Genomic DNA, 57,671 nt, shown 5'->3' with positions numbered 1-57,671 from the left:
AGTGTGAAGTAGTCTTCGTATTTAAATATATACCAATCACTATGATCCAAATGTGTTCTGATTTGATCGAGTAAAACGGCTTCTTCTAGTGTCGTATAAAAAGTTTTATTGGAGAAATACGAATGATTTTTATGGTTACTGATACGAATCGGCATATACGCAAAAGCACCCTTTCTAAACAATACATAAATCGAACCATTGGAATCAGACTGCTTTAGCGACAAAATCCACTCATTCTCATGTAACATACTTTGCAGTTGAGGCGCAATATGCTCCATCATCTGACATCCCCCCTTACTTCACAATACAACATTGAACATTTCATTTGATACTTACATTTTCATACATGCTCCTTGACATTACACAAACATCTTTTGGAGTAATCCCTTTTTGCGTTGTTTTAATAAGGCAATTTTTCGCGACTGTTTTTCGATTAATTGATCAAGCTTATTGAAAAAGTCACCAATTTTTTGTTGTTCTTCTAATACAGGCAATTTAATTTTGAAACCTAATAAAGTCTCTTCATGAATTCGTTTACTACCAGTGCCGGATGAAAAGGACTCCATTCTTTCATAATAATTTTTTCTTGAAATATAGTTCATAAAATAATTGGCATTGATTTTTGAATAATCAATGTCTAAGGCCGGAACATCCCCTGATGAATAAAATCCATTAAATTCATTTGGTATGATACTAAATGCACCATTAAAAAAGTTCTGTTTACCATAAATGAATTGAGAAGCAAATCTTTTATAATAAACCGTTGCCCCCATCTTAAGAGCCCTGTTAGTATTAGCATTACTAACTCCATTTACATTTAATTTAACAGTAAGAAGTTGATTCTTATTCAAATTAATACCTTTTTCTAATTCATTTGGTTTATTCATAAAGAATTGAAAGTTTTTTATAGCCCACCCCGGATAATCATTACCATTGTCATCTTTAAATCGAAGTTCTTGTGAGAAAATCTTTTGCATATAGCCCGTTTTCTGTTCTTCTAATAACGCTAATTTTTGTTCTTCCAATTCAATTTGACGGTCTAGTTTGTTAAAGAAATCACCAATTTTTTGCTGTTCCTCGACTAAAGGCAAATTAATTTTCAACTTCTTTAAATCATTATTATAAAGGTGAACCACTGTTTTACCTTGTGCAAGTCTAGATATATTCCATTTGTTCACACTGTTTAAAGACAAAGAAATGAATTTGCCATCGTCCTCTTTAGGAGTTAGAATATTTAAATCTCCACCGATATAAACATCTTCATTTACATTTATTACTGATGCTGTAGCAATATCCTCTACTGTTTCTCCAGAAGACGGGATTAAAACCTGATTTTTATTAGCTTTTTTCAACTTGCTAGGATCTACATTTGTTCTGCTCTCGACAATATTAATAATTGCACCATATTTTGTATATAGTTCACCATAAAGAATACAAGGATATTTACCACCTTCAGTTAAATCTTTCTTACCTAATAATTTTCCTTTTTCAAAACTTACAATTCCCTCTAGTTTCTTCTCTTCCCACTCACCTTCAAACTCAGGAAATCGTAACTCTGGCACATTTTTCTTTAAATCAGTCATGTTTCAACACTCCAATTCCTTCAAATAGCCCTCGATATCTTGTTCGATTTGTGCGATGTCATTGTCGATGTTCGCGATGTCTTGTTGGACTTGGTCGAGATCAATCGGTGCTTCTTCCTCGAATGTATCGACATAGCGTGGGATATTGAGGTTGTAGTCGTTGTCTTCAATTTCTTGTAATGTTGCGGCATAGCTGTATTTATCAATGGTTTCTCTGTTTTTGTATGTGTTCATGATTTTTTCAACGTGTTCGTCTGTCAGGTGATTTTGGTTTTTGCCTTTTTCGAACGCGTTGGATGCATCAATAAATAACACGTCTTGATCGGCTTTACGACATTTTTTGAATACTAAAATACATGTTGGAATGCTTGTACCGTAGAAAATGTTTGCGGGTAAGCCAATGACCGCGTCCAAGTAATTTTTCTCTTCAATGAGGTATTGTCGAATAACCCCTTCTGCTGCACCACGGAACAGAACGCCATGTGGTAATACGACTGCCATTGTGCCTTCGTCGTCTAAATAGTGCGCCATATGTTGGATAAATGCGAAGTCGGCTTTGGATTTCGGTGCGAGTTTGCCGTAACCACTGAAACGGTCGTCATCATTGAATTTACTATTGGCTGACCATTTCGCACTGTATGGTGGATTGGCTACAACGGCGTCGAATTTCTCCCCTAAAAAGGCAGGATTTTCTAACGTATCGTCATTTTGAATGTCGAAGTTTTCATAACGAACATTGTGTAACAACATATTCATGCGTGCTAAGTTGTACGTCGTGTTGTTACGTTCTTGCCCATTGTAACGGTAGACTTTCGTTTCTTTACCAACACGTAATAGTAATGAACCTGATCCGCATGTAGGGTCATATACATTGCGTAATTTATCTTTACCTAATGTAACGATTTGCGCTAAAATTTTTGATACTTGTTGTGGGGTGTAGAATTCACCTGCTTTTTTACCTGCATTCGCCGCAAAGCGCCCGATTAAAAACTCGTATGCGTCCCCTAACATATCAATTTCCATATCGCTATGAACAAATGGCAAGTCCGCTAAGTTTACCATGACCTTGCTTAATAACGCGGTACGGTCTTTCACTGTGTTTCCTAATCTTGTCGAACTTAAATCCATGTCACTGAATAAGCCAATGAAGTCTTCTTCACTGTCTTGTCCGAGCGTTGACGTTTCGACTTTACGAATCGCTTGCGCTAAATGTTCAATATCAAAGCGTTGATTTTCAATTTCTTTCACCATGGTGCTAAACAAATCTTGCGGCTCGATGTAGTAGCCGACTGTATCTAACAATTCACCTTTTAAGTCTTCTTGATATTCAGGATCTGCCCATGCTTCTTCGTATGTCATGTCCTCTCCAGATAAGGCTTCCACAACTTCTGCTTCTGCCTTTTCCGATAAGAAGCGATAGAAAATCAACCCTAAAATATAATTACGGAATTCGCTCGCATCCATGTTCCCTCTTAAATCATTCGCGATTGACCACAATTTTTTATGTAATTCAGCTTGTTGTTGACGCTGTTTCTCTGTAATTGACATTGCATTTCCTCCGTTAGTTCACTCAGTATATTCACGCACTGAAAGATCAAAACCTTTGTAATGTATGGAATCACAAAGGTTTGATACGTTCTAGCTACTATACTTTTCAGTGACTTCTTCAATAAATGAAATAATTGCTTTTTTCGTTTGACGTTTTTCTTTGAGTTTTTTATCACTCACTAAATCTTTTAATTCCGCTTGATTTACGATACCACTATATTCAAATTCCCCTGTTAAAGCCTTCAAAATATCTTCGTCGACTGCTTGTTGATGCGCGAATTGATTAAACTCTGCTTCACGTTTCGCATTTTCAAATAAAATATAGGCTTCATCAATGTTGTCATCCTCAGATAATTGCGGCACCACTTCATCAATAAATTCACGAATTAAGTCCCGCTTCAAACGCAACACTGGATCATCGGCATTGTCTAAAATACGTCGAATCTGTTCACGATTCCGTTGTTGCTCGGCATCATCTTTTAAGTCGATTTGGCGAACGAGATGCATAATATAAGAGACATTAATCAAATCATTACGCAAAATTTCAATTTCAAAATCGATATCATCTAAAATCGATACTTGCTCGGCGTTACCCCGTTTCGCTTTCACTTCATCATAAATGGCATAGTATTTACTCTTATAGTCTTCAAATTCTTGACCATCCATGCCAATATTGTCAGTAGTAAACTCGAATTCATCAAATGCTTTAAGTCTCAGCACAAGTTTTGACACAAGACGGAATGCTTCGACAAATGCTTTTTTACCCTCTTCATCAAACACTTCATCCATCGCTTGAGGTGTTGGCGCGATAGTTTTCAAGGCTTCCAATGCATCGACAAATTCTGCTTTGTAGGCTTCATAACTTTTCATAAGGACACGATCTGTATCATCCGTCTGTGAGAACAGTTTTAATGCTTTATCCGTATGACGCTTTAAGTTACGGTAATTGACGATTTTTCCAAATGGCTTTGTCTCTTTCTCAACACGATTCGTACGAGAATACGCTTGGATGAGATCATGATATTTCAAGTTTTTATCGACATAAAGTGTGTTCAACACTTTACTGTCAAACCCTGTCAAAAACATATTGACGACAATGAGTACATCAATTTTATTGTCTTTTACACCTTTTTTCACATTTTTAGAGACGTGATTAAAATATTCTGGGAATGTATCCGTCGTAAAATTCGTCCCAAAGTGCGCATTATAATCTTGCATGATACTTTCTAATTGATCTCTAGAATGCGCTTCATCCACATTGCCTTCTTGTTGCGCTTCATTTGCTGCATACGTAAATATCCCCGCAACTTTTAATGGATGTTCATCTCCTTGACTGATCCTTTTAAATGCATCGTAATACTTTATCAGTGCTGGAATACTTTGTACGGTTAAAATCGCTGAATACTGTCGATTGCGAGTATATTTATCGTGATTGTCTCGAATATGACGCACGATTAAGTCAATGCGCTTATCCGCTAACCACACTTCATCTTTATTAATGCCTTCCACCATATCATCAGTTTCTGTTTGAATATGTTGTGTTTTAATTGTATTAATGTAATCGACAGAAAAGCCTAAAACATTACCATCGTGAATCGCATTTTTGATTAAATAAGAGTGCAAATTGCGACCAAAAATGTCTGCTGTACTCCGACCATCTTGACTTTTATTTTCTTCAAAACGTGGCGTCCCTGTAAAGCCAAAGTATTGCGCATTGTTAAAATGTTGACGAACAATCCGATGCATATCACCAAATTGACTGCGGTGACATTCATCAATAATGAATACCACTTTATCAGTTTTGTATTGTTCGAGCGCCGCCGCATTATTTTGAATTGCTTTTGACATTTTTTGAATCGTCGTCACAATGAGGGGCAAACTTTTGTCATTCAGCTGTTTCACGAGCTGTGACGTATTGTTCGTTTTATCCACCGAACCTTTAGAAAACTTATTAAATTCTTCTTCTGTTTGGCTATCTAAATCTTTTCGGTCAACGAGGAAGATCACTTTTTTAATATTTTCTTGTTCTGACAGGACTTGACTCGCTTTAAAGGAAGTTAACGTTTTACCACTCCCCGTCGTATGCCAAATATAGCCATTACTGTTCGTTTCCGTCGCTTGATGGATCAGCGCTTCCACAGCATGCACTTGGTAGGGACGCATCGCCATTAAAATATGATCCGTTTCATTTAAAATCATATAACGTGAAATCATCTTAGCTAAATGACACGGTCTTAAAAACGTATCCGTAAAGTCACCTAACGTATTGATGCGGTGATTGTCTTTGTCACTCCAATAAAACATATGACTTTTTAAAATCTCACCATCATTATTCGACATATAGCGTGTTTCGATACCGTTACTAATAATAAAAAGTTGAATATAACGAAACAGCCCTGTGTAATTTTGTTTACGATAGCGCATCACTTGGTTAAACGCTTCGTTAATATCAATCCCACGTCGTTTCAATTCGATTTGCGCGAGCGGCAACCCATTCACTAATAACGTCACATCATAACGCGCTTTATATTGATCGTTAACAGCGATTTGATTCGTCACTTGAAACGTATTTTTACACCAATGACGCGTATCTAAAAACGACAAATACACCTCAGACTCATCATCACGCTTCAACGGCAATTTATCACGTAAAATACGCGCACTTTCAAAGATACCTTTCCCATTAATCATCGTTAATAAGCGTTGAAATTCTTTATCTGTCAGTGGTTTGCCTTCTAGCTTTTCTGCATGACGTTCATTTAATATGTGACGAAAATTATCCAACAGTTGCTGTTCATCTCGAATCGTTACAGTTTCATAGCCATTGGATTTTAACTGTTCCATCATTTCTTTTTCTAATGCGAACTCACTTTGGTAAACCATAAAATCCCCTACCTTTGTTTCTCTTACAACATATTATAATATATTATGCTTTTGAATGGTGTGAATTTTATAATTATTTGCGTTTTAACGATAAGAATGTGAAATATTGTGTTTCTGGATTGCTTTGAAGGGGTTTGGTGTATTTTAGAGCATGTCGACAAGTTGCGGAGTTTCTGGCAAATGAATTATCATATTAAGCATTGAGAAATATTTAATAGAATTCTCGATTTTTGGCTTGTTTTATTTCTTTCTCTATACTTTTATAATATTTTCTCATCTTTGCATCATCATAATCAGTAATTTTTATTTTTAATATTTGTAGAGGGTCTACAATTTGGTTAGTAAAGTCTCTCTTTAAAGAACTTGAAATCATGGCAACATACACAAGACTTTTATAATTATGGTCTTCATTTTGTTCTTTTTTATAATTATGTTGTTGATAAGAGGATACTAAATTGATTGTTCTTTCACTTCCATAAACAAAGGTCTTTTGAAAAAGTGTTTGAAAATCTTCTGTCGACATTTCTTTTATCATTTCAATATTTAATACTAATTCAGACCATGACCATAATATTTTTTGTAATTCATTACCACTATGTTCTCTATAAAAACTTTCAGCCTGTAAATCTAGAGCATTGTTGTGCTTATACCTTTCAATACTTCTATTTATTAGCCATGATCCTACGATTAAAAGTATCAACGGAAAAACAAACTTTTCTATAAATGCAGACTCAAATAATTTATTTGCTTTCTCAATGTCTATATCATTATATTTGTTTAATAAATATTTAATCATTTTTGTTGTCTCCTATGCTTAATATAGATTTAGTATATCTTGCTTTTGCTCATAAAAACATTCATAAAGTATGTAAGTGTATAATAGGGTGAAGTAAGTATATTAATTTTTTATAAAATATTTATCATTAGTATGAAACGATATAAACACTCTTTTCAATCTTCGTTATCAAATTATTTCACCGTATTATTACCAAATCGTTCCATAAAACCACCTAAAAATAAATGAGCAAGTATTCCTTTTGGTTCTAATATGAAAATAGTGCACTCCAAGTAATAAAGAATAGTATCAAGATTATTATTTAAGAATCTTGGTGATGCTTCAATTTTCTTTTTTTTCAACAATATGGAACGATCTCACAATACGTCATATAGTAAAATTCTATTTCTACTGGTACCGCATTCTTGGTATAGATGCATTCTCTTCTTTAATCATACTATCACCTTAAACTTAACTTTGATATTATCAGGACTAACTGTAAATGCTTCATCAGTTTCTTCACAGTAAATTTCATCCTTTAAATCAATTTCATCAAGGGTATACCCCGTGCTATTATGAGTATATGGGGAATATACTTCAAATATCTTTGCAACTAAATGATTCTCTTCTAAATCTAGCATTATAGTATAAAACTCGTTAGTAGATAAATCAATTTCATAAAAATTTGAATATTGTATAAAATCATTCTTTTTATATCTATTAATCTTTTTCAAAAATTTGATTTTTTATGCTGATCCAGACTCTGAAAGTTCTTGTTTTTCTCTACATTTATCGTCAATAAATTTTGCAACTTTCATCATCTCCTTACTTTCAGCAGTATTTTTGTGAAATTGAATAATAGAATATCCTCTTTCAGTCAATACGTCAAATTGAAACTTTACTGTAAATTGTTTAGCTTTACTTCATTCAATCAGATTAATTGCACTCCTGGATATGTTGACTCTTCTTCTGTATCCTCAATTAACTCAATTCTGGAAATACACAAAGCATCTCGGTCTTCTATTTTTTCATTTCGACGACCACACCCCAGATTGTGAACCTAGGCGAGACTCCTGAGGGATTAGACGCAGCCGAAAATCCAATTCGGCTTCATTCCAGTATACACCTCAAGCAAGCCGAATTTAGTTGAGGCAAGTCCCCTAGGAACGCGAGCCTATAGGTTCACAATCTAAAAGATTACCACTAAAATCAATGTTACCGAAATATCAAAAAACCCAAAATAACCGCAAAAAAACACCGAGATGCTTCACACACCTCGATGTTTCTATCATGAAATTAAAATGGCAAATTCATACCTTTTAACATATTTTGCAATTGCGCTTGCTTGCCTTTTTTACCTTTACCGCCACCAGTAAACTGCTTCATCATCTTCTTCATGTCGTTAAACTGCTTCAACAAACGGTTCACTTCTTGCAATGTTCGCCCTGAACCTGCAGCAATACGACGCTTTCTTGAAACATTCAATTTGTCTGGATTTTCACGTTCATCTGGTGTCATGGACTGAATAATCGCCTTAATATGATCGATTTGTTTTTCGCTCATATTCAGTTTATCCAAGCCTTTCATCTTATTCATACCTGGAATCATTTTCATAATGTCATCCAGTGGCCCTAGGTTTTTCACTTGATCCAGTTGTTCTAAAAAGTCTTCTAATGTAAATGAAGACGTACGCATTTTTTTCTCTAAATCTCTTGCTTTTTCTTCATCGACATCTTGTTGTGCTTTTTCAATCAGACTTAACACGTCGCCCATACCTAAAATACGTGACGCCATACGTTCAGGATGGAATAACTCTAAACCATCTAACTTCTCGCTCATCCCGATAAATTTAATCGGTTTGTCAGTGACTGCGCGGATAGAAAGTGCAGCACCCCCACGTGTATCACCATCTAATTTCGTCAATGTGACGCCAGTTACATCGAGCTGTTGGTCAAATGATTCTGCGACGTTAACCGCATCTTGACCTGTCATCGCATCGACAACGAGCATAATTTCATTAGGTTTAGAAATTTCTTTGACTTCTTGTAATTCGTTCATTAATGCTTCATCAATGTGTAAACGACCGGCTGTATCGATAATGACAAAGTCTAAATGTTCCGCTTTTGCGTGTTGTAACGCATTTTGTACGATTTGTTGAGGTGGGACTTGATCGCCTTCACTATATACAGGAATGTCGATTTGTTTCCCTACCGTTTGCAGTTGTTTAATCGCAGCAGGTCGGTAGATATCTCCAGCGACAAGTAACGGCTTTTTGTTATATTTTTTACGCATTAATAAAGCGAGTTTCCCTGCTGTTGTCGTTTTACCAGCACCTTGTAAGCCGACCATCATGACAACTGTTGGTGGTTTTTTAGACATTGTAATCGACGTGTTGTCGCCACCCATTAATGTTGTCAATTCTTCTTGTACGATTTTGATGACTTGTTGTCCAGGTGTCAATGACTTCATCACATCAGAACCTAATGCACGTTCTGAAACTGTTTTGACAAAGTTTTTAACGACTTTAAAGTTAACGTCCGCTTCGAGTAAAGCAAGACGTACTTCACGCATCATTGCTTTGATATCAGCTTCAGTCACTTTACCTTTACCTTTTATTTTCTGCATCGTTGCCTGCAGTCGATCGGATAATCCTTCAAAAGCCATAAAGTGACCCTCCTTATTCTAGTTCTTCAAGTTCTTGGATATATTTTTGAATGTGTTCTGGTTCATGAATATGGTCTCGTATTTGTTGAAAAATCTCTTGTCTACGTGTAAATCGGCGATAGAGTCCGAGTTTTTGTTCATAATCTTCTACTAAATCGCCAGTTCTTCTTATGTTATCATACACCGCTTGACGACTCACTTCAAATGTCTCTGCAATTTCACTGAGCGCATAGTCTTCTAAGTAAAAAAGACGTAAATAGTTGCGTTGCTTTTCGGTGAGTAATGACTGATAAAAGTCAAAGAGATAATTCATACGGACCGTTTTGATTAAATCATCGTCATGATGCATCGTCTATCCCTCATTTTCAGGTTGATTTTCCTCTGCTTCTGGTACATTTTGTTCAATCATATCTGCAAATAAGCCGTAAACATAACTTTCTGCATTGAACGGTTGTAAATCATCCAATTTTTCACCTAAGCCAACGTATTTCACTGGAATGTGCAATTCGTTTCGGATCGCAAGGACGATACCGCCTTTAGCTGTTCCATCAAGTTTTGTTAAGACGATACCTGTCACGTCTGCCACTTCTTTAAATGCTTTCGCTTGTGCCAACGCATTTTGTCCTGTCGTTGCGTCGAGTGCGAGTAACACTTCATGAGGTGCATCCGGAACTGAACGACTAATAACACGTTTCACTTTTTCAAGTTCGTTCATTAAGTTTTGTTTGTTTTGTAGTCGACCTGCTGTATCACAAATTAAAATGTCAACGCCTTTATTTTTCGCAGCATTAATCGCATCATACATGACAGCAGCTGGGTCAGAACCTTCACCTTGGCGAATGACATCGACACCGACACGTTGTCCCCATACTTCAAGTTGTTCGATAGCCCCTGCACGGAATGTGTCTCCTGCTGCTAACATCACTTTTTTACCTTGTGCTTGGTAACGGTGTGCGAGTTTACCGATTGTCGTCGTTTTACCGACACCGTTCACGCCAACCATTAAAATGACATTCAAGCGGCCATCTTCAATATTCATTTCTTCTGATTTATCATCATCTTGTTGATAAATTTCTACAATTTTTTCAACAATCGCTTCACGTAAATCTTCTGTTTCAGTAATATTGCGACGTTTCGCTTCCATACGTAATTCATCCACAAGTTCCATCACTGTGTTGAAACCGACGTCGGCTTGGATTAACATTTCCTCTAATGCTTCAAAGAAATCTTCATCGACTTTACGGTAATGGGCTAACAAATTGTTTAATTGATTTTGGAAGTTTTCACGTGATTTTTCAAGACCTTCACGGAATTTCGCACCGATTTTTTGTGATTCGAGCTCTTCAAATTCTTCAATCGACATTAAGCCGTCATCAAATTCGTCTTCTACAGATGTCAGATCGTTGTCTTGATGTACCGTTTCTCCCGGCGCTGTTTGTTGTGCTAATTCAGGCTCCTGTTGTTCAACGGCATCTTGTTGTAAATCTTGTTCAAGTTGTTGTTCTTTATCAGGTTTCGCAAATTTATCCTTTAATCGTTTAAAAAAGCTCATTTTACACTTGTTCCTCCTTCAATACTTCATCTATCGTATTTAAATTCACGCTGACGAGACGCGACACGCCCATTTCTTGCATTGTGACCCCATAGAGACAATCACACATTTCCATCGTCCCTTTTCGGTGGGTAATGACGATAAATTGCGTATCTTTAGACAATGTTTTTAAGTATGTCGCATATCGAATGACGTTCGCTTCGTCCAATGCCGCTTCTACCTCATCCAATATGACAAATGGTGCAGATCTCACCTTCAATATCGCAAACAGTAATGCAATCGCACTTAACGCACGTTCGCCCCCACTTAATAGCGACAGATGTTGTAACTTTTTACCTGGGGGTTGGACTTTAATATCGACGCCTGCCGTTAAGTAGTCTTTTTCCGTCAATATGAGTTCCGCTTGACCACCGCCGAATAAGTTTTTGAACACACTCGCAAAATGGTCTTGAATGGCATGGAATGTCGTGCTAAATCGTTCAGCAACTTCTGCATCCATTTCTTGAATGATTTGTTCTAACGTCGATTTCGCTTCTCTTAAATCATTACGTTGATCAGATAAGAAAGTATAACGTGCAGACACTTCCTCATATTGCTCTATCGCATTCAAATTGACGTGACCTAACTCATCAATTGACATTTGCGTCAACTTCACTTTTTGACGTAACGCTTCAATGTTGGCGTCTTCAATTGGATAAGACGATTTGGCGTGTTCAAAGGTCATATGGTATTTTTCGTCCAAATGTTTGAGCGCTTGATCAATGAGGACATCTAAACGAGACTGTGCAGATTTAATATTTTGATACTGGTTTTCAATCTCTAGCAATTTTTGATGTATCGATTCCAACGCTTGTTCATTCGATTCAATCAAATCTTCTATGTCTTGGCGTTGTTGGCGTAATTGTTGCTGTTCAGCAAGGTGACGTTCTTTCGCTTCTTGATATTGTGTGATTTTTGCTTGTAAATTTTCTAATGTTGATCGATCATTCACTTCATCTGAATTAATAATCGCTAATTGATCTTTCAATTTTTGTTGTTGTGCATCAATTTGCTGTTGTTCTTTTTCTAAACGTTTCAAATGTTGTTGTTGCGTCTTGTAGCGTTCGACGACAACCGCAAGATCAGACTTGTGCTGATGCAGCTGTTGTTGGAGCTGTGATGACTGTGCTTGAGACACTTTTCGTTGTTCTGTCATCGCTTTAATTTGTTTGTCCATTTGTTCAAGTTGTTCCGCGATTTCAGCTTGACGGGCTTGTTTATCTTTCAATGTAGCCTCACTTTTATCACTTTGGTAACCATCATTTTTTTCAAACTCAAACTCTTCATGTTCGTTTTTCAACCGTTGTTCGATTTCACGATAACGATCATGTTCTAATGACAAATCATGTAAAGCCTGTTTGTGAGTGTTGTAATCTTGTTGCGCAGTCACATATTGTTCGCTCAATGTATCTTGTTGTGACTTTTGATTTTGACAAAATGCTTCCAATTGCTTCGTTTTTTCGAGATATGTCTCTAACTGCGCTTGCAACTGTTGGAGCTCATCTTTTTGCCCTAGTAACGTTTGACGTTGTTGTGTCCCGCCACCCGTCATCGAACCACCAGGATTCACGACGTCACCTTCTAATGTCACGATACGCGTCTGATACTGAATCGCACGAGCAATCTCATTCGCATTTTTTAAGTCATCTACAATGAGGGTGCGTCCTAACAAATTGTCGACAATCGCTTTGTATGTTGCATCGACTTGTACCGCTTCATTTGCGACAGTGACAAACCCTGTCATTTGTTTTGCTGTCTGAACAACACGTGCATCTAACGTTTTCGCTTTAATGACGTTCAATGGTAAAAATGTCGCGCGTCCTAATTTTTTCGTTTTCAAAAATTGAATCGCTTGGCGGGCTGCTGGCTCGTCAGACACGATGACATGTTGCATACTCGCACCGAGCGCCGTTTCAATCGCTGTCGTATACTTTGAAGGGACATTGATTTGTTGTGCCACCGCGCCGTGAATGCCTTGTAATTGCTGATCTTTTGCTTTTAATACCGCTTTAACGCCTTGATAAAAACTACTTAAATCTTCTTCACGCATTTTCATCGTTTCAATCCGTGCTTTAAGCTTATCGTTGTATCGGTAGGCTTGATACAGTTGAGATTCTGCTTCTGACTGTTCGCTTTTTGCTTTCGACAATGACGCTTCAATTTGTTTACAATCGTTTTCAATTTTAGACATTTGTCGCTGCTTTTGTTGTTGACGTTGTTCGATGTCATGCATATGTTGTTGCGCGTCTTTCAACTGTGCATATGCTTCAGTCAAACGTGAATCGATTCGCAATTGTTTTGCTTTATGTTCTTCTATTGTTTTCGTCAAGAAACGGATATCATTATTAATATCTGCTTGTTCAGTCATTAATTGATAATACGCATCTTTTAATTGTTCAACATCTTCTTCCATTGTTTCATCGGACTGATACAATTGTCCTTCCAGTTGTTGAATGTCTTGATTCAATTGTTGACGTTTTTCTTTTAATTGACGGAGTGTCGCTTCAGTTTCTGCCACATCTTGATTTAATTGTTGCTGATGCTCTAGGATTGCAGCTTGTTCTTCTTCAATACGCGCATTAGATTGCGATTGGTTCTTTTGACGTTCTTCAATCAACTGATATTGACCTATTAACTTCTCTACTTGTTCTGTCGTTTCTATCAGTTGTTGATTGACCTTTTCTAATTGTTGGTCGACTTCAAAACGTTCACCTTTCGCCTTTTGCATCGTATGCGCAATTTGTGACTTTTTATGATGCGTGTCCGCTTGCTGACTTTTTAACTCATTTAATGCCGCATCGTGCTGTTCAATTTGCGTTTGATATGATTGCACATCATGCACCGTCACACGAATGTCACTTTCTTTTAAAATGTCACTCAACTGCAAATACTCTTTTGCAATCGCCGCTTCTTCTTTTAACGGTTCAACACGACCTTCTAAATCATACAAAATATCTTCAACACGCGTTAAGTTATCTTCAGTGTGAGACAGCTTTTCCAATGAAGCTTCTTTACGCTTTTTATATTTCAACACGCCTGCAGATTCTTCAATAATTTGGCGGCGGTCTATCGGTTTCGCGTTGAGCACTTCATCGACACGACCTTGCGAAATAATACTAAACGCTTCTTTACCTAATCCTGAATCTAAAAATAATTCGTGAATGTCTTTCAAACGACGTCGTTCATTATTCACATAAAACTCACTATCACCATTTCGATAAAGACGTCTTGTGACAGTCACATCTGTCGCATTCAAATTCAGCAAACCGCGACTATTGTCCAACTTCAACTGCACTTCAGCAAAGTTTTGAGCATTTCGATGTTGTGCGCCTGAAAAAATAATATCTTCCATTTTGCTCCCACGTAATGAACGGGCAGATTGTTCACCTAACACCCATTTAATCGCGTCGGTAATATTACTCTTACCACTACCATTCGGACCTACGATGGCTGTGACACCTTTGTCAAATTGAATTTGAGTGGCTTCTGCAAATGACTTAAATCCGTATGCATCAATTGACTTTAAATAAACCATATTCTACTCCTTATGTGTCATCAATAAGTATGCTTGTTCGGCTGCTTTTTGTTCAGACTCTTTTTTAGTGCGTCCTTCACCTTGAGAGACAGCTTTCCCATTTAATAAAATTTCGGAAGTGAACGTTTTATTATGTGCCGGTCCATCTTCTTTTGCGATTCTGTACTTGATTGAGCCCAAATAGTTTTGGTGGACATATTCTTGAAATTTTGTTTTAAAATCGACGACACCAATCAGTTGACGGTCCTTCACTCGTGGAAAAATGACAGTTTCTGCAAAATGCCACACTGTTTCCAATCCTTGATCTAAATACAATGCACCTACAAATGCTTCAAAAACATCCGCAACGAGTGATGGACGTGTTCTTCCACCTGTTTTTTCTTCGCCTTTACCCAGTAGAATCAGGGGCATTAAATCAATATGTTTCGCGAAAATAACAAGGGACGGTTCGCAAACGATATTGGCACGCATTTTAGTCAAATCACCTTCAGGCAAATGTGGAAATGTGTCGAATAAGTAGCGCGAAACCGTTAATTCGAGTACCGCATCTCCTAAAAATTCTAACCGTTCATTATGTTCAGTACGGTCCATATTAAAGTCATTAATAAAACTAGAATGTGAAAAGGCTTGTTGATAAAGTGACATATTTTCATACGTCAAATTCAATGCTTTCATTTTTTTGGCAAAATTCTCTTGAAATTCAGCGACAAGCGTTTCCTTTCGAACTTTCGTCATGCCATCATTTCCTCCTTTATTTCTTTACAATTCAATGTATGGACTCCTTGATTGCATCCGTCATCATAGATACACACTCTTTTTTCACCAAAAATTTTTGATGACATGTGCGTAACGACTTTATCTTTTGAATACGCTCTCAAACTTTTAGTGAGCACATCACAATGTCATCGTGTTCAATAAAAGTGAGACTCCTTTATCCAAAACCCATACCTGTCTCTATTATACGTGATATCAAAACTGAAGCCTATCAATTCATTGAAACGCCACATACTGTATGGTTCAGCCCTGGAACGCAAATCCTTGAAGGCAATCAAAAAACACAAATCATAGGGAGGGTAAGTTTATCAAAAATAATGCATTAATAGCATCAAAAATTTTTATTCCTCATCCCCATCCCTTGGCATACACAACAAAATATAGCAAAGGAGCTGAGGAAACTTAATGTCCCAGCTCCAAAGATAATTATTTTTCAAGTGTATTAATGTAATTAACAGCGTCTCCCACTGTGTTGATTTTTTCGGCTTCCTCATCTGGAATTTCTGTACCGAATTCATCTTCTAATTCCATTACTAACTCAGCGATATCAAGTGAATCAGCGCCTAAATCGTCTTTGAAAGATGCATCAGCAGTGACTTTGTCAGCGTCTACGCCTAAACGGTCAACGATGATGTCTTTTACTTTATCGAAGTTTTCCACGTTGTTTCACCTCCTTATAAAATGTTGCTATGTTTATGTAACGCATTTTGCGCGTTTTATTATCGAATTGAAATACTCGACTGTTATATTTTGCCATTTTATCGGCTTAAATACAACCCATTTCAATGAAGTTCAATCCGTTCATGTCATATTTAACACGCTTCAAACAAGCATTGAACTGAATTCTTAGTGTTATTCAAGGATTTCACCATTTTTATCCGATGGTGATTACTCCATGTGCATACCGCCATTGACATGAATCGTTTGACCTGTAATATACGCTGCTTTATCAGAAGCTAAAAATGCAACAGTGTGCGCGATGTCTGTATCTTGACCAAAACGACCTAACGGAATTTGTGTTTTCATTGTTTCTTTTAAATCATCGTTAAGCGCATCTGTCATGTCTGAAACGATAAAGCCCGGCGCAACGGCATTGACAGTAATGTTACGAGATGCCAATTCACGCGCTGCTGTTTTGGTCATGCCAATCACACCTGCTTTAGATGCGACATAGTTGATTTGACCTGGGTTCCCAACTGCACCGACAACACTTGTTAAGTTGATAATACGGCCACCACGTTGTTTTAACATTTGTGGTGTTACTTTTTGAATACAGTTAAAGACACCTTTTAAGTTTGTGTCAATGACATCATCCCACTCATGTTCTTTCATTCTCATCAGTAAATTGTCTCGCGTAATGCCTGCATTGTTCACAAGAACGTCAAGTGAACCGAAAGTTTTAACGATGTCTTTAATCATTGCTTTTACTTCGTCACCATTTGCGACATTCGCTTGCATGGCAACACTTTCGACACCTTTACTTTTAATTTCTTCCACGACTGCTTCTGCTTTTTCCTTATTACCAGCGTAGTTGACCACAACATTGTATCCTTCTTCTGCAAGTTGTAATGCAATACTACGGCCAATACCACGTGAAGCACCTGTCACTAATGCAACTTTACTCATTTGCTTTCCATTCCTTTACATCTTCGAGCGTTTGAATCGAAGTTATTTTAACATCTCTATTTATTTTTTTAACTAAACCTGATAAGACTTTGTTTGGACCGACTTCAATGAAATGATCCGCACCTTGTTCAATCAACCATTCAACAGTGTCAATAAATTGTACCGGCGCATAGAGTTGTTTTACCATATGCTGTTTAATCGTTTCTGCGTCTGTCTCAGGTCGCGCATGTACATTTTGAACGACTGGCGTTGTCGCATCATGCCATTCAAATTGGTCGATATACGCTTTAAATTCGTCTTCAATCACTTGCATCATAGACGAATGAAACGGTCCTGATACGTCTAACGGCATGACACGTTTCGCACCAAGTGATTTACCTTCACTCACTAAACGGTCCACAGCGGCTTTATGTCCTGACACGACAATTTGACCTGGCGCATTAATATTGGCAGGTTCTACCTTTACATCTTCTGTTGAAATTTGATCACAAATGGCTTTCACTTCATCAAATGATAAACCTAACACTGCAGCCATACCACCGACACCATTAGGAAATGCTTGCGCCATCAATTCGCCACGTTTACGAACGATTTGTACGGCATCTTCAAACTTTAAAACACCATTCATCACAAGGCTTGAATATTCACCTAAACTGTGACCAATCGTATAATCCGCAGTCGGTTGACCCATCGCAGCATAAAGTGCCATGCTGTGTGTTAACAATGCAGGTTGTGTATTTTCAGTTTGTCCTAACACTTGATTAGGGTCTTCAAACATCGTCTCAAGTATATTAAATGGCATTTGTTCAGCAGCTGCCTCTAAAATTTTCGTTGCTGCCTCATCTTGTTGATACAAATCTTGTGCCATACCAACTTTTTGTGCCCCTTGACCAGGAAACATCAACACAGTTTTACTCATCAGTGTCGCCTACCTTTGCTCTCATATTTTCTACAATTTTCGTTTCACCAGCTATTTTCGCTTGACGAATCGCTGAATAAAACGCTTTTGCATTTGAACTGCCGTGTGCTTTGACCACGATACCGTCCAATCCTAACAACACTGAACCGCCATATTCGGAATAGTCCAATTGTTTCGCGATACGTTTAATGTCGTTTTTCACAACAAGTGCTGCTAATTTATTTTTAAGGCTTGATAATAAATCATTTTTCAAAATTTTACCAAATGATTTCGCAGTACCTTCCAAGTTTTTCAACACGATATTACCTGTAAAACCATCCGTCACAATGACATCAGCTTCATCTTCCATAATCGATTTCGCTTCGATATTGCCGACAAAATGGAATTGGTCCGTTTCAGACATTAAGCGAAATGCTTCTTTCGTTAAGCTGTTTCCTTTTTTATCTTCTGTCCCAATATTAAGTAACGCGACTCTCGGCTTTGCAACGCCTCTTAATTTTTCAGCATAAATGTGACCGAGTACCGCATTTTGATACAAGTGATCCGCTTTTGCATCTGCATTTGCACCGACATCTAAAAATACGACACCTTTACCACTCACTGTTGGCAAAGTGACTACTAGCGCAGGTCGTGCTACACCTTGTAAACGTCCTACAATAAATAAGCCTGCTGACATGAGTGCACCCGTGTTACCTGCTGAGACACATCCGTCTGCTTCTCCATTTTTCACTGCTTCCGCCATACGGACCATAGAGCTATCTTTTTTTCGTTTGATGGCACGCACTGGCTCATCTTCCATTAAAATAGCTTCAGTGGTATGACGTATTTCAACTCTAGGATGATTCAAATGACATTGCTTTTCATCACCGAATAGAATTATCTCCAAATCATCGAAATCTTGAACTGCCTTTTCAACGGCTTCAAGTACGATGTGAGGGGCATCGTCGCCACCCATCATATCTACAGCTATTTTTACCATCTTATTCATCCTCGCTTATGTAATACATTTTAAATAGACCTTCAAAGACTTTTTCTTGCGCAACGAATGAGGTCACACTCATTTCATAATATTTATCATCATGAAATTGGACTTCTGCCTGCGCAACGACGACATCACCTAATTGAACGGGTTTAACAAAGTGAATATGACTTTCTTTCGTCAACACTGATGCATGTTTTACAATAGCGACACATAAGGAATTCGCTTGTGCAAACAACACATGTCCACGTGCAATCGCATTTCTCGTAAATACATCATTTTTCGAAATCGTCAAAATCGACTTTCCTGCTAAATTAGGCTCCAGAGACACGATATCTCCTATAATGTCTTGATCTTCAAGGGCACTAATGTTTTGATATTGATCTTTCGCTACATTTTTAACGCGCTCTCGAAGTTCAGGAATTTGCAACTGACTACGATCAAGGCGTATCGTCTGTATACTCACTTCAAACATGTCACTCAAAGCTTGATCTGTGATAAATGGATTTTGCTGGATGGTAGTTTCAATTAGTGCACGTCTTTCATCTTTCGTTTTTTTCACATCATCGCCACCCAAATTTAGTACCAAGTCTTAATTGACTCCATCTTATTTTAACATGTTTAGTGCACAGTTCAAAATGATTTCATGTCTCATTAATATATGGCTGACCTGACTTTTTCATAGGGACAGACCATCATTATTTTTAATTCTTGCCTCGGAGAAATGAAAAATTTATATTGAATGATAAACCCAATTGAGATGGACTGGGGATAAAAGTTTTTGAAACTTCCTGTTTTCTTCATTTCAAAAGTTTGCTCTCATTGATTGACAGTCTTTGACATTCAATTGCTTAAATGGGCGAGATTCTTGAGGGATAATATTGTAAACAAAATGTCGTCTTTTAATTTTGATATAGGTTACTGTTTAACGCAGGAGCTGTCTGGGGATGAGACATTAAGTTTTCCCAGTCCTTATCCTTTTTATGGACATATAGCGATTAATGATGATCAAACAGCCACAAATGAGGATGAATGGGACGTCATCATTGAATGTTATGGGCGTGTCTCCATTTCATCAGCTTGCCCTAAGTGACTGCATTTGATGTAAGATTGCCCAGAAGGCTGAGACTCCCGAGGGATCAGACGCAGCCGAAAATCCAATTTGGCTTCCATCCAGTGTACACTTCAATCAAGCCAAATTGAGTTGAGGCAAGTCCCCTGGGAACGCGAAGCCATAAGGGCAATCAGAAGCCACAAATCATAGGGAAGGCAAGTTAAACAAAATACTGCATCCATAGCACCAATAATGATTATATCCCATCCCCTAGTCAGCCTTGCGGGAGCAGTACGACGACATCTTTGTTCCACATGAGATTTCTGTACTGCTCCCAAAATCCAATTCAGCTTCCATCAAATGAAGACTATCATTAAGCCGAATTGAGTTGAGGCAAGTCCTAAGAACGTGTGCCCATGATGGCAATTGCGAAATTCAAAACGGTTATCAATGAGAAGAATTTAATTAAAATATAACAATTGAGATAACTCAAGTTTTTATGTCGCAGTTTTGCCTCCAAAATTAATCAAAGCTTTGGTACAACACTTTATCCTCTATAAAGGTCCGCAATCGTTCATATTCGTCCGTAAAAAATGCGCCTGATTGCATTAATTTCGCCGCTTCATCTCTAGCCACTTCTAACATGCGATAATCCTCGACCAAGTTTCCTACTAAAAAGTCAGGCAAACCACTTTGTTTCACACCAAAGAAATCACCAGGTCCTCGCATTTCTAGGTCTTTCTCACTCAATTCAAAGCCATCCGTTGTTTGCGTCATAATTTGCATGCGCTCAATCCCAGTTTCCGTTTTAGGAGAAGCAATGAGCACACAGTAACTTTGAAAGTCACTTCGCCCTACACGACCACGCAATTGATGTAATGTCGACAAACCGAAACGATCCGCATCATAAATCATCATAAACGTCGCATTCGGCACATTAACCCCTACTTCTACAACAGTCGTCGCGACGAGGACATCCAGTTCATGATTGCTGTATCGATGCATGACGTCATCTTTTTCATCCGCATTCATTTTCCCATGCAATAAACCGATGCGTCGTTGTGGTAACGCGGCTTGCAGATTTTCATAAAGTTCAATCGCATTTTGTACGTCTTCTAAATGTTCCGAGCTTTCGATCAGTGGGGAGATCACATAAGCCTGTCTCCCTTGTTGCAATTCGCGCTCCATATGACCTATGACTTGTGCGTATTGTTCATGTTTCACCCAGTACGTTTCAATCGGTTTACGCCCTTTTGGCAAACTTTTGATCGACGACACATCCATCTCACCAAATACTGAAATCGCAAGTGTTCTCGGAATAGGTGTTGCTGTCATAAAAAGCACATTCGTTAATGCACCCTTTTCACGCAATTTTTGACGTTGTTGCACACCAAAACGATGCTGTTCGTCTGTAATCACGAGCCCGACATTATGAAACGTCACATCATCTTGAATAAGCGCATGTGTACCAATCAAACAATCGATTTCTCCATTTGCGAGCTGTTCAAGCAGTAACTGACGCTTCTTCCCTTTTACTGAGCCTGTTAGCAGCGCGACATTCATAAACGGTCCAAACAACTCGACCAAACTTTCCGCATGCTGTTCCGCTAAAATCTCTGTCGGTACCATTAACGCAGACTGGTATCCCGCCGTTTTCATCGCATACATACAAATGGCCGCAACCACAGTTTTTCCGGAGCCCACGTCACCTTGTAACAAACGATGCATGCGTATCGGGGCTTTCAAATCCCGAAAAATTTCATTTACACTTTGTTTTTGGCCTTCTGTTAATTCAAAAGGCAACGTCTCGATAAACGCTTTAACTTGCTGAATGTCATAGTGTACTTCTATCGCATCTTCTGACATTTTCTCCATTCGATTCAACCACTGCATGCGAAGTTCAAACATAAAAAATTCGGTAAATGCAAATGTCCGTCGTGCGCGGAGTAAGGATTGCTGATCTTTCGCTTCGTGTAGCGCATGGAGCGTATCATGCAACGTTTCTAACTTATATTGCTCACGTATCGATACTGGTAACCATTCATGTATTGTAATGTCATTCAACGTTTGCTGAATCATATCTCGTAATGTTTTTTGCTTTAACCCTTCTTTCACACGATAAACGGGTGTAAACTGCGCATCAGTCAACTGCGACGGATCAAAGAACATTTTCTGACCATTAATTTCTTGCTTACGCCGAGACCATTTCCCTTTAATCACGACCGTTTCATGCAATTGAATTTTGTTTTTCAAATATGGCTGATTGAAAAAGACAGCTTTCACCGCAATCCCATTAATCATTAAATGAACCGTCAATTTAGAACGATTTCTTCCAAAAAAAGCGACAGTGGGGGTCGAATATACTTCCCCGCGAACTGTCACATTGGATTCATCATCAGCCGTCGTCAAATCAACCAACGTATTATCTTCATAACGCGTCGGTAAATAAAGGACCAAATCTTGAATGGTATGAATATTCATTTCATTTAAAATCGCCAACCGTTTTGGGCCTAACCCTTTGATGTCCTTAAGCGCATAAGGATTTTCAATGAGGTTTAATTTTGTCATTATTAATCACCAAAAATCTGTTGTTTTAATCGCTGACCTGTTGGTGTACCTGCTAATCCACCACGACCAGTTTCACGTAAAGCAGATGGCATCGTTTGACCAATTTTATACATGGCGTCAATGACTTCATCTGTTGGAATACGCGATGTAATCCCTGCCAGTGCCATATCCGCTGACACAATCGCGTTAGATGCACCTGCTGCATTTCGTTTCACACAAGGCACCTCAACTAAGCCTGCTACTGGATCACACACGAGACCTAACATATTTTTAAGACAAATCGCAAAACCTTCTGCAGATTGTTGCGGTGTCCCTCCTGCTGCTTCAACAATCGCCGCTGCAGCCATTGCACTCGCTGAACCGACTTCCGCCTGACAACCACCTGCCGCGCCAGAAATTGAAGCATTATTTGCAACAACAAAACCGAAAGCGCCTGACGACAGTAAAAAGTTCAACATATCTTGACGATTTAATTGTAATCTATTTTTAAGCGAAAATAAAACACCGGGAACAACGCCAGCAGAACCGGCTGTAGGTGTCGCACAAATTTTCCCCATCGCTGCATTCACTTCATTCGTCGCAACCGCTTTACTCACTGCATCTAACACTAAATTACCTGCTAACGACTGGCCACTTTCAATATATTGTTTCATTAAGACCGCATCGCCACCAGTAAGGCCTGTTTTAGAAGTGACACCTGCCAATCCTTCATCTAGCGCATTTTCCATCGTTTGTAAATTGTGATCCATATGTGTGTAGACTTCTTCAGCTGTCATGCCCGTCACAGCCATTTCTTGCTCCAACATCACTTCATAAATCGCTTTATTCTCCGCTTCACATCTCGCAATTAATTCTTTTACACTTTTAAACATTTTAACGTCTGACATCATTAATTATCCCCCATCAACGAAACTGTTATGACACCTGGTACTTGTCGAATTAAATCTAATATCTTGTCGTTTACTTCATCGTCCAGTTCACAAGTCATTAATGCTTGATCCCCTTTTTCTTTTCGCGACACTTGCATACTTCCAACATTAATGCCGTCATCACCTAAAATATTCGCAACTTTCCCGATTGTTCCGAAAGTATCTTGATGAAAAACAAGTAACGTTGGATAATTACCACTAATGGCTAATGGAAAGCCGTTAATCGCAACAATTTCTATTTTTCCGCCGCCAATCGATACACCTTCGACAGAAATATTTTTCTCGTCATCTGTCATATCGATGATGGCAGTATTTGGATGTGAACGTTCCTCGCTCATTTCAATAAAATGGACACGCATGCCAGCTTCTTTTGCTGCTTCTAGGCTTGTTTCAATGCGACTATCATCCGTATCATAGCCGAGTAAACCCCCTACTAATGCGACGTCAGTCCCGTGTCCTTTATAAGTTTCCATAAAAGATCCGTATAGATAAATGTCTGCTCGTTTCGGTTGCTTTCCGAATAAATCTCTTGCGACAAGTCCGATTCTCACAGCACCTGCAGTATGTGAAGATGACGGTCCAACCATTGTCGGTCCGATAATATCGAATACGCTTTTATATTTCATTTTTGCTCCCCCCGTTTTTGACCATCAAATGTGTCTCTTTATTATATCAATCTTCTGTTTAGATTGTAATTTTTGTTGATTTTAAATTTTTGTGTTTGATTGTGTTCTTTTACCTTTGGCGGTTTTGTACATTTGTGTTTTTGATACATCTGTTTTTGGTACATTTTAGATGTGGCGCTATTTTTGACATTTCAGTACATCAGATACGGTGCTTTTGACATTTCAGTTGTTTTGATTGCTTTACCACCCTCGCGTTCCAAGACGGCCACTTCAACTCAATTCAGCTTGATTGTGGTGTATATGAGGTGGATACCGAATTGGATTTTCGGGAGTAGTACAGAAACCTTATGTGTAACAAAGATTTCGTCGTGCTGCCCCCGCAAGGCTGACTAGACTTCTCAAAAACACACTTCTGTATCAAAATAAACGCATTAAAAATGGAAAACATCACTTTTTCTATCATCACATCTTCAAAAATTTATTTCTACGGTACCTATACCATTTACTAGAATTAAGAAAACATCATTTACCAATAGAAAGAAGTATTGAATACATCATTTTTCTAATCTCGAATTCAGACGGCAATCATGTTTCATAAAACTTCATGTGAATTGTTAGTTTCTCATTATAACAGCCTATTTTGCCTATTTGAGAAAGTAATAACTTCCCAAGACTCCCAACATTAAAGCCACAACACTTAGAATTTGAAAGTGAAATTCAATGCACTTCTTTCCCGTCTATTTTCATGGCGACATTTGTGTTTGAGTTTTATTAAGTATGACGGTTGCTTTGCTCATTGTAACAGTGTGTTCTCCTCATCTCAGATTGCAGGAATCGTGCAAGACTCCTAAGGCATTAGCGTTCAACAATCCCAACTGAACTTCCTACACTAAAAAGAAAATCATGTTGTAACCCTTTTTTAATTGTTATTCAACTTTGTTCGTTGTAACAGTGTGTTCTCCTCACCTCAGATTGTAAGAACTTACCGAGACTCCCGAGGGATAAGCTGCCCTGAAAAATCCACCAACGCTACTACAAATGTGATATCAACTCAAAGCGTTGGTTAGTTGAAAGGGCAGCCCCTGGGAACGCGAGTGTAAAGTTCGTCAATCTGTTAACAGCAATCTCAGATGAATCACCTTAAGTTGAAAACACCAACAGCACTCTAAAAAGCATCAAACAACGATGATACGTCGTCTGATGCTTTTAGGTTCATCCATTAAACTATTCTACCGCAAATAAATACGGATAAATCGGCTGTTGACCGTCTTGAACTTCAACTTCCACATCTTCATAGTGTTCACCTACGAATGCTTCAATCCATTCAGTTAAATCACGATCTGCTTCTTCGCCTGTAATAATCGTTAAAATTTCACTGTCTTCACTTAACATTTGATTCAAAGTCTCTTGTAATACGGTTTTCTTATCACGATCACTTGCGATAATTTTATCTTCTACAAGACCCATGAAGGCACCTTTTTCGATTTCAATGCCGTCGATTTTTGTATCTCTCACTGCATAAGTCATCGCACCTGATTGTACGTCATCGATTGCTGCAGTCATCGCCTCTTCATTCGTCGCTAAGTCCGCACTTTCATCATAGTGGAACATCGCTGCGATACCTTGTGGCACAGTACGTGTTGGAATAATAACTGTTTCAGCATCAACGATATCAGCAGCTTGTTGACTTGCCATTTGAATGTTTTTGTTGTTCGGCAAAATAATGGCACGCTTACAACCACTGTCGTTGATCACTTTGACAATGTCTTCAGTTGAAGGGTTCATCGTTTGACCACCACTAATGACGTGTGTTGCTCCCATCGATTTGAAGAGCTTTGTAATCCCATCACCCATTGAAATTGTAATCACTGCTGTTTCTACAGTTTCTGTTGTTGATGATTCTGTAGATGGTGTTGTTTTAGATTGATGTGCCGCTTCTTTACGCAAAACTTCACGATGTTGTTCGCGCATGTTTTCAGCTTTCACTTTAATCAATTCGCCGTACTTTTGACCGAATGTAAATACCTCACCCGGTGTCTCAGTATGTACGTGAACTTTTACAATTTCATCATCACTAATAACTAATAATGAATCACCAAATTGACTCATTTCATTTCTAAAATCAGCTTCATTAAATGGCGCTTTATCTGCTTGGAAACGTACCATCATTTCCGTACAGTAACCATAGACGATATCATCTGTGTCAATCACACCATGGAAATCATGTTCGTCATTAAAGAAGGCTTCACGATCGACTTTCGGTGCTTCTGCTACGATTGTTTCACCTTTCATCGCTTTCAGAAAACCTTCGTAAACGAGCGTGAGTCCTTTTCCACCACTATCCACAACGCCGACTTCTTTAAGGACTGGCAATAAATTAGGTGTGTTTTCAAGTGACTTTTGCGCTTCTTCATAAACATATGCCATCACTTCTAAACAATCGTCTGTTTCTTTTGCTTTCTTCACTGCCGCTGCACCTGCATCTTTTGCAACTGTCAAAATGGTACCTTCAACCGGTTTCATAACAGCTTTATATGCAGTTTTAACGCCCGCTTCAAAACTCTCAGCAAATTGTTTCGCATCAATTTCTTCTTTATCTTCTAATGCTTTTGAAAAACCACGGAAAATTTGAGAAAGAATCACACCTGAATTCCCACGTGCGCCCATCAATAATCCTTTAGAAAACGCCTTACCTAAGTCCCCAATATGTGCAGTCAAATGCGCCTGTACTTCTTCACGTCCAGAAGTCATTGATAAATTCATGTTCGTACCTGTATCCCCATCAGGTACGGGGTAAACATTTAATGCATCCACCATGTCAGCATTATTTGATAAATTCTGTGCCCCTTGTATAATCATGTCGGCAAATAGATTACCGTTGATCTTTGTTATCATGCAAATATCCTCCTATTTGTCTTTCCCGTCATTATTAAAGCGCACGCCCTGAACAAAAATATTCACAGAGTTGACTTTAAGTTTTAATGTATTTTCTAAAGTATATTTCACAGTAGATTGCACGTTTTGTGCGACTTCTGAAATTTTCACACCATAACTCACAATAATATGCATATCTACGTCTAACACACCATCATCTTCCCTCACTACAATCCCTTTCGCATAATTTTCATGTCCCAGAATTTCAGCGATACCGTCTCTTACTTGTTGACGTGAAGCCATTCCCACAATGCCATAACATTCTACAGCTTTACCGCCTACAATAGACGCGATTACTTCATTTGAGATATCGATACTTCCGTAATCATTTGTAATTTCTAAAGCCATCCTTTTCGCCTCCTATTTACAAATTCACTCTTTTATATCATCTATCTTTATATTCGTTATAATTTATTGCTAATAATTTATAAAATACTCTGATTTCTAATAATATTATATTACTATATCTGACAAGTTGTTGCCAAGATACGCATCATATATAACTTCTTTTTCACATATATTTCAGTCAGTCACAGTTTCAAATTATATCAGAAAGTGCATAACACAAAAAGTGATTTATGAAAATATAACCTAACTTTTTATTGCATGTCAATCATTAATGTGGTATATTACCTTAGTATGTAGTAGAAAAGTGTATTTGTATTTCTTAAAGGAGGTACGATGATGGGTAAAGAATGTTTCGTAACAGGACGTAAAGCCTCAACAGGTAACAGACGTTCACACGCGTTAAACTCAACTAAACGTCGTTGGAACGCTAACTTACAAAAAGTTAGAATCCTAGTTGATGGTAAACCTAAAAAAGTTTGGGTTTCAGCTCGTGCTTTAAAATCAGGTAAAGTTACTCGCGTATAATTAACAACATATATTGAAATAAAAAACAGATCTTTATGTGGGAGATCTGTTTTTTTGTTTTTATTCATTTGTATCCTACAATTGAAATCAGAACATACAATCGAAATTATTACTATTTTAAAACACTATACTTCATATTAAATTTCATCTTCAGTATATACTTGAAATTCTAATTCATCATGATTTTGCTTAAATGCCTCAAAATCATCTGTATGACTAAACGCAACTATAAATCCTCGGTCATCATATAAGTGAAAGAGTATTCCTTTATCAACATTGATGAAATATATAGATGAATATGTTTCTCCCTGATTCATATTAGGAATTAAACTTGGGAAATCTTGGTTACATATTGCTTTAATCAGTTTTTGATATTTGATATCCCCTTTTTTGCATTGATATGTAAACACATTAGCTATCTCAAAAATATCATTATATCCAATAATTTGTTCATATTTATAAGAAGAAACAACTTTTTTAGATAAAAATTTTTTAGAAAATCTCGTACGACGTGGCATGACTAGATTAGTAGAAATTGAATGAATCATCTTAATATGGTCTTTCAAATCAAAAATCTCATCAAAAATCGCAATTGCTTTATTGTATACACTTTGAAAGTAAGCAGTATTCATATCAACACCGTTACTATCAACCTGATACAATTCATTTTCTAAATACGCATGGTAACTATGTTTCAAAGTATTAAAATCAATATCTTTAATACTCGTTATTTGATTGACTTCGAGCATTTCATTTCCTACTTTCTTATTGAAAACTTTAAACATTTTATCTTTTCTTTAATCAAACAATCCACATGTTATATTTAGTCTCATCACGGTTAAAAACTGACACTTATATAACCATATCATTCATTTTCCTATAAAAATTGTCAACAAATGTTTTGCATTGAAATAACGCATTAACATTGTCACTCTGTTGAAAAGTAAAAAAGAGATTACCGTTAAGGCAACCTCTTAATCATTTCAATATCCATCAATCAAATTGGTATTAATTTTGATGTCATTGGTTTTCTAAACTTTAAAAGCTACTAATCGTCCTTACTTATCTCGACTTCGCATGAGATAGACGCCGCCTTGGTGAACGATAACCTCACCTTGTTCCGCATCAAATTCGTTTGAGACGGTTAATGTTTCGCCTCGATTCAACTGCTGCTCACATAACTCATATTTAAATCCTTTTAACGACAGTACCACTTCATCAGTGCCTTGCATAAACGAAACGTATCGATAAGTGGGATCATTTTGTAATACATGTCGTCCCTCAGTTAAATACTCGATTTCGTTTTGTCGATCAATCAGTTGTATACGAACCGCTTCAAAATCGGGATGTTGCAGCAATTGCATAGCCCCCATAAAATGATCTAATCGACCACCTGTTGCACCAAAAATTTGAATGTGACGATACCCTTGTTCCACTGCAGTGCGCACAGCAAGGGCTAAGTCGGTATCAGCTTTTTCAGCGGGTACAGGCTCAATATCCATCTGTGTTTGCACCCATGCACGTTCACTTTCTGAAATCGAATCAAAATCTCCCACTGCAAAGATAGGTGTGATTTTTTGTTGCAATAAAATCATCGTACCTCTATCTACGCCACCCCATTTTTGATGACGCTTTGTATCGAACAATGCTTCTGGCAATTCACGGTCACTACAAAGCAAGCACACCGTTTGATCGGCCATTATAATTCACCTTTTAAACGTTGGTTCGCTACTTTATAGTCTGCTTGACCAAAGAAATAGGACCCTGCGACCAACCAATCTGCACCTGCATCTACAACTTGTTTCGCTGTTTGATCATTGATGCCACCGTCTACTTCAATTTTAAAGTCGAGTTGACGATTTTTTCTTATTTCATCTAATTGTTTAATTTTATCGACAGCAGTTGGCAGAAATGCTTGCCCACCAAAACCTGGATTGACAGACATGACTAAGACGAAATCCACATCTTCAATCAATGCGTCTAATGCATGTACCGGTGTCCCCGGATTAATGACAACACCCGCTTCAACACCATGTTTTTTAATATTTTGAATCACTCTATGAATATGTGGATTGCCTTCTAAATGGACTGAAATTTTGTTCACACCTTTTTCCGCAAAAGCTTCTACATAGTCATTTGGTGTTTCAATCATCAAGTGCGCATCAATGGGTAAATCCGTAGCCGCACGAATCGCCTCGAGCACTGGAAAACCAATTGAAATGTTAGGGACAAACTGCCCATCCATCACATCAAAATGTAACGCATCAATACCACTTTCTTCTAATTTTGATAATTCTTCTTTTAAATTTAAAAAATCAGCTGATAATAAAGAAGGAAAAACTTTTGTCATTAGTATCTTACCTTTCGATTTGATATTTCATTATAAAGTTGCACGTAATGTTCATAACGAAATGCGGGCAACTCCCCTGCATCTAACATTGCTTTGACGTGGCAACGGGGTTCATTGATATGATAACAATCTCTAAATTTACAGTACTCCCCTAACTCGGCAATATCAATAAAATAGTTTCGTAAATCTTCTTTTTCAATATGATCAAAATCTAAAGCACTAAAACCAGGTGTGTCTGCGATATGGCCATTTTCACGCGGGTAAAGTTCAACATGACGTGTCGTATGCTTACCTCGGTTGAGTGACTGTGAAATTTCATTCGTCTCTAACTCAAGACTCGGCGCATAACGATTGAGCAATGTTGATTTTCCTACACCAGACTGACCACTCAACACAGCGAGTCCTGGCGCCCATTGTTGAAAGACTTCGTCCACATCGTCATCTTTACCGATAAATTGTGTTTGATAGCCGATTTTTTCATAATATTTGAGAACCTTTTCGATCGCTGCTTGTTCTTCTTGAGTAGCAAGGTCTTTTTTCGTAATGAGTATACTCGGTTGCAACCCGTACGAATGGCCAATCACGAGAAAACGATCTAACAATTGTGTTGAAAAATCAGGAGACACCGCACTCATCACCACAATAAGCAAATCAATATTGCTTACTGGCGGCCTTTTTAATTCATTATGACGTTGATGTACATGTTGAATATACCCCGATGCGTGCGTTTCCACATCCATATCCACAATATCACCAACGATGGGCGTAATTTGTTTTTTTCTAAAGAGTCCACGGGGTTTGGCATCAAACATTTCACCGTCGACATCAACACGATATACACCACTGATTGATTTAATGATTCGACCTGTTTTCAAATTCACACCTCTTTTTCGTTAATATCCTCAATTATTATATCAAAGCCTTATACACAATGATATGATTAAATACTTGAAACAACCTTTAGCTTTGATTGACACCTTGCCAAATAAAAAAGATAACATCCCCCTTTATTTTAGAAGAACGTTATCTCGTTTCATTTCAGTCTGCCCATATCTCCAAATTAAATTCTTGGATATACATTTTTAATGATGGTCCCACTTGTCACTTTACCTGGGAATTGATCTAATTTCACAGATAAATCTTGTGCTGGTGCATCGAAATCAATCTTATTTGCAAAATATTGCATCGTTTCTTCCATCACAATTACTGTCATCCATTCACCCGCACAACGATGATTCGTATAGAAATCACCACCACCTTGTGGAATCAAATCAAATGGACTGCCATCCCAGTTTTCGAAGCGGTCTGGATTAAATTGATATGGATTTTCAAATAATTCAGGGTCATGTGTCGTACCGAAAATATCTAACGCGACCAATGTGTCCTTTTTAATTTTGAACCCCTCAAATTCAACCGTTTTTGTTAATCTTCCTGGTAAAAACGGTACAAATGGGAAAATACGACGCACTTCTTGAGCAAATTTATACGCGTAATTCGCATCATTTGTCACTTGTAATTTTTTTCGTTCTTGATCAAATTCAATCAACGCTTTAACACCATAACTTACAAATCGATTGACTGCAACAAGAGGACGTACAATATTCATTAAATCCACTACACATAAATGTGGATCCATAGGTTGGTCGTTTAAGTCTTTCCAATGCGCAAACTCATATAAAGCTGTTCCAGGCTCAGCATATTGCTCACCCGCACGTACAGCTTCAATTTGGTCTTGTAAAAATTGTTCAACACGTGCACGCGCCTTTTTCGCTTCACGATACCCTTTCAAAGATTGACCGAGCCCGCTAAACGAATCAATCATGATATTCATATCTTCCGCATTTTTAGCCGCTTCTTCATCCGTTTGTTTTAAACCAGCCCAACGAAAACCAACTTGAGTTAAAATCAGGCCCGCTTCTTGATAGACGTTGACTTCATCCATATTTTGCATACGTTCAGTATTCATAAACCAATAATTACGCGTTAATTCACGTAAATATTTCAAATTTTTCTCAGTCATTAATGACATAAATAGCGCTTTACGATCAACGTGCACTTTACCTTCTGTCGTATGGATTGCCCCTTTTCCGAACAAAGTATGTACAATACGTTTCGGCAACGTGCCTTTTCTTGAAATTTTATCATTATCGTAAAATAATTTTGCTGCCTCTTTACCACTAATGACCACAACAGGCTTCATCCCTAATGCGCGTGTTTCAAAAGCTTTCGTCCCAAATTGTTCTAGTCGTTTAGGTACATACGTGTATGCTTCGTTGATGATTTTAAGTGTATTGTCTAATCCCGTATCTTTTGGTAATTTCTTTGCCACTGTGACTCCCCCCGAAAACATTTTTAAATTTTCATTTCTTATTATACGTGGTTATAAATAATTTGTAATGCAAAAATCAAAAATTCGTCTTTATTCCTATCACAATAGTCTGCATTCCATACTCTTAACCCGTATCTCACAATTAACGACATATACAAAACAGTTTTTTTAAAGCGACTTGTATTAAAAAAACAGAAAAAAACTGTGAGCATGAACATCACATCCATTTTCACAGCATACTTATCATACCATTTAAGTATGAATCTCTCATCATGTGAAATTACCTTCACCCTTGATACATCAAAAACCATATCTCATTCACTATCGCCACTCCCACACAAACAAAAGATGAAGGATTCATTGTTTTATCATAAATGTATAACCTTGTTTTCATAACCGAAACAGATTGCCTGAACGATACTTCCTTCCAAACAAAGATAGCCTTATTGAATTGCAATCCGGGCGAGACTCCTGAGGGATCAGCTGACCCGGAAAATCCACTAACGCTTCAGCAAATGTAATAGTTAAATCAAGCGTTAGTTAGTTGTAGAGGCAGCCCCTAGGAACGCGAGCCCTAGATTGCATCAATAAGGCTTAAAATTTATTTAGAAAGAATTATTCTGCACTCTCTAACTTTCCACTCCCACACAAACAAAAGATGAAGGATTCAATGTTTTAGCATAAATGTATAACCTTGTCTTCATAACCGAAACAGATTGCTTGAACGATGCTTTCCTCAAAACACAAAAAGCCTTATTGAATTGCAATCCGGGCGAGACTCCTGAGGGATTAGCTGACCCGGAAAATCCAATTCAGCTTCCTTCAAATGTGTATTACAATGAAGCTGAATTTAGTTGTAGGGGCAGCCCCTAGGAACGCGAGCCCTAGATTGCATCAATAAGGCTAAAAAATTAAATTAACAAAGCATCGTTCAGCAATCAGTAGGATTGAAAAAATACCGAAATGCTAAAAAACAAAATCATTTAAAAATCATCATAATCAATCGTCTTTCTCGCCACTGTTTTGCCATCTACTTTGATGACATACTTCGCCGCTTTATTCTTATCAATCAAAAATCGCATCGTTTGCGGCGTATCTCTCGTAATATTAAACGTTTCGGCAGGACTTTGACCATCATCATTCTTATCTGTAATGTAAACCTCTACTTTCTGAGGCTTATCATCTTTCCCTGTATAAGGAATATTGACAGTCTCACTGTATGCCTTCGCTGCTGAATCACTTTCATCATCAGAATCTTCCTCACCTGTAGAAACGATAAAGCTCACAGTATCCCCCTCATCGACATTAGCCTTTTTAGGAGAGTGATTGATAATATGATGCTTCTTCACACGGCGGTCTGAACGTTCTTTTTCAATTTCAACAACGAGACCTTTTTCTTCTAATTCTGATTTCACATCATCAATGTCTTTATTCGTATAATCGCCGACATATACTTGACGTTTACCTAAAGATTCAGTGATTTCAACTTTATCTTGTGTAACAGCAACGTTTTGACCTGCTGGAATACTTTGGGCTTCAATACTACCTTTTTCAATATTATTTTCAGTATAAGCCGTCGTAAATGTCACATGACTAAAGCCTAATTCTTTCAATTTTTGTTCAGCTGCTTGTTTCGTCATACCTATCAAATTCGGCATTTGTTCAACACGTTGACCTTTTGAAATCACCAAGTCGACGCTACTTTCTTGCTCAACTTTAGTGCCTTCTTCTGGATCGACTGTCATCACTTGGTCTTTACTATAGCGATCACTGTAGTCGTACGTAATATCGCCGACAGTCAATTTATTATCTCTCAATAATTTTTCGGCTTGCGCTTTAGATTTTCCTAACACTTCAGGGACTTGACTATATTTATCACCTGTCATCGCTGCCCCCATAAAAATAAATAAACTTCCTAATAACAGTAATAAAATCACACCAAAAATCCATTTTTTTCGGCCTGAACGTTTCGGTGGTGGGCTGTAATAGGTTGGTTGTGGTTTCGGTTTAGGTGGCACTTCGCGTTGCTTCTCAGGTGTGACAATTGGAATTTGTGCTGTTTTTTTAACAGGTTGATCTTGTTTCACTTGTTCTGCTTTTAATGCATCTTTATTAATCGGTACCGTTTTCGTTGCAGTGCCGTCAACTTGGTAAATCGGTTCATTTTGACGACTCGGGTCTAAAGTCGACATAACGTCGTGCGCCATTTCTGACACTGAACGATAACGATGACTTTGGTCTTTTTCAGTTGCTTTTAAAATAACATTGCTTAACGCTTGTGGCACATCTCTTCTCGTATCTGTCACATTCGGTACAGATTCTTGAATTTGCTTAATGGCGATACTGACTGCTGTTTCACCATTAAAAGGCGGATGTCCCGTCAACATTTCATACAAGACAATACCGATTGAATAAATGTCTGAACGTTCACCTGTTTTTTCACCTTTTGCTTGTTCAGGCGATAAATATTGCACTGTACCGACGACGTGATTCGTTTGTGTCATCGCCGTTTCACTGAGTGCTTTCGCAATACCAAAGTCTACAATTTTCAACGTTTGATTACGATCAATCATCACGTTTTGCGGTTTAATGTCACGATGCACAATCCCTTGTTCGTGTGCATGACGAATACCACTTAAAATTTGCTCGATAAAATAAAGGGCTTTTTCCGGCTTCAGTGGTCCATTCGCTTTAATATAATCAGCAAGTGTTGGCCCTTCAATGTACTCCATCACGAGGAAGAAAAAGTCTACTTCTTCGCCCACGTCTAATACACTGACGATATTCGGATGTGTCAGTATCGTTGTGTTTTGAACTTCTCTTTCAAAACGTTGGATCGTCGCTTGCTTTTCATTTGGTGGTATATGAATGAGTTTCACAGCGACTTGACGGTTCAATATCGTATCCATCGCAACATACACATTCGACATGCCACCGCCACCAAGAATTTGCTTCAACTCATAACGGTCATCAATTAAACGCCCAATCATACAGGTTCACCTGCAATTTCAGCGAGAATAAATGAAACATTATCTTTAGCTTCATGTTCATCCGCGAGTGTCAGCATTTTTTCACCTATCTCTTGAATACTTTCATTGTCATTCAAGAGTTCGTGAAGTTGGTGTGGCTTCACATAATCTGTTAAACCATCAGAATTTAAAATCAGATATTGGTAAAATTGAGTGCGTTTAGTGAAAATGTCAGGTGTTACAAAACGATTTGTGCCCATCACTTTTGTAATAATATGTCTTCTCGGATGTACGAAAGCTTCTTCTTCAGTAATTTCACCTAACATCACGAGCTGGTTCACGAATGTATGGTCAATCGTAATTTGATCCATTGTTCTACCATTCGTTAAATAGGCGCGTGAATCCCCTACATTTGCTACAACAATATGATGATCAAACACTAATGCACATACACAAGTTGTCCCCATACCGTGATATTCGGGATTTTGTTGTGCTTGGTCATATAAATCACGATTGACAATTTGAAGTTGATGTTTCAACCATGATTCAGCCTGTTCAGGTTCAATGTAATTTTCCGCTTCAAATCTTTCTTGCAATGCATCTACAACAAATCGAGATGCGACTTCACCTGCTTGATGACCGCCCATACCGTCACATAGTACTAAAAATTGTTGCTCCGTTTTATTGTAAAACACGCCACCTGCATCTTCATTGTTTTCACGAAAATTCCCTGCTACTGAAAAAAATTCTGCATTTAACATTATGTTCTACCTCGTTTCTGCTTGACGTTCCTTTGCTCTTAGTTGTCCACATGCTGCATCAATATCAGCGCCTTGTTCACGTCTAATTGTAGCATTAATGCCTAATTTTTTTAATTCTTTTTCAAATTTAAAAATGTCATCTTTAGGCGTTTTCACATAATTACGCTCTGGCACATGGTTGACTGGAATTAAGTTGACATGACAGTTCAGTGGTTTAATCAATTTCGCTAATTCACGTGCATGTTCAAGTTGATCATTCACCCCACCAAATAATCCGTATTCAAAAGTAATACGACGATTTGTTTTTTCTTGATAATATTGAATCGCTTCCATCAATTTATCCACATCGTAAGCGCGGTTAATTGGCATTAATTTAGAACGAATTTCATTGTTCGCTGCGTGTAAACTCACTGCAAAGTTAATTTGAAGTGATTCATCCGCAAAATCATAAATTCTTGGTACAATCCCTGACGTTGAAACTGTAATATGACGTGCACCAATATTTAAACTGTTGTCATCGTTCACTATTTTTAGGAAGTCCATCATTTCATCGTAGTTTTCAAATGGTTCACCAATACCCATAATGACGATAGAAGAGACACGTTCGTCCGTTTCATCTAATGCTTTTTGAACGGTTAACACTTGTGATACGATTTCGCCCGCTTCTAGGTTACGTTTCAACCCACCGAGTGTCGATGCACAAAACGTACAACCGATACGACAGCCTACTTGCGTTGTGACACATACAGAATTACCATAGTCGTGACGCATTAATACTGTCTCAATCGTATAGCCATCTTGTAATTCGAATAAAAACTTAATTGTACCGTCACGGCTTTCTTGACGCACTACCGTTTCTAACGTCGTCATCGTAAAATGATCAGCGAGAAGTTGACGTAATTCTTTTGATAAATTTGTCATTTCTTCAAAAGCATCCACGCGTTTATCATAAAGCCATTCATAAATTTGTTTGGCGCGGAAGCTTTGTTGGCCCTGTTCTTTTAACCAATTTTGCAATTCATCAAATCTCAATGAGTAAATAGATTGTTTCTCAAAGTCTGGCAAAAATTTATTCTTCTTTTTCTTTTCAGCAGTAATCATATCGTCTACCCTTTCTTCCTTACTCTCGTTATAAAAAAGCCATCTGCATGCATATCTTGCGGCAATAGTTGCAATGTTTTCACTGGTTCGTGTGTACGTGGGTCTTCAATAGGATCAAATTCAAAGTTAGGATGAGACTTCAAAAATGTATAAATCACATTGTCATTTTCAAGTTGTTCAATCGTACATGTGGAATAAACCAATGTGCCCCCTACTTTCAAATGCTTAGAAACATTGTCTATAATCCGTAATTGTAAATCTACTAAGCCCTCTACATCTTGTGGTGTCATCATATATTTAATTTCCGGTTTATGTCTCAGGACACCAAGCCCACTACACGGCGCATCAAGTAAAATTTTGTCAAATTGTTGGTCGTACGGTTGTGTCGCATCATGTTGTGCAGCACGAATACCCGAAAGATGTAATTTGCGGATATTATGCTCAATTAATTGTATTTTATGCGCATGCACATCTGTTGCGAGCACTGTACCTTGACCGTTTAAAATTTCAGCCATGTGACAAGCTTTACCTCCAGGCGCACTACAACTATCTAATACGTGGTCACCCGGTTGTAATCCCATATATTCAGCTACAAACATAGAACTTTTATCTTGAATACTGATCCATCCATTTTCGAACAGTTCAGAAGTCATCACGCCATGACCTGATACGTGAAGACAGACATCTAGATGTGCATCACGTTGCACATCGAACCCTTCAGAAGCCAAACGTGTTATCGCTTCATCTACTGTGATTTGTGTACGGTTCACACGGACAGTTTGTGTTCCAGGGAGAAGCAGGTTCGCGGCAATCGCTTCTGTCGTTTCTGCCCCGAAATGTGTCAACCAATGTTTGATAATCCATGTCGGTATACTGTACTGAATAGAGAGTCTCTCAGGTTGCTTTTTAATAGAAGCAATGTCTGGAAGCGGCTGTGAAGTCATTTGACGTAAAATCGCATTGACCGTATTCCCTGTTTGTGTCCCGCCACGTTTCTTTGCGATATTCACTGCCTCGTTAATCAGCGCATGCGTCGGTATTTTATCTAAATACAGGAATTGATAAAGACTCATCCATAGTAAACGACGAACCCAGCCTTTAATTTTCGTTTTGATAAACGGCTTTAAATAATAATCTAACGTCAATTTGCGCTTAATCGTCCCGTACACAAGTTCTGTATATAAACCACGGTCCGCTGCATTTAATGGGTACGTTTGTAGCATCTCATTCATTTTTAAATTACTGTAAGCCCCGTCTTTCAACACCGCTTCAATTGTCATTAAACTTAATTCACGTACTGTGACCATTTAGATGAGTTCCTTTCCAACTAGAGATGTTTGGAAACCGCTTAAAAATTGTGCAACTGGCATTCTTTTCTTCCCTGCTAATTGAATTTCTGTTAGTGCAATCGCATCGTCTGAGCCTGTTCCGACAATGATTTCCTTTTTCGTAACATCGATAATTTCACCTGGACGCCCCGATCGTCCTGCTACGAATTGGGCTTCATATAATTTCATATTTTTAGCATCAAACGTCGTATACGCAACAGGCCATGGAGATAAACCACGAATATGGTTGAAAATCGTACGTGCATCTTGCGTCCAATCAATACGTTCATCTTCACGTTGAATGTTCGAAGCAAAACTCACTAACGCTTCATCTTGTGGCGTGCGATCATTCGTCCCATTTAAAATCGCAGGCAGTGTTTCCTTTAATAAATCCGTACCGAGTGCACTTAACTTATCATGCATCGTACCGACATTGTCAGTGTCTTCAATCGGAATCGCACGTTGTGAAATGATATCACCGGCATCCAATTTTTTTACCATGTACATAATCGTTACACCTGTTTCGGCCTCACCGTCGATAATCGCTTGATGAATCGGCGCACCGCCACGATATTTCGGCAATAATGACGCATGCACATTGACCGCACCGAATTTTGGATGTTCAAGTAAGGATTCGGGCAACAATTGACCAAACGCCGCTGTTACAATTAAGTCACATTCCATGTTAAGTAAGGCATCGAGTTCTTCTGAGCCAGTTAACTTTTCAGGTTGATATACAGGAATATCATGTGCCACAGCAACCTTTTTCACTGGAGGCGGTGTCAGTACGCGTTTACGTCCCACAGGTCTGTCGGGTTGAGTGACAACTGCAATCACCTCTTCAGTGTCGATTAACATTTCTAAAATTGCGGTTGAAAAATCAGGTGTCCCCATAAAAATAATTTTACTCATCTTCTAAATAAGCCTCCAATTCTGCATTTGAAATTTCTCGATCCATAATATCTACAAATAAAACCCCATTTAAGTTATCAATGACATGTAAAATCATACGTGCAATGTCATCATAAGCCGTCATTTCGACTTCATTGCCATTCAAATCATAACTACGAACAGTAATCATCCGACTCCGTGTCACTTCACCAAAACGACCTGGCACGCTCAAGCACCCTTCCAGTTCTGTCGCTGTCTCATCTGATTGGGCAATGACTTCAGGATTGATCAGTTGTAACAAACCATCTTGTTCCATATCGACAATTGCGACACGTTCACTGATTCCAATTTGCGGTGCCGCTAACGCTTGACCTTCTGCATCATATAACGTGTCTTCCAAATCTTGAATGATGTCTTTTAAATGCGCATCAAATGCAGTTACAGGCGCTGCTTTTTTCCTTAAAATGGGATGCATATGTGTTTTAATTTTTCTGATCATATCCTTCATCGCCCCTCACGAAAATTTATCATTATATTATAGCTTATTCTCACCGAAATTGCGATAGTCTCTCATCGTCATCATAACAAAAAAGTCATCGTTCATCATGCTTCATACGCAAAAAAGAAAGACAAATCGTTCACTGATAAATTTGTAAATCTATCGCGTTGAACCATTTGCCCTTTGATTGCCCTTAATTATATATTTAAGATTTCCATTCTCCTTGAAACGCTTGGTATATCAGCACTTTATGTCTGTTTTTACATCATCATGTAAGGGTTGATGTCTATTTTAAGTGCTAATTTATCTTTCACAAACATTTCGTGATAATAATCATCTAAGTACGTCAGTGCATGGATGAGCGACGGTTCGCTTTTGTATTTCACTAACACTTGGAAGCGGTACTCATTGTTAATACGTGGAATGACTGACGGTGATGGCCCTAACACGAATGCTTTATCTGTCAAATGCTGCAACAAAATTTGATGGACGTGTGTCGCCGCTTGCAGTACTTCTTTCGTCTTTTCATGTGTAATCGTAAAGTTAATTAAATAATAGTATGGCGGATATTGCCCTAACTTTCGAAACTGCATTTCTTTTCGATAAAAGTTCAAATAATCATTTTGTTGCACGTCTTTAATCGCGTAATGATCCGGATTATACGTTTGAATGATGACTTCCCCTTTTTTCTCATGACGACCTGCACGCCCTGCCACTTGGGTCAAAATTTGGAATGTCCGTTCACTCGAGCGAAAATCAGGTAAGTTCAGCATGGTGTCCGCATTGAGTACGCCGACAAGTGTAATATTCGGAAAGTCCAATCCTTTTGCAATCATTTGTGTCCCTAAAAGGATATCACCGTCACCTTCACCAAACTGTTTCAATAATTTTTCATGACTTCCCTTTCGAGTCGTCGTATCCACATCCATGCGAATCGTTCGCGCATCCGGAAACTGTTGTTGCAACAGCTCTTCCACACGTTGCGTACCTGTCCCCATTTGACGGATATGTTCACTTTCACAGTTAGGACATTGAAATGGCGTTTGTTCCTGATAACCACAATAATGACATTTCAACTGATCACTCGACTTATGATACGTTAATGAAATATCACAGTTGGGACATTGTGGCACATGACCACAGTCTCGACATAACATAAATGATGCATATCCTCGGCGATTTAAAAAGAGGACGACTTGTTCTTTGCGCGCGAGTCGTTGTTCGATCGCTTCCACCAGTCGCTCTGAAAACATCGAACGATTGCCATTTGCCAATTCCTCACGCATATCTAAAATTTCGACATCCGGTAACGGCTGTTGATTGACACGTGACGGCATCGATAATAACGTATAAACACCCTTTTCAGCACGCGCGTAACTTTCTAAACTCGGCGTCGCACTGCCTAACACGAGTGGACATTGATGAAATCGACTACGCCATTCTGCAATATCTTTCGCATGATAACGTGGATAATCTTCTTGCTTATACGTCGATTCATGCTCTTCATCAATAATAATCATGCCTAAATTTTTAAACGGCGCAAACACACTTGAACGTGCCCCTACACTGACACGTGCACGGCCATCACGGATTTTTTGCCATTCATCATAACGTTCACCGTTCGATAAAGCAGAATGTAAAACAGCAACTTCATCACCAAAGCGTCGTTTAAATCGCAATACCATTTGAGGCGTTAATGCGATTTCTGGCACAAGCATCATCGCTTCCTTACCTTGTGCAAGGACATCTTCAATAATTTGGAGATACACTTCTGTTTTACCTGACCCCGTTACACCGTGTAGTAAAAACGTTTCGGCTTGTTGGCGTTTAACAGACTCCAATAAGGCATCATATGCGATTTGTTGTTCGTTAGTCAGTTCACGCTTTTGTTCTTGTTCGAAAACGCGTCCTTCATATGGATTGCGTTCGACAACCGCATCATATTTTTCGATAACGCCTGCTCTTTCTAACGTATTGATGGCTGAAGTAGAAAATGCCATTTCTTTTAATTCTTGCAATAATACATCCCGATGACGTTCATCCAATAAAAATGCGAGCACATCATATTGTTTCGGTTTCTTTTGGGCTACTTCCAAATAAGATTCAGCCATTTCAGTAGACACGACTCTTACAGCACGTCGCGTCTTCTTTGTCGTGTTTTGTGATAAAATCGTGACCGCTTCCACTTGTCCTTCTTTTAAATAAGCGAGTAACTGCTCAATATTTTCATCCTGTTGCGCTTGTTTATAGTAGTACAGCCCTTCTTTATTGAAATGCGCGACCACTTCATCAGGTAAATCCGCATCATCTTTTAACTTAAAAGCTTTCGAATATTTCGCTTTAATCGCACTCGGCAACATCGCTTCAAGTATCGAGATGCGTTTTGAGACAAAATACCGGCTGTACCAGTCACTCAGTTGAACGAGTTCTGATGTCAGTTCTGGCTGAATATCTTTCACTTCAATAATGGGCTTCAATTTGTCTAAGTCATATTCTGCTGCTTCATCAGGCACACACGACATGACATACCCTTGAATTTTTCGCGGACCAAACGGCACAATGACACGTACGCCAGGCTGTACGACATTTTCTAAATCAGTGGGTATCCTGTAATCGAACGTTTTATCAACACTTTTAGATGAAACGTCTACGATAACTTGTGCAATCATACATCCCATCTACTTTCTAATATCGATAAAATTTGGAACGCCAATTTCTTTTTAGGTCCCTTCTGTAATGTTGCCGTTGTGCCGTCTTTAAAGTAGAGCGACACTTCATTTTGATCCGAACTAAAACCGATAGACGTGTCACCTACATTATTAGCGATAATGACATCTGCATTTTTACGCGCGAGTTTGTCTTGTGCATAACTTTCCATATTTTGTGTTTCTGCCGCAAAGCCAACGAGTTTTTGCGTAGTTTTACGCTCACCTAAATATTTCAAAATATCTTGTGTCCGTTTGAAAGTAACTGTCACATCTCCGTCTTGTTTTTTCATTTTATGCGCTAACGGTTCAACAGGTGTATAATCAGAAACCGCCGCAGTTTTGAAGATAATATCTTGTTGTCCAAAACGCTTTTTCACTGCTTGAAACATCTCATCAGCCGTTGTCACTTGCACGACTTCAACATTGCGCGGTGGCTCGATAGAAGTCGGACCTGTCACCAACGTCACATCTGCACCGACTTTTTGTAGTGCTGCTGCAATGGCGTATCCCATTTTCCCCGATGCTCTATTGGACACAAAACGGACGGGATCAATCGTTTCAACAGTGGGGCCTGCAGTCACTAATACTTTTTTGTTGCGGTAAAAAGCAGATTGTTCTTGATTTGTATTGTCATGGCCTGCGCGATCTAACACGGCCTTAATTTCGAGTGGTTCCGCCATACGTCCTTTCGCGACATAGCCGCATGCTAAAAAGCCTTCTCCAGGTTCAATAAAATGGTAACCATCGTCCATCAATGTTTGAATGTTGGCCTGAATTCGTGGATTTTCATACATATGAACATTCATTGCAGGCGCCATAAATTTCGGTGTGGTTGTCGCGAGCAGTGTCGTCGTTACCATATCGTCCGCAATTCCATGGCTTAATTTTGAAATGATGTTCGCTGTCGCAGGTGCAACGACAATCGCATCCGCCCAATCCCCTAAAGCAATATGTTGAATCTCAGCTGGATTTTCTTCTAAAAAAGTGTTCGTATAAACCGCGTTACGACTGATCGCTTGAAATGATAAAGGTGTTACGAATTGTTGCGCATGTTCTGTTAACATCACGCGTACATCATAACCCCCTTGAGTCAGTTTACTTGTTAAATCTATGGCTTTATATGCAGCGATACCGCCAGTTACAGCTAGCAAAATATTTTTCATCATTTCCACTCCTGTTTTTTTCACTCTTAAAAGCATTATAATATATTTACCGTTTTGTTTCATATGTCGTTGCTTTTCAATGTCACGGGCTAAGATATAAAAATTTTTAATTGTCTTAATAGAAATATTTTAATCAAATGATCCTCATTGATAACCTTTTAAATCTTCATAAATGCTTTCATAGGCTCGCGTTTCCTAGGGGGACTTGCCTCAACTCAATTCGACTTGATTGAAAGGTACACTAGACTTCTCAAAAGCGGTCGCATTGAGAAGTCAGACAGCTACTGCGTTAAATGGTAGCCACTTTCAAAGTTTAAAGACATGCATTTGTATTGAACTTTATCCCTCAGGAGTCTCGCCTATTTTAGCACTTTGAAATCAAATGATGCGAATCAATGAGGCAAGGTTATAAGGTGAAAAACCAAAAATTTTGAGCTCCATACGCTCTAAATCTAATTTTCATTTTGATTAAACAGCTTTCATTTATCATGACTAAAGTTGAAAAATTAATGATAATCCATATCGTCACGTTATTTTTAATGATTAAAAAAAGCCTTTCAAAATCATCTCAACTGAGGGAGACAACTTTGAAAAGCGTATAAATTAGAGACATGAATTGTCTGTATTTGAATTAAAAGTTTGATTCATCAACATGGGGATGAATTTTATTTGCGGCGATTTCTTCTAACGCACGGCCTACTGTTTTTTTGCTTTCATAACTATCTAATAACAGATTTTCAGGGTCAGCTTGTAACTCTCGGGCACGTTTCGCTGCTGTTGTCGCAATTAAATATTTAGAGTTAATTTTATCTTGTAATTGGTGTAACGGTGGGTATAACATTATTTTTTGGCCTCCAATAACATTTTTCTATATTTCGCTTCGATGCGTTCTCGCTTTAAATGTTCAGCTTCAACAATTGACTGAATACGGTCTTTCGCTAAATCTACTTCATCGTTCACGACAACATAATCGTAAAGATTCATCATCTCAACTTCTTTTTTCGCTTCTTTTACGCGACTTTCAATTTTTTCTTTTGATTCAGTACCACGACCAATTAGACGCTCTGTTAAATGATCAAGACTTGGTGGTGCTAAAAAGATAAATAGCGCATCTGGAAATTTTTTGCGCACTTGCTTGGCCCCTTCAACTTCAATCTCTAAGAATACATCGTGACCTGCATTCATCGTATCTTTGACATATTGCACAGGTGTGCCGTAATAATTTCCTACATACTCTGCGTATTCAATAAATTCATCTTGTTCGATGAGTTTTTCAAATTCTTCTCTCGTTTTGAAAAAATAATCAACCCCATCTTGTTCGCCTTCTCGCATTTGACGTGTTGTCATTGAGATGGAATATTTATAAGATGTGTGAGGATCATCAAAAATACGTTTTCTAACTGTGCCCTTGCCAACTCCAGAAGGGCCTGAGAGTACTATAAGTAAGCCTTTTTCAGTATCCATGCCTTACGACCTTTCTTCGCTATTCTTCTATTTATTAACATATCTTACCACAATTTTTATTGAATTGCATAGAGGTCCAAGCGAAAACTTTAGTTCTGACGTGCTTTCGTATGCATGTTATAATAATGTAATGAAAATTTTTAAAGGTGGCAGATAATTATGGCATTTGATGGTGTATTTACAAGAAAAATGGTAGAAGATTTACAATTCCTCGTTTCCGGACGTATTCATAAAATCAATCAGCCGGAAAACGATACAATCATCATGGTTGTGAGACAGCAACGCCAAAACCATCAATTGTTGTTGTCCATTCACCCGAACTTTGCACGGATTCATCTCACTACAAAAAAATATGATAATCCATTCGAACCACCGATGTTTGCGCGTGTCTTCCGTAAACATTTAGAGGGTGGACGCATACTTGCCATTCGTCAAATCGGAAATGACCGCCGTATCGAAATGGACGTTGAAAGTAAAGATGAGATTGGCGACACAATTCATCGTACTGTCATTTTAGAAATCATGGGCAAGCATAGTAATTTGATTCTTGTTAATGAAGAACGTAAAATTTTAGAAGGCTTTAAACATCTCACACCAAATACGAATCAATTCAGAACGGTTATGCCTGGTTTTCAATATGAAGCGCCACCGACACAACATAAACAAAACCCTTATGATTATACTGGTGCACAAGTATTACAACATATTGATTTCAATGCGGGGAAAATTGATCGTCAATTATTACAAACATTTGAAGGATTTTCACCACTCATCGCTAAAGAGATTACAGGAAGACGCCATTTTATGACAACGCAAACCTTACCTGAAGCGTTTGATGAAGTAATGGCGGAAACAACTACAGCGCCACAACCCGTGTTCCATAAAAATCATGAAACGGGAAAAGAAGACTTTTACTTTATGAAGCTCCAACAGTTTTACGATGATTGTGTCATGTACGAGTCACTACATGAGTTGCTCGACCGATTTTATGATGCACGCGGTGAACGTGAACGTGTGAAGCAACGTGCCAATGATTTAGTGAAACTCGTCCAACAATTGCTTCAAAAATATCAAAATAAATTGAGTAAACTCGTTGATGAACAAGCGGGAACAGAAGAAAAAGAGAATCAACAATTGTACGGTGAATTGATTACAGCAAATATTTATCAACTGAAACCCGGAGATCGCCAGTTAGAAACGGTAAATTACTATACAGGTGAAACAGTGACGATTCCATTAGATCCACAAAAGTCACCTGCTGAAAATGCGCAATACTATTACAAACAATATAATCGTATGAAAACACGTGAGCGAGAACTGACACACCAAATCGCCTTAACAGAAGAAAATATCGCTTATTTTGAGAATATTGAGCAACAGTTGTCACATATTCAAGTGCATGAAATTGACGACATTCGTGAAGAACTCGCTGAACAAGGCTTTTTAAAACAAAAGAAACAACAGAAAAAGAAAAAGCAACAAAAAATCCAATTACAATCCTATGTTTCTACAGATGGCGATACCATTTTAGTCGGTAAAAATAATAAACAAAATGACTATTTAACGAATAAACGCGCGCAAAAATCGCATTTATGGTTCCATACGAAAGACATTCCAGGAAGTCACGTTGTCATTTTAAATGATGCGCCGAGTGAGCAAACGATTGAAGAAGCGGCGATGATTGCGGCATACTTTTCAAAAGCAGGTCAATCAGGTCAAATTCCGGTTGATTATACAGCCATTCGTCATGTGCATAAACCAAGTGGCAGTAAACCAGGATTTGTGACATACGATAATCAGAAGACACTTTATGCCACACCAGACTATGATATGATTCGTCAGTTGAAAGCTGAAGAAGTGTAAAAAATTTGCTTTTTATTAGACTGTAGTATCGAATTTAACTTAGAAAATGAAGGGTCCATCTCAAACCCTAATATCACTTTCACTATTGTAACGCAGAAAAATGTAAAACGGTTCACTACCTAATATAGTAATGAACCGTTTTATATATTAATAAAGAGACTGTTTTCTTAATTGATCAATAAAATCTTGTTTGGAAATAGCTATCCCTAATTCTTTATGGAAGTTGCGCAACGTGCTAAATCTATATGGGTTCAAAGTTCTAAAAGTAAGAGTATCTCCATTTTCACTCATAGAACAAATCTCAATATACTTATTTACATAGTTCTTAACTCGTGAGAAACTACGGTTTGAATTCTTTAGATAAAAGTTCTTCTCATTTGGATTTTTAAAATGATATATTCTTGAATAGTCAATATATTTTTCATCTATAATAGTCAACTTACTGAAATCTAAAGTCTTCAAGCACATTTTCCCATCGTGACTTCTTTATGTTGTATAAGGAAATAGATGAATCTATATCAAGAATACGGACACAGAAAAAAGAGAGTTCTACCGCGCTTCTCTTGCTTGCCTAGCTCAGAATGTACTTTTGAAAATCAAAAAGTACATTCTGAGCTAGGTTATTTTGTTGCGTATTTCTTCCCAAATTCAATGGGGCTCATATCATTTAACGTTGAATGTACTCTTTTAGAATTGTAAAAAGTAAGGATATATTCCACAATGCTAAACATCGCTTCATTCCTAGTTTTATAGTTCTAAGGAGTTCCTCTTAATTCTACTTCAGAACCGACAAATAAATCTTTCATTTCATGATTTGAAAATTCTTTAATACTTGGGTCAATTAGTTTACTATTTTCCATATCGATAATACAGCAAGTGAAATTTTACACTAACACTCACTAATATTATAAAAGCTTTGTTAAAGCAACTGATTATAAAATTATTTAATAGCATTCATGAAGTTTTCTATAATTCTAACTTTATTAATTGCCCCAACTTGGTAAATATTTTTTCTCGCATCCTCAAGCGCTCTATTATCCCCCTTATATATATATTGGACAATATTAGCTAGTATCGGATATTCATAAACTACACTATTCGAAAATGATTTTTCCATATTGACTGTAATAGTTTTGGTATCAATATATTCAAAGATTTTTTGGAAAAATTCTAATTGCCAAAGCAGTTCTTTGTTTTTATAATCAAAACTCATGTCTCTTATTTTTTTAATATCTTTTACATTTCTTGAATACAATTCAATTTTAGCTAATTCTATGATACTATTTGTTAATTCGTTAGATGTATAATTCGTGTTTTGTATAATTTCTTCTGAAGAACTGTTAGGGTCAGCTTGTAAGCTTTGTACATTAAAATTATTCAAATCCTTTTTATCACCTTTAAATATTTTTTTGACTTTATCCATATCATTGTTATCGGAAGGAATATAAGTAACAGATAGAATAAATAAGTTAGCTAGTATTATGTAATTTAATGTAGCTATTTGAAAGTCCACAAGATATGAAAAAAACATAAATAAAAAAACAAATAATAAATTAAAGAAGCCCCCTCCTAAATAGAATAATATAATCTCTTTCTTAGTGCATTTTCCTAAATGTATTGGTTTATACATTGCAGTATAACCTGTTGATAAATTCATATGTGCTTTTACATAGTATTTTTTATATGATTTAATGCCTAGAATACTTGTTAAAAAAATTAATTTAAAACCTACTAATTTACCAATAGCATAGTGCCCAAATTCATGAACTGAAACCATTAAAAAAGTAAATAATATTATCTGTGAAATGAACGAAAAAAAGAATGATAGTCCAAAAGGTTTTATAAATAATTCTGATACTATAATCGCTATCAAGCAAACAATTATCCAAAAAATATTGTTATTACTTATTCTTTTCAAATAAAAACCCCAATCTATTTATATAATTTGTAGTATATAACCTCCCATTAAAAAGAAGGATATAAATATTAATACATAAATAATAGCCCAAATAAAACTAGCTTTCCATTTAAGTTATTTGTTTCAAAGAGCATTACTCCCCAAATATAATATCCTATATAAAGTTTGTAAATTAATTAATTCTAAAATTTTTATTTCCTATCTCAAAAACATTTAAACTAGTAATAATAATCCGTTGGCGACGAGCCTGTAATAAATTATATTAAAACACCAACTAATGCAATGGATCTATATTAGGAAACTGGATACAGAAAAAAAAGAGAATTCTACCGCGCTTCGCTTGCTTGCCTAGCCCATAATGTACTTTTGAAAATCAAAAAGTACATTATGAGCTAGGTTATTTTGTTGCGTATTTCTTCTCAAATTCAATGGGCACATATCATTGAGCGTTGAATGCAACTTTTTGGTATTGTAAAAAGTAAGAATACACTCCACAATGCTAAACATCGCATCATTTCTGGTTTTATAGTTTTGATGATGCTATGAAAAGATTCTATACATGCGTTGTCGTAACAGTTTCCTTTACGACTCATGCTGCTCTGAATTCCTTTTTCACGTAGTAAATTTTGATATTCTATTGAGGCATATTGACTTCCTTGATCTGAGTGGTAGATTAACCCCTCTTTAGGTTCTTGAATTGTATACGCTTTGTTTAAAGCTGACATCACAAGTTCTTTAGTCATACGAGGTGCCATCGCCCAACCAATGATTCTATGAGAAAACAAATCCATGACTGTGGCTAAATAAAGCCATCCTTCTTTTGCGTATACATACGTGATGTCAGCTACCCAAACACTACCATTGTTGGTTCAATAAATTGAGGTATAAAGGAAGATGATGCTTTGAATGGCTCGTTGCCTTGTATATCTTTTTTGTGATAGACCTTATACCAAGATTCTTTATCAATCTACTGACAGTTCTTTGAGTTACAGTATGTCCCTGACGCCTTAGTATTTGTGTGATTTTGGGGTTTCCGTATCGTTTTTGACTTTTAATATAGATTTGATAAATATCCTTCTTCAAACCTTCACGCTACGGTTTTTTGAGTCTGTTCTATAGAAATTGACGAAGTGCTTTTTCTTTTGTGGGCGTATAATTACTTAATACTACCTAGAAAGAACAGTTAACGCATATTACACCGTTTAAATAACGCACCAAATACTAGTGACAATATACTAATAGATACCCCAATAATAAAAAGATTAAAGGGATTGTTAGGATTTAAAACCACTGAAAAAAATCCTGTACCAATCGGCATAAAAAGAAAAGCTGCCGTAAAGATGATTCCAAAGACCCTACCAAGAAATTCATTGTCTACGTCTTTTTGAACAATAGAGAAAAATTGGATATTAAAAATGGAAAGGAATTAACTAAATAGTGCTGGAGAAATAGCTAGAATAATAATGTTTGGGAATATATAATAAATCGGAGTTGCTAGCATTAACATCAAACCCGAACATGCTAAAAAAAGCATTAAACATTTGGTCGACAAGGATTTATTGACAAAACCACTTAATATTGCTCCAACAAACCCACCAATTTCCTCCGCCGTTAGAAATGTTCCTTAAAGTCCAGATGAAATTTCTATAAACATTTGATTACTATACGGCAACAATAAATTAATGAAACTTTGTCATATGATTGAACTTAAAATAATGCTCCGATGATATTGAATAGTAATATTAAAACTAAAAACAGTGTTGAAATCATAGCAGACCGCTTAAGAGATACTTACCTGTCGCATGTAATTACAACATGAATAAATAGCTTTGAAGGATAAGTTTTAAATCAAACGCAGCTAAAATTTCCGTATTTTGGTTATTTTTCGTTAGTACACCGTTGTATCACGTGACTTAAAACGTTGGTATGACGGTGTTTTGTTGTGTTTGGTTGGTTTTCGTTGAATGTAGTATTTTACGCTGAACGTCCTCAAAACGTCCCCGAAATCTTAAAAGTATAGAAAAACGTCCCCGAGACGTTCCTCGTTTTAAAAACGTTTAAAACCCCACCTATTGCAGGCGGGGTTAACTTATTCGTTTTCTTTTTCTAGTTGTTTTTGGTAGTTGTATAGTTTTTCGATCGTTCTGAGTCTGGCATCATCTAAATTAGTTTTTTCATTTCTTAAATCTTGCACAGTTTGATATGGCAAACCAGTCGCTTTTGATATTTGACTGCCATTTTGTACTTTGAATAACTTTTTTATATCTTGCTTCACGTTTTCAAAATTCAAGTTAATCACCTTTTTTGTATAGTTTAAGAATGACCAAAGTTGTTGCTAAAGTTAATGCTGTGCTTGTGAATGAATTTCCAATAAACAAATTAATCCATAGTAGTATTATTAAAATTATAGAAGTTGTTTTCATAGTTTTTAAATGCTAGAATTTAATTAGAAAGGTTGCCCCTTTTGGGGCGTAACCTTATTTCTTATTATCGTCTTTCAGTGCTTTGATGACCGCTATTGTCGATGCTACTGTAAAGACGATATTTTCTATTCTTTCGAAAGTTTCTAGCATTCTTTTTTCCTCCCTTCAACTTTCTATATATATTATATCACGATTAATCGTGATTAACAACCCTTTTCCTCATCTTTTTTTAATTTTTCTCATAAAAAAACCACACCGGTTAGAGTGTGGTTAAAAGAACAAGTTTATTACAATACTAATCAAACTTATAATTGCTGGAATCGATACACCAATCCAAAAGCGTTTTGATGTGACTTTTTCTAAGTTTATTTCTTCTTTCAAACTTTTTACGGCGTTATCAATTTTCAACTCTACATTATCGAATCTTGTGTCCATGTGCTTTTGATGCTGTTCAAATTCAGGGCGTGTAATATAATCTAATGACATTGTATCCACCTCCGAAATAAGAGTATTCCCAACACTTCTGATATTATAAGAATTGTAATATCTCGGTAAAGAGTTTATCTCTTTTTTATCTGTAAATTTGGGGTGATTATTGATTGGATAGGTATTAATTCGACTCATCTTTAATCACTTCGTCAAATTCGTTTTGAAGAGTATCAATATCTTTTATCGGTCCGTGAATCTCCTCATATTGATTGATTGCTTCATCAAGTGCATTCCTTAACTGTTTTGCCAAACTAGGATTCATCATTATATTCCTATTTTCAACAAAACCGTTAGGCGTGTGCTGTGTGAAGTTAATCATAAAATCTGTGATACTTGTTCTCATTTCCAAAGAATTGGTGTAAAAAATATACGGATCTATTTCTGTAGCTTGACTTAGATTTCTATCATATTCTATGCCTTTGTATGATATACCCATTCTAAATCCCCCTTTCACTACTTATTTTACAAATATATTAATAAGATTTAAAGTCCAAACATAAATACGAACACAAAAACCACCACCCTTAACTAGTATAGGTAGTGGTAAATAAAGCCGGATTGGTTACCGGTAATCTATATGTATTATAACATAAAAAAAGAGGGTAGCCGTATAAGCTACCCTTTAATCATGTCGTGTAAGTTTATTATACCACATTTTATTTGATAGTTCCCCACAACTTACCAACTTTACCAGTTTTAGCGTCCCATGTTCTAATAGGCAAGTAATAGCGTTTACCTTTGTACGTATATCCAATCCAAACATGGCCATCTTGTAACATCAATTCGTCATAATCAACATATCCGCCCTTTTTAAATGTATATCCAACTGGACAACTTCTAAAAGGCCCCTCTAAACGAGCGATAATATCCGAATTTGCAGTGAATCTAAATTTTTCTTTTTTATATAACGTCCCATATTCATTACGTTTCCATTCTCCTACTTTTGAAGTTTTAGATTTCGCTTTAGGCTTAGATGGTGTTTTACCTGATTTGATTTGGTTCAAGTAATGTTGGACTTTATTCTCAAATTCTGCCCAAGTTCCAGTAGCACGCATTTTGTGTGGGCAATCCTTGCCACTGTACCAGTAATGTTGATACATACGATCAATACCCCAACCGTATTGATGCAACACATGTGCTGCATATAAAGCTGCATTGTCTTCCGCTTTTTTATAGCGTTCAGACTTTGCACCGCTATATCCGTTATCCATAGAATAACAAATTTCAATACCGATAGCTGTTCGGTTACCTGAATTTAAACCAATACCATCACCAGTATGGAAAGCGTTACGATTGAAAGGAATGGCTTGAACGACTTCCTTGTCATCTACTGCAACATGATAAGATACGTAATTACGATTACCATTCATATAAGCAACTTCATTACGTGCAGTGGCAGTGTTTCCTGTGTTGTGAATCGCTAACTTATTAGGGTGCATATAGTACGGCGCTTTGTATGGATATAAATACGATGGTGTCCACATATTAACTATTTTGTATCCCATAATGAATCCTCCTCAATATCTGCTTCTAATCCAATAAATTCATCTTTTTCATGATTTTGTAATTCAATATTTTTAATTTCCTTTTCAGAAACATCGCCGATGCCTTCGAGTTTTTCTGTATCGTTTAAATTCATTCTTATTTCAGCCCTTTCTGCTTCAAATATTCCTCTTGTTCACGTGCTGATTTTTTAACAATAAATGTGTTCTTCCACACACCATAAGCCACTAATGCTAATGGCACGCCTGTATTTAATACGTTAATCCACGCGTCGACTGCTTGTGGGTTAATCCATTCAGCACTAATTCCGCTAGCTTGTAACGCTAGATATAAAGCACCTACAAAGCCACCGATTAAAGCGATAAATTGTTTAATTTTATCTTCCATATTTATTTCCTCCTTAAATAAAAAGCCGACACATCAGTGCCGACCTTAAAAAAAGTAATGCGCTAATCCTAGCGCTGCCATGATAACGCCGAAAATGCCAGTAATAATCGTCGTTGTAATTTGTACATTTCCTTTTTGTTTTTCTGAGATGTCGTTAGAAATGTCTTCTAGTTTTTCGTCATGTGTTTGTACTTTAAATCTAATCTCTGTAAAGTCATTACCAAATTTAAGCATTGTTTCGTTTAATGTTTCAAGATGTTTTTCTGAACGCTCTTGAGACTCAAAGGCACGCTCTTGTAATAAAACCTGTCTATCAACTGTCTTTTCTAATTTGTTCAGTGCTTCTGTGTGTTTACGATCATTCTCGTTAATTTTCTCATATATCTTACCTCTTGAATTTTCCCATTCGTGCCTTAAAACGAATTTATTGTCGTCGTTCATAAATCGCCGCACCTCCGAGAAAACCAATCGCACCACACACAACAGTTAATACAGCAAATTGTGCCCATGTCAGCCAATTAATCGCATTGAATATACTTGCACTCGTCATCAAAAAATAGATAATAGCGCTTGATAATCCGCCCACTAAAAGCAACCAATTACATATGTTATTGTAAGGTTGTCGTGGCAGAAAAAAAGCCGATGACATCAAAATTATGGACGCAATCATCAATAAATAACCCCACGCCCAAATAGGCATCACTTCATGCAATCTCAAATAAAATTCAGAATCTTTAATGACTTTGTTTTGTTCATAAGACCAAAAAAGCGCTCTTACAAAAGTAAAAGCACTTAATCCAAAAATTAAAACAAATGCAATCGTTTCACTAAAAGTTTGCTTTTTCAAATAACTGTACCTCCTCTATCTCTATTTGTTTAGAGGTTTATTCTGTCTCTTCTCTCATTGACGGCTCCTCTGCTGTTTCTTCGTACACTGTACCGTCTTGATTGTACTTTGTACGCGTCACTTCTTGTTTAACATAATACGTTTTTGTACCGTTGTTAAAAATCCCTGCAAGCATATTTTGCATGCTACATACTTTTTTAACTTGCTCCTCATCTTTAAATTTGTACGCATTCGCAGGTGATGCACCACGTACAAAACTATTTGAATAATTTTGCATTAGCGCACTTTCCTCACCATTTTTATTCACCTCTACTAAGTAAAACTCTGTAAATTGTTCCATTATAAATTCCTCCTAAAATAATTTTATATATAATAAAAACGCCTAACTATTCGTCAGACGCTTCATTATCTGTATTTTGTTCTTGAATGATTGCTTTTAACATTGCATTCTCTTGTGTAAGTCGTGCGACCTCTTGCGTTAGATAATCAATTGTTAATTGTGGATTAGCTTGTAGTTTGTTCATTTAATTGTTCCTCCAGTTCTTTGATTTTTTCGTTTAACTGTTGTATGGATCTGAGCGACCATGTCAGCATTTCATATAAATTAACACCGTCACCAAAAACAAATTCAGCCGGTGTAGAATAACCTGCACCAATTACAACACCTCTGTGTAGCATTTGGTCATCTGTATCACCTTTATATCGATATTGATACAATTCTAATTCGTTAGCAATTACGCTCAAAGCATCGTAATCCCACACTTTAATATCTTTCTTATATTCGGCTAATGAAGCGTTATTAAAAGCTGATGCTCGAACTGGTTTGTACGAGGTATTACCTCCGTTGTAGCCGTTGTTATTAGTAACTCGCATCTCATTACTTCCGCCACCAACACCATAATACGCATTACCACCACTATGCGAAGCCATTACAACGCTATTTGTTGTGTTAACTGCTCCAACTTTAATTTGATTAAAAGCTTTCGAGTCGCTCCATTGTCGTATTTCTAACATGCCGATTGTTCTAATATAATCTCTTATTTCTGCAGCTCTTACAGAAATATCACCCGTTCCAATATCCCCATTAGGATTAGTAACATATAAGATGTTGTCAGTTCGCGACTTACTAAAGCGAATGCCAGAACCGTGTACGCCGTTTGGATCATGATTGCCTGCATTAAATATATTTAAACTTAAAATATTATAGTCTTCCGGGTTTAATCCAAATAAAAATTGAATGATAGCGACGATTAAAATGACAGTATTTATGACCAACACGAGTAACACTGCTCCGGAAAATAAACTTTTAGCGCTCGGTTTGGTTTTCAATATTTTAGTCACGACCAAAGACAAAATAAAGAAAAACAACATAGAAAATAGAACAGTAAATCCTCCTGTAATAGAGAAAATAGTTCGATTGATGATGAGTGCGGTATGCTGATCAACACCTTCAAAAGCTAAAGATTTTTCATCAGATAATACTTCTGAAAATAACAATCCAGACAACATACCAAACAGAACTGCGATAAGTAAGTTAAATGCCCATCAAGTAGTGGCCCTCTTTTTATAAAAATCATAGTATAAAGGCCATTTTTTGATATCCAATTTAAATCCCTCCTCCGTTTCCCATATTGTATGTACGCTATATCCAATCAACACAACAAATGGCCATCATATTACCAACAATAATTGACTATATGATACAAAAAATCCGAGACTTTTCGCCATATGCAACGAAAGCCTCGGATTTTTTCTCAGCTTATTCTATTGTTATTTCTTTGATTCAGGTAAGGCGAGTTGGAAGTTTACGCCGTATTTATCTTGAACCCATGCAAATTCACGATATTGCGGTGGCATTGCTGTTTTTGGCATTAAAATTGCGCCACCATCTTTTAAGCCATTATATAATGTGTCCATTTCAAATTGATCTTTCACAGTCACATACAATGACATCGCTGGGTTCATTTCAATATCTGTGCCATTCATATTATCGATGGCCATAAAGACTTGGCCGTTTAATGTAAAAATGGAATGTTGCACTTTCCCAGCTTGTTCTGGAATCGTGTCATCGTATTTCACCATTGTAATAATTTCGCTATCTTCAAATAATGACGTATAACGTTTGATGGCTTCTTCAGCGTCACCATTAAACATTAAAAACGTTGTAATTTTAGGTATTTTCATAACCAATCCTCCTCAAATATTAAGCGTTACTTTCATTTTGGCATTCACAATAAATAAATGAAGCTTCGTTATACTGTGAAATTTTTATTTCTATTTCTGTTTGGTTTTCTTTTGTTTTTTGCTTTCACTCTATATTATAACCGGTTACAATAGTGTTAAATCATTTTTGGAGGTTATTTTATGATTAGTATCAATTTATTAATTCCTCTTTTAGTTTTCCTACTCATTCTCATTGGTGGTTGGCTCTTTTTACGCTGGTATTTAAAATAATTCATGCATTGGCTTAAATGACATGACTAGCGCTTAACTAAAATGACGTATGATTGGATGATTTTATACTCAGCCAATGGGTCTTAGCAACATTTCAATGCGCATTTCACCACTCATTCGTAATATCAATATATACAAAAAGCAGTCGGAGGCGTAAAAACTTTGGATGCTATTGAAACAGTATGGATGTTTAACTTGTCCTATTACTCACATTTGGACTTTTTGATTGTCTTTACGGCTTCCCTTTCTTACTGTTTTGCAAGTGTTTTTTTAAGTATTTTGGCATCACTGAACTACACCTAGCTAATTTTAAAAATTTTTTCTAGGTGTTATACTAAATATGTAGGAAAATGATGAGTTGTT

Annotated in this window: 51 protein-coding genes and 2 pseudogenes (1 of these 53 running past the window's edge); 2 read left to right on the top strand and 51 right to left on the bottom strand. The window is 37.2% G+C overall.

Translation table 11 applies throughout. The features are described from left to right. The 21 genes from CCE82_RS10200 to CCE82_RS10100 all read right to left on the bottom strand — a co-directional run. A protein-coding gene (locus tag CCE82_RS10200) for a hypothetical protein (RefSeq protein WP_086429283.1) crosses the window boundary here: on the bottom strand, window positions 1-281 show its start. The gene continues 391 nt to the left of window position 1, outside the view; 281 of the gene's 672 nt are visible here — the first part of the coding sequence; the start codon lies at window positions 279-281; its stop codon lies beyond the left edge, outside the window. 78 nt (window positions 282-359) lie between these two features. Continuing rightward, window positions 360-1,583, bottom strand: coding sequence for a restriction endonuclease subunit S (locus CCE82_RS10195; RefSeq protein ID WP_086429282.1), 1,224 nt, complete (start codon window positions 1,581-1,583; stop codon window positions 360-362). Between the two features lie 3 nt (window positions 1,584-1,586). Then, window positions 1,587-3,131, bottom strand: coding sequence for a type I restriction-modification system subunit M (locus tag CCE82_RS10190; protein WP_086429281.1), 1,545 nt, complete (start codon window positions 3,129-3,131; stop codon window positions 1,587-1,589). Between the two features lie 90 nt (window positions 3,132-3,221). Beyond that, the gene (locus CCE82_RS10185; protein ID WP_086429280.1) at window positions 3,222-6,014 is read right to left on the bottom strand and encodes a type I restriction endonuclease subunit R; all 2,793 of its coding nucleotides are present in this window, start codon (window positions 6,012-6,014) and stop codon (window positions 3,222-3,224) included. A gap of 211 nt (window positions 6,015-6,225) precedes the next feature. Beyond that, window positions 6,226-6,810, bottom strand: coding sequence for a hypothetical protein (locus tag CCE82_RS10180; protein ID WP_086429279.1), 585 nt, complete (start codon window positions 6,808-6,810; stop codon window positions 6,226-6,228). A 431-nt stretch (window positions 6,811-7,241) separates the two neighbouring features. Next, entirely contained in the window at window positions 7,242-7,430 is a 189-nt protein-coding gene (locus CCE82_RS10175; protein WP_086429278.1) for a hypothetical protein, read from the bottom strand. 655 nt (window positions 7,431-8,085) lie between these two features. Next, window positions 8,086-9,453 carry a signal recognition particle protein gene (gene ffh, locus CCE82_RS10170; RefSeq protein ID WP_086429277.1) on the bottom strand — a complete coding sequence of 456 codons (1,368 nt, stop codon included), beginning with the start codon at window positions 9,451-9,453 and terminating at the stop codon, window positions 8,086-8,088. Window positions 9,454-9,466: 13 nt separating this feature from the next. Then, the gene (locus tag CCE82_RS10165) at window positions 9,467-9,802 is read right to left on the bottom strand and encodes a putative DNA-binding protein (RefSeq protein WP_086429276.1); all 336 of its coding nucleotides are present in this window, start codon (window positions 9,800-9,802) and stop codon (window positions 9,467-9,469) included. Window positions 9,803-9,805: 3 nt separating this feature from the next. Continuing rightward, a complete protein-coding gene (gene ftsY, locus CCE82_RS10160; RefSeq protein WP_086429275.1) occupies window positions 9,806-11,005 on the bottom strand; it encodes a signal recognition particle-docking protein FtsY in 1,200 nt (399 codons plus the stop codon). Window position 11,006: 1 nt separating this feature from the next. After that, a complete protein-coding gene (smc, locus tag CCE82_RS10155; protein ID WP_086429274.1) occupies window positions 11,007-14,579 on the bottom strand; it encodes a chromosome segregation protein SMC in 3,573 nt (1,190 codons plus the stop codon). A 3-nt stretch (window positions 14,580-14,582) separates the two neighbouring features. Next, on the bottom strand, window positions 14,583-15,314 hold the full coding sequence (rnc, locus tag CCE82_RS10150; RefSeq protein ID WP_086429273.1) for a ribonuclease III: 732 nt from the start codon (window positions 15,312-15,314) through the stop codon (window positions 14,583-14,585). A 465-nt stretch (window positions 15,315-15,779) separates the two neighbouring features. After that, complete coding sequence (locus tag CCE82_RS10145; protein WP_019168922.1) at window positions 15,780-16,013, bottom strand: acyl carrier protein; 234 nt, start codon at window positions 16,011-16,013, stop codon at window positions 15,780-15,782. 228 nt (window positions 16,014-16,241) lie between these two features. Then, a complete protein-coding gene (gene fabG, locus CCE82_RS10140) occupies window positions 16,242-16,979 on the bottom strand; it encodes a 3-oxoacyl-[acyl-carrier-protein] reductase (protein ID WP_086429272.1) in 738 nt (245 codons plus the stop codon). Further along, complete coding sequence (gene fabD, locus CCE82_RS10135; RefSeq protein ID WP_086429271.1) at window positions 16,972-17,898, bottom strand: ACP S-malonyltransferase; 927 nt, start codon at window positions 17,896-17,898, stop codon at window positions 16,972-16,974. The genes fabG and fabD overlap by 8 nt, the downstream gene beginning before the upstream one ends. After that, window positions 17,891-18,877 carry a phosphate acyltransferase PlsX gene (gene plsX / locus CCE82_RS10130; RefSeq protein WP_086429270.1) on the bottom strand — a complete coding sequence of 329 codons (987 nt, stop codon included), beginning with the start codon at window positions 18,875-18,877 and terminating at the stop codon, window positions 17,891-17,893. The genes fabD and plsX overlap by 8 nt, the downstream gene beginning before the upstream one ends. Before the next feature lies 1 nt (window position 18,878). Continuing rightward, the gene (gene fapR / locus CCE82_RS10125) at window positions 18,879-19,439 is read right to left on the bottom strand and encodes a transcription factor FapR (protein ID WP_206184389.1); all 561 of its coding nucleotides are present in this window, start codon (window positions 19,437-19,439) and stop codon (window positions 18,879-18,881) included. Between the two features lie 1,014 nt (window positions 19,440-20,453). Next, entirely contained in the window at window positions 20,454-22,499 is a 2,046-nt protein-coding gene (recG, locus tag CCE82_RS10120; protein WP_086429268.1) for an ATP-dependent DNA helicase RecG, read from the bottom strand. Between the two features lie 2 nt (window positions 22,500-22,501). Continuing rightward, window positions 22,502-23,371, bottom strand: a complete 870-nt coding sequence (gene sdaAA, locus CCE82_RS10115; protein ID WP_086429284.1) for an L-serine ammonia-lyase, iron-sulfur-dependent, subunit alpha — start codon at window positions 23,369-23,371, stop codon at window positions 22,502-22,504. Between the two features lie 17 nt (window positions 23,372-23,388). Then, window positions 23,389-24,054, bottom strand: a complete 666-nt coding sequence (sdaAB, locus tag CCE82_RS10110) for an L-serine ammonia-lyase, iron-sulfur-dependent subunit beta (RefSeq protein WP_086429267.1) — start codon at window positions 24,052-24,054, stop codon at window positions 23,389-23,391. Between the two features lie 1,224 nt (window positions 24,055-25,278). Then, the gene (gene fakA / locus CCE82_RS10105; RefSeq protein ID WP_086429266.1) at window positions 25,279-26,949 is read right to left on the bottom strand and encodes a fatty acid kinase catalytic subunit FakA; all 1,671 of its coding nucleotides are present in this window, start codon (window positions 26,947-26,949) and stop codon (window positions 25,279-25,281) included. Between the two features lie 12 nt (window positions 26,950-26,961). After that, complete coding sequence (locus CCE82_RS10100; RefSeq protein ID WP_086429265.1) at window positions 26,962-27,336, bottom strand: Asp23/Gls24 family envelope stress response protein; 375 nt, start codon at window positions 27,334-27,336, stop codon at window positions 26,962-26,964. 336 nt (window positions 27,337-27,672) lie between these two features. Here CCE82_RS10100 and rpmB point away from each other — a divergent pair, with 336 nt between their 5' ends. Continuing rightward, window positions 27,673-27,861 carry a 50S ribosomal protein L28 gene (gene rpmB / locus CCE82_RS10095; protein ID WP_086429264.1) on the top strand — a complete coding sequence of 63 codons (189 nt, stop codon included), beginning with the start codon at window positions 27,673-27,675 and terminating at the stop codon, window positions 27,859-27,861. Window positions 27,862-27,998: 137 nt separating this feature from the next. Here the strand turns inward: rpmB and CCE82_RS10090 are convergent, their stop codons facing one another. From CCE82_RS10090 to gmk, 15 genes are all read right to left on the bottom strand, one after another. Next, window positions 27,999-28,610 (bottom strand): DUF3885 domain-containing protein, encoded by a 612-nt coding sequence (locus tag CCE82_RS10090; RefSeq protein WP_086429263.1) that lies wholly within the window; start codon window positions 28,608-28,610, stop codon window positions 27,999-28,001. A gap of 309 nt (window positions 28,611-28,919) precedes the next feature. Continuing rightward, window positions 28,920-29,561, bottom strand: a complete 642-nt coding sequence (locus CCE82_RS10085) for a thiamine diphosphokinase (protein ID WP_086429262.1) — start codon at window positions 29,559-29,561, stop codon at window positions 28,920-28,922. Beyond that, window positions 29,561-30,211, bottom strand: a complete 651-nt coding sequence (gene rpe / locus CCE82_RS10080) for a ribulose-phosphate 3-epimerase (RefSeq protein WP_086429261.1) — start codon at window positions 30,209-30,211, stop codon at window positions 29,561-29,563. Before rpe ends, CCE82_RS10085 begins: the two co-directional genes overlap by 1 nt. Continuing rightward, window positions 30,211-31,086, bottom strand: coding sequence for a ribosome small subunit-dependent GTPase A (rsgA, locus tag CCE82_RS10075; RefSeq protein WP_086429260.1), 876 nt, complete (start codon window positions 31,084-31,086; stop codon window positions 30,211-30,213). The genes rpe and rsgA overlap by 1 nt, the downstream gene beginning before the upstream one ends. Window positions 31,087-31,271: 185 nt before the next feature. Then, complete coding sequence (locus tag CCE82_RS10070) at window positions 31,272-32,540, bottom strand: cytochrome P450 (RefSeq protein WP_086429259.1); 1,269 nt, start codon at window positions 32,538-32,540, stop codon at window positions 31,272-31,274. A 983-nt stretch (window positions 32,541-33,523) separates the two neighbouring features. Continuing rightward, on the bottom strand, window positions 33,524-35,530 hold the full coding sequence (pknB, locus tag CCE82_RS10060; protein ID WP_086429257.1) for a Stk1 family PASTA domain-containing Ser/Thr kinase: 2,007 nt from the start codon (window positions 35,528-35,530) through the stop codon (window positions 33,524-33,526). Continuing rightward, on the bottom strand, window positions 35,527-36,270 hold the full coding sequence (locus tag CCE82_RS10055) for a Stp1/IreP family PP2C-type Ser/Thr phosphatase (protein WP_086429256.1): 744 nt from the start codon (window positions 36,268-36,270) through the stop codon (window positions 35,527-35,529). Before CCE82_RS10055 ends, pknB begins: the two co-directional genes overlap by 4 nt. Before the next feature lie 6 nt (window positions 36,271-36,276). Next, window positions 36,277-37,371, bottom strand: coding sequence for a dual-specificity RNA methyltransferase RlmN (rlmN, locus tag CCE82_RS10050; protein WP_086429255.1), 1,095 nt, complete (start codon window positions 37,369-37,371; stop codon window positions 36,277-36,279). 5 nt (window positions 37,372-37,376) lie between these two features. Further along, entirely contained in the window at window positions 37,377-38,678 is a 1,302-nt protein-coding gene (gene rsmB, locus CCE82_RS10045) for a 16S rRNA (cytosine(967)-C(5))-methyltransferase RsmB (RefSeq protein WP_086429254.1), read from the bottom strand. After that, the gene (gene fmt / locus CCE82_RS10040; RefSeq protein WP_086429253.1) at window positions 38,679-39,611 is read right to left on the bottom strand and encodes a methionyl-tRNA formyltransferase; all 933 of its coding nucleotides are present in this window, start codon (window positions 39,609-39,611) and stop codon (window positions 38,679-38,681) included. After that, complete coding sequence (locus CCE82_RS10035) at window positions 39,604-40,089, bottom strand: peptide deformylase (RefSeq protein WP_086429252.1); 486 nt, start codon at window positions 40,087-40,089, stop codon at window positions 39,604-39,606. The genes fmt and CCE82_RS10035 overlap by 8 nt, the downstream gene beginning before the upstream one ends. Window positions 40,090-40,349: 260 nt before the next feature. Further along, window positions 40,350-42,758: a primosomal protein N' gene (priA, locus tag CCE82_RS10030; protein ID WP_086429251.1), complete on the bottom strand. Its 2,409-nt coding sequence runs from the start codon at window positions 42,756-42,758 to the stop codon at window positions 40,350-40,352. Then, window positions 42,755-43,960, bottom strand: a complete 1,206-nt coding sequence (gene coaBC, locus CCE82_RS10025; protein WP_240507198.1) for a bifunctional phosphopantothenoylcysteine decarboxylase/phosphopantothenate--cysteine ligase CoaBC — start codon at window positions 43,958-43,960, stop codon at window positions 42,755-42,757. Before coaBC ends, priA begins: the two co-directional genes overlap by 4 nt. A gap of 631 nt (window positions 43,961-44,591) precedes the next feature. After that, window positions 44,592-44,801: a DNA-directed RNA polymerase subunit omega gene (gene rpoZ, locus CCE82_RS10020; protein WP_086429249.1), complete on the bottom strand. Its 210-nt coding sequence runs from the start codon at window positions 44,799-44,801 to the stop codon at window positions 44,592-44,594. Then, on the bottom strand, window positions 44,801-45,424 hold the full coding sequence (gmk, locus tag CCE82_RS10015) for a guanylate kinase (RefSeq protein ID WP_086429248.1): 624 nt from the start codon (window positions 45,422-45,424) through the stop codon (window positions 44,801-44,803). The genes rpoZ and gmk overlap by 1 nt, the downstream gene beginning before the upstream one ends. Before the next feature lie 159 nt (window positions 45,425-45,583). On the opposite strand from gmk, the gene CCE82_RS10010 reads away from it, so the two are divergent. Then, a complete protein-coding gene (locus CCE82_RS10010; protein ID WP_086429247.1) occupies window positions 45,584-47,287 on the top strand; it encodes an Rqc2 family fibronectin-binding protein in 1,704 nt (567 codons plus the stop codon). A gap of 620 nt (window positions 47,288-47,907) precedes the next feature. Here the strand turns inward: CCE82_RS10010 and CCE82_RS13390 are convergent. The 15 genes and pseudogenes from CCE82_RS13390 to CCE82_RS09925 form a co-directional block, all read right to left on the bottom strand. Beyond that, window positions 47,908-48,030 (bottom strand): annotated as a pseudogene (locus CCE82_RS13390) (IS3 family transposase); the annotation flags it as partial. Window positions 48,031-48,227: 197 nt separating this feature from the next. After that, on the bottom strand, window positions 48,228-49,205 hold the full coding sequence (locus CCE82_RS09995; protein WP_086429245.1) for a site-2 protease family protein: 978 nt from the start codon (window positions 49,203-49,205) through the stop codon (window positions 48,228-48,230). A 348-nt stretch (window positions 49,206-49,553) separates the two neighbouring features. Next, window positions 49,554-50,297 (bottom strand): annotated as a pseudogene (locus tag CCE82_RS13385) (IS3 family transposase); the annotation flags it as partial. Window positions 50,298-51,294: 997 nt separating this feature from the next. Next, window positions 51,295-51,495: a hypothetical protein gene (locus CCE82_RS09975; RefSeq protein WP_015728984.1), complete on the bottom strand. Its 201-nt coding sequence runs from the start codon at window positions 51,493-51,495 to the stop codon at window positions 51,295-51,297. Between the two features lie 403 nt (window positions 51,496-51,898). Next, window positions 51,899-52,114, bottom strand: a complete 216-nt coding sequence (locus tag CCE82_RS09970; RefSeq protein ID WP_015728850.1) for a hypothetical protein — start codon at window positions 52,112-52,114, stop codon at window positions 51,899-51,901. A gap of 124 nt (window positions 52,115-52,238) precedes the next feature. Next, window positions 52,239-52,553 carry a DUF3467 domain-containing protein gene (locus CCE82_RS09965; protein WP_020219674.1) on the bottom strand — a complete coding sequence of 105 codons (315 nt, stop codon included), beginning with the start codon at window positions 52,551-52,553 and terminating at the stop codon, window positions 52,239-52,241. Window positions 52,554-52,773: 220 nt separating this feature from the next. Then, complete coding sequence (locus CCE82_RS09960) at window positions 52,774-53,622, bottom strand: SH3 domain-containing protein (RefSeq protein WP_065520752.1); 849 nt, start codon at window positions 53,620-53,622, stop codon at window positions 52,774-52,776. Then, window positions 53,607-53,756, bottom strand: coding sequence for a hypothetical protein (locus CCE82_RS13080; RefSeq protein WP_020220199.1), 150 nt, complete (start codon window positions 53,754-53,756; stop codon window positions 53,607-53,609). The genes CCE82_RS09960 and CCE82_RS13080 overlap by 16 nt, the downstream gene beginning before the upstream one ends. A 2-nt stretch (window positions 53,757-53,758) precedes the next feature. After that, window positions 53,759-54,007, bottom strand: a complete 249-nt coding sequence (locus tag CCE82_RS09955; protein ID WP_086429242.1) for a phage holin — start codon at window positions 54,005-54,007, stop codon at window positions 53,759-53,761. Window positions 54,008-54,052: 45 nt separating this feature from the next. Next, complete coding sequence (locus tag CCE82_RS09950) at window positions 54,053-54,448, bottom strand: hypothetical protein (protein WP_020219677.1); 396 nt, start codon at window positions 54,446-54,448, stop codon at window positions 54,053-54,055. Next, window positions 54,432-54,854 (bottom strand): hypothetical protein, encoded by a 423-nt coding sequence (locus tag CCE82_RS09945; RefSeq protein ID WP_086429241.1) that lies wholly within the window; start codon window positions 54,852-54,854, stop codon window positions 54,432-54,434. The genes CCE82_RS09950 and CCE82_RS09945 overlap by 17 nt, the downstream gene beginning before the upstream one ends. Before the next feature lie 37 nt (window positions 54,855-54,891). Next, window positions 54,892-55,194: a hypothetical protein gene (locus CCE82_RS09940; protein WP_086429240.1), complete on the bottom strand. Its 303-nt coding sequence runs from the start codon at window positions 55,192-55,194 to the stop codon at window positions 54,892-54,894. 46 nt (window positions 55,195-55,240) lie between these two features. Next, entirely contained in the window at window positions 55,241-55,378 is a 138-nt protein-coding gene (locus CCE82_RS13075) for a hypothetical protein (protein ID WP_020220195.1), read from the bottom strand. Beyond that, the gene (locus CCE82_RS09930; protein WP_159454534.1) at window positions 55,359-56,351 is read right to left on the bottom strand and encodes a tail fiber domain-containing protein; all 993 of its coding nucleotides are present in this window, start codon (window positions 56,349-56,351) and stop codon (window positions 55,359-55,361) included. The genes CCE82_RS13075 and CCE82_RS09930 overlap by 20 nt, the downstream gene beginning before the upstream one ends. 273 nt (window positions 56,352-56,624) lie before the next feature. After that, a complete protein-coding gene (locus CCE82_RS09925; RefSeq protein ID WP_086429238.1) occupies window positions 56,625-57,038 on the bottom strand; it encodes a VOC family protein in 414 nt (137 codons plus the stop codon). Window positions 57,039-57,671: the final 633 nt, after the last annotated feature.

Origin of the sequence: Staphylococcus cornubiensis (genome assembly GCF_900183575.1) — a bacterium.
GTDB lineage: Bacteria > Bacillota > Bacilli > Staphylococcales > Staphylococcaceae > Staphylococcus > Staphylococcus cornubiensis.
The sequence above is the reverse complement of the archived record's forward strand: the minus strand, read 5'-3'. Positions and strand labels throughout refer to the sequence as shown.

Bases quoted from the DNA above. Each gene is read 5' to 3' on its own strand.
- smc (WP_086429274.1), bottom strand. From the start codon at position 14,579: ATGGTTTATTTAAAGTCAATTGATGCATACGGATTTAAGTCATTTGCA.
- recG (WP_086429268.1), bottom strand. From the start codon at position 22,499: ATGACAAAATTAAACCTCATTGAAAATCCTTATGCGCTTAAGGACATC.
- fakA (WP_086429266.1), bottom strand. From the start codon at position 26,949: ATGATAACAAAGATCAACGGTAATCTATTTGCCGACATGATTATACAA.
- rnc (WP_086429273.1), bottom strand. From the start codon at position 15,314: ATGACGAAAGTTCGAAAGGAAACGCTTGTCGCTGAATTTCAAGAGAAT.
- CCE82_RS10180 (WP_086429279.1), bottom strand. From the start codon at position 6,810: ATGATTAAATATTTATTAAACAAATATAATGATATAGACATTGAGAAA.
- rpmB (WP_086429264.1), top strand. From the start codon at position 27,673: ATGGGTAAAGAATGTTTCGTAACAGGACGTAAAGCCTCAACAGGTAAC.
- rsmB (WP_086429254.1), bottom strand. From the start codon at position 38,678: ATGGTCACAGTACGTGAATTAAGTTTAATGACAATTGAAGCGGTGTTG.
- CCE82_RS10010 (WP_086429247.1), top strand. From the start codon at position 45,584: ATGGCATTTGATGGTGTATTTACAAGAAAAATGGTAGAAGATTTACAA.
- CCE82_RS09955 (WP_086429242.1), bottom strand. From the start codon at position 54,007: ATGGAAGATAAAATTAAACAATTTATCGCTTTAATCGGTGGCTTTGTA.
- sdaAA (WP_086429284.1), bottom strand. From the start codon at position 23,371: ATGTTTAAAAGTGTAAAAGAATTAATTGCGAGATGTGAAGCGGAGAAT.
- CCE82_RS09960 (WP_065520752.1), bottom strand. From the start codon at position 53,622: ATGGGATACAAAATAGTTAATATGTGGACACCATCGTATTTATATCCA.
- ffh (WP_086429277.1), bottom strand. From the start codon at position 9,453: ATGGCTTTTGAAGGATTATCCGATCGACTGCAGGCAACGATGCAGAAA.
- rpoZ (WP_086429249.1), bottom strand. From the start codon at position 44,801: ATGTTATACCCACCGTTACACCAATTACAAGATAAAATTAACTCTAAA.
- CCE82_RS09925 (WP_086429238.1), bottom strand. From the start codon at position 57,038: ATGAAAATACCTAAAATTACAACGTTTTTAATGTTTAATGGTGACGCT.
- plsX (WP_086429270.1), bottom strand. From the start codon at position 18,877: ATGGTAAAAATAGCTGTAGATATGATGGGTGGCGACGATGCCCCTCAC.
- CCE82_RS10195 (WP_086429282.1), bottom strand. From the start codon at position 1,583: ATGACTGATTTAAAGAAAAATGTGCCAGAGTTACGATTTCCTGAGTTT.
- ftsY (WP_086429275.1), bottom strand. From the start codon at position 11,005: ATGAGCTTTTTTAAACGATTAAAGGATAAATTTGCGAAACCTGATAAA.
- CCE82_RS10085 (WP_086429262.1), bottom strand. From the start codon at position 29,561: ATGGCCGATCAAACGGTGTGCTTGCTTTGTAGTGACCGTGAATTGCCA.
- CCE82_RS10190 (WP_086429281.1), bottom strand. From the start codon at position 3,131: ATGTCAATTACAGAGAAACAGCGTCAACAACAAGCTGAATTACATAAA.
- gmk (WP_086429248.1), bottom strand. From the start codon at position 45,424: ATGGATACTGAAAAAGGCTTACTTATAGTACTCTCAGGCCCTTCTGGA.
- rlmN (WP_086429255.1), bottom strand. From the start codon at position 37,371: ATGATTACTGCTGAAAAGAAAAAGAAGAATAAATTTTTGCCAGACTTT.
- fabD (WP_086429271.1), bottom strand. From the start codon at position 17,898: ATGAGTAAAACTGTGTTGATGTTTCCTGGTCAAGGGGCACAAAAAGTT.
- fmt (WP_086429253.1), bottom strand. From the start codon at position 39,611: ATGAGTAAAATTATTTTTATGGGGACACCTGATTTTTCAACCGCAATT.
- fabG (WP_086429272.1), bottom strand. From the start codon at position 16,979: ATGAGTAAAGTTGCATTAGTGACAGGTGCTTCACGTGGTATTGGCCGT.
- priA (WP_086429251.1), bottom strand. From the start codon at position 42,758: ATGATTGCACAAGTTATCGTAGACGTTTCATCTAAAAGTGTTGATAAA.
- CCE82_RS10165 (WP_086429276.1), bottom strand. From the start codon at position 9,802: ATGCATCATGACGATGATTTAATCAAAACGGTCCGTATGAATTATCTC.
- CCE82_RS13080 (WP_020220199.1), bottom strand. From the start codon at position 53,756: ATGAATTTAAACGATACAGAAAAACTCGAAGGCATCGGCGATGTTTCT.
- CCE82_RS09970 (WP_015728850.1), bottom strand. From the start codon at position 52,114: ATGTCATTAGATTATATTACACGCCCTGAATTTGAACAGCATCAAAAG.
- CCE82_RS09940 (WP_086429240.1), bottom strand. From the start codon at position 55,194: ATGGAACAATTTACAGAGTTTTACTTAGTAGAGGTGAATAAAAATGGT.
- CCE82_RS10185 (WP_086429280.1), bottom strand. From the start codon at position 6,014: ATGGTTTACCAAAGTGAGTTCGCATTAGAAAAAGAAATGATGGAACAG.
- CCE82_RS09965 (WP_020219674.1), bottom strand. From the start codon at position 52,553: ATGGGTATATCATACAAAGGCATAGAATATGATAGAAATCTAAGTCAA.
- sdaAB (WP_086429267.1), bottom strand. From the start codon at position 24,054: ATGAAATATAAAAGCGTATTCGATATTATCGGACCGACAATGGTTGGA.
- CCE82_RS10090 (WP_086429263.1), bottom strand. From the start codon at position 28,610: ATGCTCGAAGTCAATCAAATAACGAGTATTAAAGATATTGATTTTAAT.
- coaBC (WP_240507198.1), bottom strand. From the start codon at position 43,960: ATGAAAAATATTTTGCTAGCTGTAACTGGCGGTATCGCTGCATATAAA.
- CCE82_RS10175 (WP_086429278.1), bottom strand. From the start codon at position 7,430: ATGCTAGATTTAGAAGAGAATCATTTAGTTGCAAAGATATTTGAAGTA.
- CCE82_RS10055 (WP_086429256.1), bottom strand. From the start codon at position 36,270: ATGTTAAATGCAGAATTTTTTTCAGTAGCAGGGAATTTTCGTGAAAAC.
- CCE82_RS10035 (WP_086429252.1), bottom strand. From the start codon at position 40,089: ATGATCAGAAAAATTAAAACACATATGCATCCCATTTTAAGGAAAAAA.
- pknB (WP_086429257.1), bottom strand. From the start codon at position 35,530: ATGATTGGGCGTTTAATTGATGACCGTTATGAGTTGAAGCAAATTCTT.
- rpe (WP_086429261.1), bottom strand. From the start codon at position 30,211: ATGACAAAAGTTTTTCCTTCTTTATTATCAGCTGATTTTTTAAATTTA.
- CCE82_RS09950 (WP_020219677.1), bottom strand. From the start codon at position 54,448: ATGAACGACGACAATAAATTCGTTTTAAGGCACGAATGGGAAAATTCA.
- CCE82_RS10100 (WP_086429265.1), bottom strand. From the start codon at position 27,336: ATGGCTTTAGAAATTACAAATGATTACGGAAGTATCGATATCTCAAAT.
- CCE82_RS13075 (WP_020220195.1), bottom strand. From the start codon at position 55,378: ATGAACAAACTACAAGCTAATCCACAATTAACAATTGATTATCTAACG.